At 40.6% G+C, this 57,671-nt stretch carries 59 protein-coding genes and 6 pseudogenes (1 of these 65 running past the window's edge); 59 read left to right on the top strand and 6 right to left on the bottom strand.

All coding sequences use genetic code 11. The features are described from left to right. Nucleotides 1–396: the 3' portion of a hypothetical protein gene (locus ACEE44_RS04585; protein WP_449171416.1), read on the top strand. It extends 210 nt beyond the left edge of the window; 396 of the gene's 606 nt are visible here — the last part of the coding sequence; its start codon lies beyond the left edge, outside the window; its stop codon occupies nucleotides 394–396. Between the two features lie 38 nt (nucleotides 397–434). Here the strand turns inward: ACEE44_RS04585 and ACEE44_RS04580 are convergent, their stop codons facing one another. The 5 genes from ACEE44_RS04580 to ACEE44_RS04560 form a co-directional block, all read right to left on the bottom strand. Further along, entirely contained in the window at nucleotides 435–2,390 is a 1,956-nt protein-coding gene (locus ACEE44_RS04580) for a DNA polymerase (RefSeq protein WP_449171415.1), read from the bottom strand. 234 nt (nucleotides 2,391–2,624) lie between these two features. Then, entirely contained in the window at nucleotides 2,625–3,173 is a 549-nt protein-coding gene (locus ACEE44_RS04575; RefSeq protein WP_171942521.1) for a DUF2815 family protein, read from the bottom strand. A 4-nt stretch (nucleotides 3,174–3,177) separates the two neighbouring features. Next, nucleotides 3,178–4,299, bottom strand: a complete 1,122-nt coding sequence (locus ACEE44_RS04570; RefSeq protein WP_449171414.1) for a DUF2800 domain-containing protein — start codon at nucleotides 4,297–4,299, stop codon at nucleotides 3,178–3,180. Further along, complete coding sequence (locus ACEE44_RS04565; protein ID WP_029185053.1) at nucleotides 4,292–4,615, bottom strand: hypothetical protein; 324 nt, start codon at nucleotides 4,613–4,615, stop codon at nucleotides 4,292–4,294. The genes ACEE44_RS04570 and ACEE44_RS04565 overlap by 8 nt, the downstream gene beginning before the upstream one ends. Continuing rightward, nucleotides 4,590–4,724 carry a hypothetical protein gene (locus ACEE44_RS04560; protein WP_261307740.1) on the bottom strand — a complete coding sequence of 45 codons (135 nt, stop codon included), beginning with the start codon at nucleotides 4,722–4,724 and terminating at the stop codon, nucleotides 4,590–4,592. Before ACEE44_RS04560 ends, ACEE44_RS04565 begins: the two co-directional genes overlap by 26 nt. A 308-nt stretch (nucleotides 4,725–5,032) precedes the next feature. Here ACEE44_RS04560 and ACEE44_RS04555 point away from each other — a divergent pair, with 308 nt between their 5' ends. From ACEE44_RS04555 to ACEE44_RS04370, 38 genes and pseudogenes are all read left to right on the top strand, one after another. Next, a complete protein-coding gene (locus ACEE44_RS04555) occupies nucleotides 5,033–7,315 on the top strand; it encodes a phage/plasmid primase, P4 family (protein WP_449171413.1) in 2,283 nt (760 codons plus the stop codon). Nucleotides 7,316–7,661: 346 nt separating this feature from the next. Then, nucleotides 7,662–7,943: a VRR-NUC domain-containing protein gene (locus ACEE44_RS04550; protein WP_172020957.1), complete on the top strand. Its 282-nt coding sequence runs from the start codon at nucleotides 7,662–7,664 to the stop codon at nucleotides 7,941–7,943. After that, nucleotides 7,924–9,300: an SNF2-related protein gene (locus ACEE44_RS04545; RefSeq protein ID WP_449171412.1), complete on the top strand. Its 1,377-nt coding sequence runs from the start codon at nucleotides 7,924–7,926 to the stop codon at nucleotides 9,298–9,300. The genes ACEE44_RS04550 and ACEE44_RS04545 overlap by 20 nt, the downstream gene beginning before the upstream one ends. Beyond that, nucleotides 9,293–9,796: a hypothetical protein gene (locus tag ACEE44_RS04540; protein ID WP_000361943.1), complete on the top strand. Its 504-nt coding sequence runs from the start codon at nucleotides 9,293–9,295 to the stop codon at nucleotides 9,794–9,796. Before ACEE44_RS04545 ends, ACEE44_RS04540 begins: the two co-directional genes overlap by 8 nt. A 185-nt stretch (nucleotides 9,797–9,981) precedes the next feature. After that, nucleotides 9,982–10,209, top strand: coding sequence for a DUF7678 domain-containing protein (locus tag ACEE44_RS04535; RefSeq protein ID WP_024418908.1), 228 nt, complete (start codon nucleotides 9,982–9,984; stop codon nucleotides 10,207–10,209). Between the two features lie 88 nt (nucleotides 10,210–10,297). Then, on the top strand, nucleotides 10,298–10,480 hold the full coding sequence (locus ACEE44_RS04530) for a DUF6900 domain-containing protein (protein ID WP_044688783.1): 183 nt from the start codon (nucleotides 10,298–10,300) through the stop codon (nucleotides 10,478–10,480). A gap of 44 nt (nucleotides 10,481–10,524) precedes the next feature. Continuing rightward, complete coding sequence (metK, locus tag ACEE44_RS04525; protein WP_449171411.1) at nucleotides 10,525–11,562, top strand: methionine adenosyltransferase; 1,038 nt, start codon at nucleotides 10,525–10,527, stop codon at nucleotides 11,560–11,562. A 1-nt stretch (nucleotide 11,563) separates the two neighbouring features. Further along, nucleotides 11,564–11,929 carry an HNH endonuclease gene (locus ACEE44_RS04520; RefSeq protein WP_449171410.1) on the top strand — a complete coding sequence of 122 codons (366 nt, stop codon included), beginning with the start codon at nucleotides 11,564–11,566 and terminating at the stop codon, nucleotides 11,927–11,929. A gap of 298 nt (nucleotides 11,930–12,227) precedes the next feature. Further along, on the top strand, nucleotides 12,228–12,689 hold the full coding sequence (locus ACEE44_RS04515) for a hypothetical protein (RefSeq protein ID WP_014638126.1): 462 nt from the start codon (nucleotides 12,228–12,230) through the stop codon (nucleotides 12,687–12,689). Next, a pseudogene (locus ACEE44_RS04510) lies at nucleotides 12,661–13,539 on the top strand (DNA methyltransferase); the annotation flags it as partial. The gene ACEE44_RS04515 and the pseudogene ACEE44_RS04510, both read left to right, overlap by 29 nt. 111 nt (nucleotides 13,540–13,650) lie before the next feature. Further along, a pseudogene (locus tag ACEE44_RS04505) lies at nucleotides 13,651–14,364 on the top strand (hypothetical protein); the annotation flags it as partial. Between the two features lie 27 nt (nucleotides 14,365–14,391). After that, nucleotides 14,392–14,772, top strand: a pseudogene (locus ACEE44_RS04500) (DNA-methyltransferase); the annotation flags it as partial. Beyond that, complete coding sequence (locus tag ACEE44_RS04495; protein WP_449171409.1) at nucleotides 14,769–16,028, top strand: DNA cytosine methyltransferase; 1,260 nt, start codon at nucleotides 14,769–14,771, stop codon at nucleotides 16,026–16,028. The pseudogene ACEE44_RS04500 and the gene ACEE44_RS04495, both read left to right, overlap by 4 nt. 93 nt (nucleotides 16,029–16,121) lie before the next feature. Next, a complete protein-coding gene (locus ACEE44_RS04490) occupies nucleotides 16,122–16,370 on the top strand; it encodes an Nmad4 family putative nucleotide modification protein (RefSeq protein ID WP_024399323.1) in 249 nt (82 codons plus the stop codon). Between the two features lies 1 nt (nucleotide 16,371). Continuing rightward, a complete protein-coding gene (locus ACEE44_RS04485; RefSeq protein ID WP_024399324.1) occupies nucleotides 16,372–16,584 on the top strand; it encodes a DUF4314 domain-containing protein in 213 nt (70 codons plus the stop codon). 1 nt (nucleotide 16,585) lies between these two features. Then, entirely contained in the window at nucleotides 16,586–16,816 is a 231-nt protein-coding gene (locus ACEE44_RS04480) for a hypothetical protein (RefSeq protein WP_018374774.1), read from the top strand. Between the two features lie 50 nt (nucleotides 16,817–16,866). Further along, nucleotides 16,867–17,340 carry a phage terminase small subunit P27 family gene (locus tag ACEE44_RS04475; protein ID WP_018374773.1) on the top strand — a complete coding sequence of 158 codons (474 nt, stop codon included), beginning with the start codon at nucleotides 16,867–16,869 and terminating at the stop codon, nucleotides 17,338–17,340. Further along, nucleotides 17,337–18,929, top strand: a complete 1,593-nt coding sequence (locus tag ACEE44_RS04470) for a terminase large subunit (protein WP_184495626.1) — start codon at nucleotides 17,337–17,339, stop codon at nucleotides 18,927–18,929. Before ACEE44_RS04475 ends, ACEE44_RS04470 begins: the two co-directional genes overlap by 4 nt. Before the next feature lie 65 nt (nucleotides 18,930–18,994). Continuing rightward, entirely contained in the window at nucleotides 18,995–19,288 is a 294-nt protein-coding gene (relB, locus tag ACEE44_RS04465; protein WP_024392798.1) for a type II toxin-antitoxin system RelB/ParD family antitoxin, read from the top strand. Beyond that, a complete protein-coding gene (locus tag ACEE44_RS04460; RefSeq protein WP_024411442.1) occupies nucleotides 19,281–19,619 on the top strand; it encodes a type II toxin-antitoxin system RelE/ParE family toxin in 339 nt (112 codons plus the stop codon). Before relB ends, ACEE44_RS04460 begins: the two co-directional genes overlap by 8 nt. 323 nt (nucleotides 19,620–19,942) lie before the next feature. Continuing rightward, entirely contained in the window at nucleotides 19,943–21,226 is a 1,284-nt protein-coding gene (locus ACEE44_RS04455; RefSeq protein WP_449171408.1) for a phage portal protein, read from the top strand. After that, complete coding sequence (locus ACEE44_RS04450; protein ID WP_449171407.1) at nucleotides 21,219–21,914, top strand: head maturation protease, ClpP-related; 696 nt, start codon at nucleotides 21,219–21,221, stop codon at nucleotides 21,912–21,914. The genes ACEE44_RS04455 and ACEE44_RS04450 overlap by 8 nt, the downstream gene beginning before the upstream one ends. 18 nt (nucleotides 21,915–21,932) lie before the next feature. Next, a complete protein-coding gene (locus ACEE44_RS04445) occupies nucleotides 21,933–23,138 on the top strand; it encodes a phage major capsid protein (protein ID WP_449171406.1) in 1,206 nt (401 codons plus the stop codon). 2 nt (nucleotides 23,139–23,140) lie between these two features. After that, nucleotides 23,141–23,398, top strand: a complete 258-nt coding sequence (locus ACEE44_RS04440; protein ID WP_171942537.1) for a head-tail connector protein — start codon at nucleotides 23,141–23,143, stop codon at nucleotides 23,396–23,398. Beyond that, a complete protein-coding gene (locus tag ACEE44_RS04435) occupies nucleotides 23,398–23,736 on the top strand; it encodes a head-tail adaptor protein (protein ID WP_029173172.1) in 339 nt (112 codons plus the stop codon). The genes ACEE44_RS04440 and ACEE44_RS04435 overlap by 1 nt, the downstream gene beginning before the upstream one ends. Beyond that, on the top strand, nucleotides 23,729–24,097 hold the full coding sequence (locus tag ACEE44_RS04430; RefSeq protein WP_449171405.1) for an HK97 gp10 family phage protein: 369 nt from the start codon (nucleotides 23,729–23,731) through the stop codon (nucleotides 24,095–24,097). Before ACEE44_RS04435 ends, ACEE44_RS04430 begins: the two co-directional genes overlap by 8 nt. 6 nt (nucleotides 24,098–24,103) lie before the next feature. Continuing rightward, on the top strand, nucleotides 24,104–24,430 hold the full coding sequence (locus ACEE44_RS04425; protein ID WP_449171404.1) for a hypothetical protein: 327 nt from the start codon (nucleotides 24,104–24,106) through the stop codon (nucleotides 24,428–24,430). Between the two features lies 1 nt (nucleotide 24,431). Further along, nucleotides 24,432–25,001, top strand: a complete 570-nt coding sequence (locus tag ACEE44_RS04420; protein ID WP_014636346.1) for a major tail protein — start codon at nucleotides 24,432–24,434, stop codon at nucleotides 24,999–25,001. Between the two features lie 11 nt (nucleotides 25,002–25,012). After that, entirely contained in the window at nucleotides 25,013–25,432 is a 420-nt protein-coding gene (locus ACEE44_RS04415; protein ID WP_003054982.1) for a hypothetical protein, read from the top strand. Between the two features lie 182 nt (nucleotides 25,433–25,614). Beyond that, nucleotides 25,615–28,473, top strand: a complete 2,859-nt coding sequence (locus ACEE44_RS04410) for a phage tail tape measure protein (protein ID WP_449171403.1) — start codon at nucleotides 25,615–25,617, stop codon at nucleotides 28,471–28,473. Beyond that, the gene (locus ACEE44_RS04405) at nucleotides 28,470–29,192 is read left to right on the top strand and encodes a phage tail protein (RefSeq protein WP_029180492.1); all 723 of its coding nucleotides are present in this window, start codon (nucleotides 28,470–28,472) and stop codon (nucleotides 29,190–29,192) included. The genes ACEE44_RS04410 and ACEE44_RS04405 overlap by 4 nt, the downstream gene beginning before the upstream one ends. Continuing rightward, nucleotides 29,192–33,739, top strand: coding sequence for a phage tail spike protein (locus ACEE44_RS04400; protein ID WP_449171402.1), 4,548 nt, complete (start codon nucleotides 29,192–29,194; stop codon nucleotides 33,737–33,739). Before ACEE44_RS04405 ends, ACEE44_RS04400 begins: the two co-directional genes overlap by 1 nt. Nucleotides 33,740–33,751: 12 nt before the next feature. Continuing rightward, nucleotides 33,752–33,946, top strand: a complete 195-nt coding sequence (locus ACEE44_RS04395; protein WP_105155517.1) for a hypothetical protein — start codon at nucleotides 33,752–33,754, stop codon at nucleotides 33,944–33,946. A gap of 17 nt (nucleotides 33,947–33,963) precedes the next feature. Further along, complete coding sequence (locus ACEE44_RS04390) at nucleotides 33,964–34,332, top strand: hypothetical protein (RefSeq protein ID WP_449166315.1); 369 nt, start codon at nucleotides 33,964–33,966, stop codon at nucleotides 34,330–34,332. Continuing rightward, nucleotides 34,310–34,705: a phage holin family protein gene (locus ACEE44_RS04385; protein ID WP_002943563.1), complete on the top strand. Its 396-nt coding sequence runs from the start codon at nucleotides 34,310–34,312 to the stop codon at nucleotides 34,703–34,705. Before ACEE44_RS04390 ends, ACEE44_RS04385 begins: the two co-directional genes overlap by 23 nt. Nucleotides 34,706–34,711: 6 nt before the next feature. Beyond that, nucleotides 34,712–35,992 (top strand): annotated as a pseudogene (locus ACEE44_RS04380) (N-acetylmuramoyl-L-alanine amidase); the annotation flags it as partial. Next, complete coding sequence (locus tag ACEE44_RS04375; protein WP_449171401.1) at nucleotides 35,992–36,507, top strand: hypothetical protein; 516 nt, start codon at nucleotides 35,992–35,994, stop codon at nucleotides 36,505–36,507. The pseudogene ACEE44_RS04380 and the gene ACEE44_RS04375, both read left to right, overlap by 1 nt. Nucleotides 36,508–36,566: 59 nt before the next feature. After that, nucleotides 36,567–38,237 carry a TaqI-like C-terminal specificity domain-containing protein gene (locus ACEE44_RS04370; RefSeq protein ID WP_449171400.1) on the top strand — a complete coding sequence of 557 codons (1,671 nt, stop codon included), beginning with the start codon at nucleotides 36,567–36,569 and terminating at the stop codon, nucleotides 38,235–38,237. A 54-nt stretch (nucleotides 38,238–38,291) separates the two neighbouring features. On the opposite strand, the pseudogene ACEE44_RS04365 reads toward ACEE44_RS04370, so the two are convergent. After that, nucleotides 38,292–38,624, bottom strand: a pseudogene (locus tag ACEE44_RS04365) (transposase); the annotation flags it as partial. On the opposite strand from ACEE44_RS04365, the gene ACEE44_RS04360 reads away from it, so the two are divergent. The 20 genes and pseudogenes from ACEE44_RS04360 (at nucleotide 38,613) to ACEE44_RS04265 (ending at nucleotide 57,575) form a co-directional block, all read left to right on the top strand. Then, a complete protein-coding gene (locus ACEE44_RS04360; protein WP_449171399.1) occupies nucleotides 38,613–38,855 on the top strand; it encodes a hypothetical protein in 243 nt (80 codons plus the stop codon). The pseudogene ACEE44_RS04365 and the gene ACEE44_RS04360 sit on opposite strands and share 12 nt — an antisense overlap. Beyond that, nucleotides 38,804–39,136, top strand: a complete 333-nt coding sequence (locus tag ACEE44_RS04355) for a hypothetical protein (RefSeq protein WP_449171398.1) — start codon at nucleotides 38,804–38,806, stop codon at nucleotides 39,134–39,136. Before ACEE44_RS04360 ends, ACEE44_RS04355 begins: the two co-directional genes overlap by 52 nt. 95 nt (nucleotides 39,137–39,231) lie before the next feature. Beyond that, on the top strand, nucleotides 39,232–39,894 hold the full coding sequence (gene larB / locus ACEE44_RS04350; RefSeq protein ID WP_449171397.1) for a nickel pincer cofactor biosynthesis protein LarB: 663 nt from the start codon (nucleotides 39,232–39,234) through the stop codon (nucleotides 39,892–39,894). Nucleotides 39,895–39,928: 34 nt separating this feature from the next. Then, nucleotides 39,929–41,274: pseudogene (larC, locus tag ACEE44_RS04345) on the top strand (nickel pincer cofactor biosynthesis protein LarC). A gap of 25 nt (nucleotides 41,275–41,299) precedes the next feature. After that, on the top strand, nucleotides 41,300–41,839 hold the full coding sequence (locus tag ACEE44_RS04340) for a DUF924 family protein (protein WP_332412778.1): 540 nt from the start codon (nucleotides 41,300–41,302) through the stop codon (nucleotides 41,837–41,839). 52 nt (nucleotides 41,840–41,891) lie between these two features. Continuing rightward, the gene (locus ACEE44_RS04335) at nucleotides 41,892–43,055 is read left to right on the top strand and encodes a diphosphate--fructose-6-phosphate 1-phosphotransferase (protein WP_449171396.1); all 1,164 of its coding nucleotides are present in this window, start codon (nucleotides 41,892–41,894) and stop codon (nucleotides 43,053–43,055) included. Between the two features lie 59 nt (nucleotides 43,056–43,114). Beyond that, entirely contained in the window at nucleotides 43,115–44,266 is a 1,152-nt protein-coding gene (locus ACEE44_RS04330) for a class II fructose-bisphosphate aldolase (protein ID WP_449171395.1), read from the top strand. An 11-nt stretch (nucleotides 44,267–44,277) separates the two neighbouring features. Continuing rightward, nucleotides 44,278–45,537, top strand: coding sequence for a hypothetical protein (locus ACEE44_RS04325; protein ID WP_449171394.1), 1,260 nt, complete (start codon nucleotides 44,278–44,280; stop codon nucleotides 45,535–45,537). 46 nt (nucleotides 45,538–45,583) lie between these two features. After that, a complete protein-coding gene (gene larE, locus ACEE44_RS04320; RefSeq protein WP_449171393.1) occupies nucleotides 45,584–46,387 on the top strand; it encodes an ATP-dependent sacrificial sulfur transferase LarE in 804 nt (267 codons plus the stop codon). A gap of 12 nt (nucleotides 46,388–46,399) precedes the next feature. Continuing rightward, on the top strand, nucleotides 46,400–47,245 hold the full coding sequence (locus ACEE44_RS04315; RefSeq protein WP_449171392.1) for a triose-phosphate isomerase family protein: 846 nt from the start codon (nucleotides 46,400–46,402) through the stop codon (nucleotides 47,243–47,245). Nucleotides 47,246–47,258: 13 nt separating this feature from the next. Then, entirely contained in the window at nucleotides 47,259–48,725 is a 1,467-nt protein-coding gene (locus ACEE44_RS04310) for a lactate racemase domain-containing protein (RefSeq protein WP_449171391.1), read from the top strand. Between the two features lie 40 nt (nucleotides 48,726–48,765). Beyond that, on the top strand, nucleotides 48,766–49,548 hold the full coding sequence (locus ACEE44_RS04305) for a sulfite exporter TauE/SafE family protein (RefSeq protein WP_449171390.1): 783 nt from the start codon (nucleotides 48,766–48,768) through the stop codon (nucleotides 49,546–49,548). Nucleotides 49,549–49,646: 98 nt separating this feature from the next. Then, entirely contained in the window at nucleotides 49,647–50,432 is a 786-nt protein-coding gene (locus ACEE44_RS04300) for an ABC transporter permease (RefSeq protein ID WP_332412769.1), read from the top strand. Beyond that, on the top strand, nucleotides 50,408–51,199 hold the full coding sequence (locus ACEE44_RS04295; RefSeq protein ID WP_332412768.1) for an ABC transporter ATP-binding protein: 792 nt from the start codon (nucleotides 50,408–50,410) through the stop codon (nucleotides 51,197–51,199). The genes ACEE44_RS04300 and ACEE44_RS04295 overlap by 25 nt, the downstream gene beginning before the upstream one ends. A gap of 29 nt (nucleotides 51,200–51,228) precedes the next feature. Continuing rightward, complete coding sequence (locus ACEE44_RS04290; protein ID WP_449171389.1) at nucleotides 51,229–52,275, top strand: ABC transporter substrate-binding protein; 1,047 nt, start codon at nucleotides 51,229–51,231, stop codon at nucleotides 52,273–52,275. 472 nt (nucleotides 52,276–52,747) lie between these two features. After that, nucleotides 52,748–53,938 (top strand): sensor histidine kinase, encoded by a 1,191-nt coding sequence (locus tag ACEE44_RS04285; RefSeq protein ID WP_449171388.1) that lies wholly within the window; start codon nucleotides 52,748–52,750, stop codon nucleotides 53,936–53,938. Continuing rightward, nucleotides 53,916–54,581: a response regulator gene (locus ACEE44_RS04280; protein ID WP_449171387.1), complete on the top strand. Its 666-nt coding sequence runs from the start codon at nucleotides 53,916–53,918 to the stop codon at nucleotides 54,579–54,581. Before ACEE44_RS04285 ends, ACEE44_RS04280 begins: the two co-directional genes overlap by 23 nt. 22 nt (nucleotides 54,582–54,603) lie before the next feature. After that, complete coding sequence (locus tag ACEE44_RS04275) at nucleotides 54,604–55,413, top strand: glucosamine-6-phosphate isomerase (protein WP_449171386.1); 810 nt, start codon at nucleotides 54,604–54,606, stop codon at nucleotides 55,411–55,413. An 11-nt stretch (nucleotides 55,414–55,424) separates the two neighbouring features. Further along, nucleotides 55,425–56,579: an N-acetylglucosamine-6-phosphate deacetylase gene (gene nagA, locus ACEE44_RS04270; protein ID WP_449171385.1), complete on the top strand. Its 1,155-nt coding sequence runs from the start codon at nucleotides 55,425–55,427 to the stop codon at nucleotides 56,577–56,579. Nucleotides 56,580–56,594: 15 nt separating this feature from the next. Next, the gene (locus tag ACEE44_RS04265) at nucleotides 56,595–57,575 is read left to right on the top strand and encodes an aldose epimerase family protein (protein WP_449171384.1); all 981 of its coding nucleotides are present in this window, start codon (nucleotides 56,595–56,597) and stop codon (nucleotides 57,573–57,575) included. Nucleotides 57,576–57,671: the final 96 nt, after the last annotated feature.

Raw genomic sequence — 57,671 nt, 5'->3', positions numbered from 1 at the left:
CCCGTTGAGCGAGCAGAGTTTGCGAATGCCCTTCGTGTATTTAACATGGATACTAATGAATACTTGAGCCGTCATTCTAAAGGAAAGCATGATGATTTATCTTTAGATGAGATGTTCGAGAAGAGGGATAATGATGAGAAATTTGGATACGATCCAACTGGAATCCCTTCTCACGAGGAGAAACTGATGCTTATTGAAACACTAGAAGAATTGATTGATGTTGTTTATCAACGTAATGAAAAGTACGGTAAAATCCTAAAGCTAATCTACAAAGATGTCACAATTAGCAAACAAGAGATCATTGAAAAACTTGGTCTGAAAAAGACCCAAGGTTATGATGCAATCAAGAAAGCACATGCACTCGCAAAGGAGGTATATAACGAACTAAATCAATAATTGAAATCGCCATCTCATTTTGAGGTGGCGATTTTTTACTAATCTTTCTGATAGAATAAGCATTCGTATCCGTCGGAACGAAGGTTAATATCAGACATCCAGTCTGGTGCAATTCCCATCAACGATGCAATTTCATCAAGTTTTTGTTCCATCGGGCATTCTATAATAACTTCATCGTGTACATGTCCTACAATTTTAAACTCTTTTAGTTGCTTCAAAGAGTAAGCAAGTATGTCTCTACTGATAGCTTGGACGATATTCTCCACAAATTTTGGTCCGTAACTTTCGAGGCGCTCCCAACGTTTAGCAGTCCCAGTTCCTTCATATGTGACTGACTCTCCACCGAACTGGTTCTCGCCAATTCTTGGTTTGATATATGATAGTTGACGACCAGAAGGAAGGGTGATGAATAAAATGCCACTTTTAACTTCAAATTGAATGTCATGAACAGATGTTGGAATTAAGTCTTTTACGGCAGTTTTAACCGCCCTGTCTACATCCCACCATAAGAGAACGATATTCGGATTTGCTTGTCGCCAGGAGTTAACAAGTGGTTGGAGTTCGTCCTCTGATAGTCCCATATCAAGCGCCCCCATGGCTTTAAGTGCGCCAATTGCTCCACCATAGCCACAAGCAAGCTCCGCAATCTTCCCTTTTTGACGTAGGTCTGCATTTTGACCATGTTTCTCAACTGGCACACCGAACATTTGTGACGCAGACATACAGTAGATATCCTTACCTTGTTCAAAGACCTTGCTCCGCCATGTCTCTCCTGCAAGATGAGACAGAACACGCGCCTCGATGGCAGAGAAGTCACACACGATGAACTTCTTACCCTTACTTGGAATAAAAGCAGTGCGAATAAGTTGCGATAGAGTATCTTGCGTATCGTAAAGGAGTTCAGTAGGTTCTAGGTCACCAGTTTTGAAAAGTTCTCTAGCTTCCTCAAGGTCAGGAAGATGGTTCTGTGGTAAGTTCTGAAGTTGTACCAAACGGCCAGCCCATCGACCAGTTCGGTTTGCTCCATAGAATTGAAACATTCCCCTTGCTCGACCGTCTTTACAAACACAGTTCATCATGGCCCGGTATTTAGACACACTTGATTTGGCAGCTTGTTGACGAAGTTTAAGAACTTGTGCAGCTGTTTCATCAACCGTTTTAAGTAATTCTTTAACAGCTTTTTTGTCTAGAGAATCTGTAGTTACTCCATGTTCACGTAGCCAGCCAATCATCTGCAGAACAGAGTTGGGATTTTCAAGACCTGTTAATGCTTTTAGTTCCTCTTGGATTTTAACTTTGCTCTCTGCATCAATTTTGATTGCGGCTTTTACAAAGTCAACATCTATGCCAATACCTCGGTCGTTGATAATCTGATCCTGGAGGTACTCATCCCAAACAAAATCAGGTACTGGGAAGTTTTTAAGCCGTTCCTTGATGGCCAATTCGACCACAACATCACGTCTGTTGTAATTGATAAAGATGGACCATTTGTCAGGCGCGTGATGTGGAAAGTTGCGGAGTCTCCCCCCATTGACCTTGGTAGGCTTACAAGGTACGCAGAAGTAGCGAATGAGGTCAGCACCCTCTCTCATCTTTTGGTCTTTGAGTTTGAGGACTGTTCCAACTCCCTCAAGGGAGAGTGGAAATCCTAAATAGGCTGACCAAATCATGCTACATCTCCATGAAACTGGAGATAAAAATTCATCTGATAACAATTCGGGGTGATATTTCTTGAGCCAGTTTGATAGACAAATTCGCTCAAATGAAGCGTTGAATGCCCATTTGATGACTCTATCGTCTACTAAAGCTTCAAGAATATCTTGTGGTAACTTCTCCTTAGTTAAGTCGTAAACAGTTACTGGTCCATTATCGACAGATACCGCAAACAAAAGGATTTCAAAACTGTTATCCTCCGCATAGCGATAGACACCAGATTTTCGTAAGTCAATTTCACAATAAGTTTCGATGTCAATGCTGAGTTCTCTAATTGGCATAGTACGTCCTTTCTGAAAAAGGTGACAGAAGTACTGCCACCTAAAGTTCTATTTGTTTTTTCGACTGAGCGGTGTTTGGCTAAGTTTTTCTTTGTTTAGCTTTGCCTTTCGTTCCATTTCATTTCGAATGTCATCTCTAATGGTCATATAGCCGAAGTATAGTCCGATAAGCACCCAGAGTCCCATAATTGTACAAGTTAAAATAGTATACATCATCAATCTAATTCTCCATTTCTAGTTCAAAAAGTCATCATCTTCTTCTGTCGCAAAATCATCCTCAGCACGAGTGCGTCCTCCGAGGGGTTCACCATCACGCAATTTTTGCAAGTTATTCAAACCGCAAGCAATCCCTTTGTTGCCATTAGAATTGAAAGCATAGAAGGTAATAGAAGCACGACCGTAGATACCAGAGTACAATTCTGAAGTATCAATGATTTCTTGACGATTGCCGTCAACCACCCCAGGTTTGTGTGGAGAGTTGGCATTTACAAAGTAAGCATTTTTGTATGCTTCATCATCCGGGCGTTCAAGATCACCGTCACGAAGTGGAGTTTTCAGAGTAGATAATGCAGGTACAGATTTACCGTTGCCTTTGAGTTTTGACTCACCTTCTTTGTAAGCTTGTTCAATAGCAGACTTGATTTTGTTAATAGTGATTGTATCCTCTTTTGGGATGATGAGTGAGGCACTGTACTTGGGAGTGCTACCGTTAATTGACTTTGGCTCATTGGCATTTAAGTAGCTGAAGCGAGTGTTTGGTCCTGTAATTACTTTAGTTGTCATATAGTTAATCCTCTTTAAATTCATGTTTTGCTAGGTTCATCTCTTGACGGCTATCGTCAATTGGAACGAGTGTTGGTTTACCACTTGGTTTTATTACGAGACCACCAAGTAGGTCGTTAAAGGTTTTCTTGCCGAGGAGTTTGGTCATGGCAGTGATAGTCAAGAGTTTCTTTTCGTAAGGGTCATAGCCAGCATCCATCACAGCTTGACTCACGGCTGACTCATCTGAGAATTTACGAACAGAGCGACCTTCAACCAGTTTATATCCTGGGATAGGATGTCCATCTGTTGCTTGATTTAATGCATAAGCTTTGATGTCGTTTGCCCATGAAATCAACAAATCTAGTTTAGGCAAAATCTCTGCAATGTCCTCGTTATCAAGGGTGGCTGGATTCGCAAACTCCATCTGGGCAAGAGCTAAATTATCCTCAGCACGTTTGCGACAGACATTCTTGAGTTTACAGAATTGGCAGTGTTTACCAGACTGCATGTCCCCATCACCTTTGAAAGCAAGTTCAGCTTTTGGAGCGAGTACGTTTTCCGCCCATTCAAGCAACTCAGTCTTTTCTATCTCAAAGGTAGAAATGTTATGTTTTCGTGGTTGGAAGATGGTCATGGTAACTTTATCGAAATCATATATACCATCAAACATTTCAATGCTACCTAAGGCATAACACATCATTTGCGGGTTGTAGTTTGCATCAACTAGAACACCAAGCCCGTGCTTGTAGTCAATTACCTGAAGAAGTCCGTCTGCCACGATGATGCAATCTCCAGTTCCAAAGCCTTCAGGTACCCACTTAGAAAAGTCCAGTCGTTGTTCGATAAGAACTGTAGGGTCACGAGAGTAGCCTTTGGCTTTCTCAACTTGCTCGATGACATAGTTGCAATATTCTTCTGCACATTCCTGCATCTCATCGTTATAAAATACTAAATTCTCAGTTGGATCACGCGCATTCCTCCCTAAAGCATTCTCGACTAGATAAGCACACAACTCGTGAGCATCAGTACCTTCAAGGGCAAACTCAGAGGTTTCATTTGGTATATCTTCTGTTAACCGAACGGAAGGTGGGCAGTTCAACCAACGATGTGATGCAGAAGCAGATAGAATGGCGTGGTTAGTCATTACCAATCCCTCCAGCTTCTTCAAGGACTGCCGCAAAGTGTTTAGGGTCAAGAGCTGATAGAGAAGAAGCACCGTAAGCATTTAGAAGTGCACGAACCTCATTCTTAAATCCGTTTTTAGCTTTGGTCGCAAGGACTGCACGGACATCCTCCAATTGAATTTCCCTTCGTGGTTCAGATTTTGGTGATATTGGTTCAGGAACTGTTTCATCATCAGTAGATAGGAGTTTTTTGAACTCATCCACCAATCGAAGGTAGTACTTTGCGGTTTCTTCCATATCATGAATTAGTCTATTCAGTTCTTTCATTTTTCTCATTGATTTCTTCCTCCTTTATTTTACGAGCGAGTTGCTTTGAGATGACGCTGATGGCGGTAAGTGTATCGACCAGTTCATCATTGTGATTCACAGTTATTTCTTGAGTCATTTTGTGACCTCCTATCTTATTAGGTAGAGATGTGAACAAAAATTCCGGTTTTTATTAAAAATTTTTTGAATCGATGTTTTTCATCCCTTACACCTATATAGGTAATACTAGGATGTAATTTTCCGCTTTTTTATAAAATTTTTTTTATTTGGTAAACATGAAAATAATCTTCCTCTAGCTATATAAAGGAAGATTATTTTTTTTGAAAAAAATTTTATTAAGGTGCGGAAAAATGAGCCGTAGTTCTACCTAATAAGGTAGGAGGGAAAAATCTCCACACATCATTAATTACATTTGGAGGGTGCATAATGCAATTTACCTTATCTCATTCTGGACAGACTGGGGTTCAGACAACCACGGTTTATCCCAATCAAGTAACTGTTACAGATGAAATATCGCTACAAACTGTTGCGCAATTCGACCATGTGGCAGGGCTGTTTTTAAACAATACACGCTCAAATACCAATTTCATCCAGTCGGACGTTTTGGTCATGGATATTGATAATGACCATTCTGAAAATTCAGATGAGTGGATAACTGTAGAGCGATTAAAAGAAATCTTTGCGGATTACAATTTTGCCTTGGTCACCAGTAGAAGTCATATGCAGGCTAAGGCAGGAAAGGTTCCAAGACCTAAATTTCATATCTACTTCCAAATCAATGAGGTAACTGATAAAGATGTCTACGTAGCCATGAAGGAAGAACTCTGTAATCAATACAAGTTTTTTGATGATAATGCCAAAGATGCGGCAAGGTTCTTCTTTGGAAATCCCAATGCGCAGGTTATATGGCATGATTCATGGCTAACTATTGATGAAGATTTGTTTCAAGTTGTTTCTATTGAAGACGAGGAAGATTTCGATGCAGATTTTTATACTCCGCCAAGAGGTCCAATCCAGCAAGGGAGTCGTAATTCAACGATGTCTGTATTTGCAGCTAAGATTGTCAAACGTTTAGGGGTAACGCAAGAAGCAAGAGATGGCTTTGATGAGCAGGCTCAGAAATGTGTACCACCACTTGATAAAGCAGAGTTAGATTCCATCTGGGGAAGTGCTGTGCGATTTTACAATCGAACCATTAAGCAGTCACAAGATTATGTATCACCTGAGGCCTATAACCGAGAAGCCATGCGACCTGATGACTATACCGATATTGGTGAAGCAGGACTGTTAGCTCGTGAATATGGAGACCGAATTGCTTTTACTCGTGAGACTGACTATCTTGCTTTCAATGGGAAACACTGGGTGGAGGATGAGCAATTGGCCATGCGACAGGTTCATGTTTTCTTGGATGAGCAACTAGCAGTGGCAGATGCCAACCTAGAGGATAAGACAAAACGGCTCATCCAAACAGGTATTTCAGAGGAACTGATTTTTAAGGGGGTTAAAGCCATTGAAAAAGCCCTTGATGGACCAAGTCAATTATCAGCCTTTAAGGAGTACAAGAAAGCATTTGACTTCCATAAATTTGTCATGAAATATCGTGATTATCGCCATCTCTCAGCTATCGTTAAAACCGCTAAACACATGGTTCGGATGAGTGTGTCTGAGTTTGATAACAATGAAATGTTGCTCAATACTCCTAAAGCCACCATTAACTTATCCCAGGGCTTAGCTGGTGTAAAAGATCATGATTCAACTGACTATATCACGAAGATGGCAACAGCTTCGCCAAGCGATAAGGGAAAAGGCTTGTGGCTAGAGACTCTAGCAACTTTCTTTTGTGGTAATCAAGAACTAATCGACTACGTTCAGATGGTGGTGGGTATGGCTGCTATCGGTAAGGTTTACCAAGAGCACCTTATTATCGCTTACGGCAGTGGGGCAAACGGCAAGTCTACCTTTTGGAATACCATTGCACGAGTGCTGGGCAACTACTCAGGCAAATTATCGGCAGATGCTCTAACCATGAGTGTCCGACGAAATGTTAGCCCTGAAATGGCAGAGTTAAAAGGAAAACGTCTTATTATTGCATCTGAGATGAGTGAGGGAATGCGGTTGAACACTTCAATGGTTAAACAACTTTGTTCGACAGATGAAATCTTAGCTGAGAAGAAGTACAAGGCACCATTTCATTTTGTGCCATCACACACGCTAGTTCTTTACACCAACCATCTACCAAAAGTAGGTGCGAACGATGATGGGATTTGGAGACGTCTGATTGTCATTCCTTTTAATGCCAAAATCACAGGTCGGTCAGATATCAAAAACTTTGCGGACTACCTGTACGAGGAAGCATCCGAGGCAATTATGTCATGGATTATTGAAGGTGCAGAGAAAGCAATCAATGCCAATTTCAAGTTAACTCTGCCAAAGGTTGTTGCTCAATCTGTGTCTGCCTATCGAGAAGCTAATGATTGGATGGGTCAGTTTCTTGGTGATTGTTGTGAAATCGGCGACCAATTAACTGAGAAATCAGGAGAACTTTACTCAGCTTATCGAGCTTATTGTGCTGGTATCAATGAGTACACGCGCAGCACAACGGATTTTTACACAGCTCTTGCGAATGCTGGTTTCACCAAAAAAAGAACAAACAAAGGTGTTATAGTGAAAGGTTTACAGTTGAAATTAGATGATGATTTCCTTGATTAACAGTGTAAATCAGTGCAAGTTGCCTCTAGCAATAGGAGGTGTTAGTGCATGTCGTGATAGTTAAGTCACAGAGTGATTATCAGAGTAGCTGAAAGTTGATGTTTTTAGTGAAGAGAAAAGTTTATACAAAACTGTCACGACTTTCACTGGAGTTAAAAAGTGCATGTCGAGAATGTCACATACAAAAGTTGCCATAGGAAGATTTAAAGTGCAGGTTTAGTAGGTCTTTTCTATAACTTAGATATAAGAAAAAATAAAAAAGATAAAAGAGATATAGGAAAGTAATGTAACTGACTATCGTGAGATACACTTTTTCCTTGGCGATGTTTTGACGAGAGGATTTATTATGCGAGAAAAAATTGTAGAACAGAAGTTAGTGAGTGAAGTGAAAAAGCGTGGAGGGATTTGTCCTAAATGGGTATCTCCATCTTTTTCTGGTGTACCAGACAGGCTAGTGTTTTTACCCAAGGGCAAGTTTGGCTTGGTGGAAGTGAAGTCTCCTGACCAAAAGCCAAGGAAGTTACAAGTGTCAAGGCATAAACTGTTTGAGCGGTTAGGTTTTAAGGTTTATGTTCTTGACCACATTGAGATGATTGGAGATGTGCTAGATGAAATTGACATTACATAACTATCAAGTAGTCGCCAAGGACTTCATCATAAGTCACCCCAATGCAGCAGTCATTTTAGACATGGGGATGGGGAAGACGGCAACAACCTTGTCTGCAGTAAATGAGCTGATGTTTGACCGATTTGAGGTCACAAAGGTTTTGGTTATTGCCCCACTTCGAGTCGCAAATACGGTCTGGAGTGACGAGATTGAGCAGTGGGCGGAGTTGCGTCACTTACGGTATTCGAAAATCGTGGGGACATCCAAGCAACGAAAAGTAGCTCTTCAGAAAGATGCGGACATCTATATCGTCAATCGTGAAAACCTCCCTTGGTTGGTGGAACAATGTAGTCCCTATTTTAAGTGGGATATGGTAGTGATTGATGAATTGAGTTCTTTCAAGTCTTGGCAGTCCAAACGCTTCAAAGCTTTCATGGCAATGCGTCCTTACATGAAACGTATCGTTGGTTTGACTGGAACACCTAGTTCAAACGGACTAATGGACTTGTTCGCTGAGTTTAAAGTCATTGACGGAGGAGAACGTCTTGGTCGATTCATTGGTGAGTTTCGTAGTCGCTACTTTGAAGAAGGTCGTCGCAATGGAAACATTGTTTATGAATACATCCCTATGGATTATGCGGAGTGTCAAATTCAGGACAAGATTAGTGATATTACCATTTCCATGAAGGCTCTAGATTATCTAGATATGCCTGATTTGATTTCAACCAAGAAGCTGGTGCGTATGTCAGAAAAGGAAAAAGAAAAGTACAGTCAGTTTAAGAAAGAGTATGTTTTATCAGAGTTGGATGGATTAGAAGTAACTGCTGCCAATGCAGCAAGTCTTACGAACAAATTAGTTCAGTTGTCCAATGGAGCCGTATATTCTGATGATCATACGGTTGTGGCATTACATGAACAGAAACTAGATGCCCTTGAAGATATCCTTGAATCCGCAAATGGAGAGCCTGTCTTAGTTGCTTATTGGTTCAAACATGACTTAGCTCGGATTCTGGGTCGTTTAGAAAAACTCAATGTAAAGAGTCGGGTGTTGAAAACAGAAGAAGATATTCGTGAATGGAACAAGGGAAATGTCCCAGTTGGCTTACTTCATCCAGCTGGAGCTGGTCATGGGTTGAACCTCCAAAAAGGCGGTCACCACTTGGTCTGGTTTGGTTTAACGTGGTCATTGGAACTATACCAACAAACAAATGCACGACTTTGGCGTCAAGGCCAGGAGGCTGAGACAGTTGTTATTCAACACATTGTGACTGAAGGAACGATTGATGAGGAAATTCTCAAGGCACTAGAAAACAAAGATGCACAACAAGAACGGCTGATTGAAGCTGTTAAAGCACAAGTAGGAGGAACAGATGGATAAGGTGGAATATATAGCTAAAAACTATCGTGACATGAAAATGAAGTTACATTTAGTTCAGGAGAAATTGCTCAACTATCGACCTATCTCAGAGAATAGTGTGATTCAGTCACTGGTATTTGAGAAGTCAGAGCATGAAAAGGTCAAGAAAAGTAAAAACCATGGTCGTAGTGAGCTGATTTCTCTTAGTTTTAGAGAAAAACAAGAACAAGAAAATCAAGAGTACCTCAGTAGTTTGCTTAATACCTACTACTGCTTAAAAATGGATCTTTACTACTTTGAGTTCGTTATGGAGCTAATACCTGAGGATTTGAAGCCATTAGCCAAGGATTTAATTTACTTAGGCAAGAGTTGGACTGAACTAGAAGAGATTTATGAAATCAGTCATTCAACACTTGCTTATCGTAGGCGTAAGATTCTAAAACAATTACGCAAGTGTTATCGTTGGACTTCAAAAAGTCTTGAACTTAAGGTGGAAGATTATCACATCCCTATCTAGTGATGGTTGAGTGCACTAAATTGGTACTAAATTAGCACTAAATTTGTACTGGTTTAGTACTGATTTTCAACCTAGACCTGTGATATACTTAAGATGTCAAAAAAGATAAAAATCTCCCTCAAATGACTGGATATTCTTTGGCTGATAGGGTAATATACACCTAGAAAAACCAAAGGAGAATAACCATGTGGACTGACGGACGGATTGATTATCAAGGACAAAAAGTGGATTACATTGCCAAGGTTAGTCCCCAACCTTCAGAAGTTGGAATTGACCTTGGATGTGTTTTCAAATTAGATATTGAAGTAGCTGAAGAAACAATCGTTTCTTACGACAGAGGATGGGAACTCTATCCTGAAACAGAAGAACGTGAAGCCATTCTTGAGGCGGTTTTGCTGGTTTTAACTGTTTAAAATATCTTTAATTTTATGCAGAAATGACTGGATATATCTCCTTTTTAGAGTTAATATGTACACAACAAAAGAAGAGGAGAACAATACCATGACAAAACGCCAACATGAAAAACTCAATGCCCTTTTGACAGAAATTGCAAAAGAAGAACTTTTTGTAGAAACCTTGGAAAAACGTTGGAGCGACAACCTCGATTTCTACGATGTTTCGGTTTGGGGAATCAAAAGAGCATTGGAGAGAGCCTACGAAGCAGGCCGTCAATCAGTAAAATAAACCAAAGCCTAGCCCAAGGGTTGGGCTTTTTGCGTGGAGGAATTATGATTATTACTAGTGAACAAGTGTCGGTTGGACACCCAGATAAAATCTGTGACCAGATTTCAGATGCCATTTTGACGGAGTGTCTAAAGTATGACAAATCAAGTCGAGTGGCAGTTGAGACCTTAATCAAGGATAACCATATTGTAGTAGCTGGTGAAATTTCGACAAGACATTTCTTTAATCTCGAGGACATTGTACGCCAGGTTGTCGAGCCACTTGGTTTGAAGAATGTTCGGGTAACTAACCTACTTGGACTCCAAAGTTCTGATATTGCCCAAGGTGTTGATAATGGTGGTGCTGGTGACCAAGGAATGATGTTTGGTTATGCGACAGATGAAACACCTGAGTACCTGCCACTTCCTTATGTCTTAGCAACTCGAGTCCTTGAGAAACTGATGTCACTCGGTCACCCCTTACTTGGAAAGGATGCAAAAGCACAGGTATCCTACGACTATGAGAAGAATCGAATTGATACATTTTTAGTTTCCATCCAACATACCGAAACGGCTGACCTTGCCAAAGTGAAACGAATTGTGACTGAAGCTATGATGGCTGTAGCTCTTCGTTACCGTCAGAATCTAGATTTCAACGTTCTAGTCAATCCAACTGGTCGATTTGTTCTTGGTGGCTCATTTGCGGATGCAGGAGTGACTGGACGTAAGATTGTGGCGGATACCTACGGTGGTTTCGCACATCATGGTGGAGGTGCTTTCTCTGGAAAAGACCCAAGCAAGGTTGACCGCTCAGCCGCATACATGGCACGAAAGATTGCCAAGGATATTGTTCGTGAAGGCTATGCCAAACGTTGTGAAGTTCAGCTTGCCTATGCCATTGGAGTTGCAGAACCTGTGTCGGTTTACGTAGAAACCTTTGGAACCAGTCGCTACACCACACAACAACTGGAAGGAATGATTCGTGAGCGGTATGATTTAACACCAGGAGGTATCATTAAGAAACTTCATCTCTTGGATGTAGACTACACCGAGACAACTTGCTTTGGACATTTCACGAAAGACTATCTACCTTGGGAGAAGTAAAATGCCACGAAGACCAAGCATACCTTGTAAACAAAATGGTTGTCCTAACTTAGTATCATATGGTCAGAAGTATTGTGAGAACCATAAAGCAAACCACCAACTGGATTCCAAGTCAACCAAAGCCAAAGGATACAATGCCCAGTGGAATAAAGCACGACTTCGTTACTTAAAAGTTCATCCACTCTGTGTTGAATGTAAAGTCAAAGGTCGATTAACCAAAGCAACAGTGGTTGACCATATCACACCCCACCGAGGTGACCAAGAACTCTTTTGGAATCAATCAAACTGGCAAGCACTTTGTAAGTCTTGTCATGATAGGAAGACCATGACGACTGACCGATATGTGGAGTATACGTATCGATTTTAGTCTTGGAGTTTCGTTACAATAGTATCCAATTTTTAACCCTTTGGGGGAGGGGGGATGGAATCTCTAAACCCTTGGGAGACTAAGACCGACGCCCCCTCAAACGTGCAATTTCGCAAAATTCGCAAGCGGGTACATTAAAATCGCTTCATTTTGACGTTCCTTCCCACCGTTATCACGTTTCTAATGTGGGGATGTAGCGTTCCCAAGTATGTCATTTTGGTAATAAAATAGTGAAAAAGGCTAGAAACAATGTAGAAAATAGTTGTTTTTAGTCCTTTTTTGCTGGAAAGGAAAACAAATGGACGAAAGTCAACGCAAACAAATCTGGAAAATGCGAGCAGAAGGTCTTGGCTATGGCTTAATCGGTAAGGCTACAGGACTGTCTAGAGATTCTGTTAAAAAATACTGTAAACGAAATCCAGCATTGCTTGGTCATGGAGCGGCGACAAAGCAAATGGCAAAAGCCGACCAGAATGACGGACTCCGTTGCCCACAGTGTTATCAAACACTTAAAATTCATAAAATAGGAAGACCAAAGAAGTTCTGTTCGGATAAATGTCGTAAAGTCTGGTGGGCCACTCATTCTGACGAACACGACAAATCAAAAACTGCATATGAAGATTTGACTTGCCAGCAATGTGGCAGGTCATTTTTATCTTATGCCAATCCAAATAGGAAATTTTGTAGCCATTCGTGTTACATTCAATCACGCTTTTATAAAGGAGAAACCAATGACAAGCCAACCAACAATGGAAATTAGAGAAATTCGATTGTCTGAATTACACCCAGCCTCCTACAATCCTCGAAAAAAACTTAAAAAGGGTGATAAGGAGTATGAAAAGATTAAGCAAAGTCTACTCAAGTTTGGCTACGTTGACCCCATCATCGTCAATAAAGACTTGACGGTAATTGGTGGCCATCAACGATTAACTGTATTGAAGGACTTAGACTATGAAACCGCCAAATGTGTCATTGTCGATTTATCCAAAGAAGATGAAAAGGCACTGAACATTGCCCTTAACAAAATCACCGGTCAATGGGACGACCAACTTTTGGCGGACTTGCTTTTGGATTTACAGGAATCGGATTTCAATCTCGACCTGACTGGTTTTGAACCACCAGAAATTGACGATATCCTGTCGAATGTTCATGATAAAGACCTATCAGATGATGACTTTGATGTTGAAGAGGAATTGAAGAAACCCACCTTTTCAAAACGAGGGGACATTTGGCAACTTGGTAAGCATCGAGTGATTTGTGGAGACTCTACGAAAGCTGAAACTTATGACCAACTTTTAGGTGATAAAAAGGCAAATTTGGTTGTGACAGACCCTCCCTATAATGTTGATGTAGAAGAAACAGCTGGAAAGATTCTCAATGACAATATGCCTGATAGTGACTTTTACCAGTTTCTTTTTGATATGTTCACTCAAGTAGAAAAACATATGGAGTCTGATGGTTCAATCTATGTATTCCATGCGGATACAGAAGGACTGAACTTCCGAAAGGCATTTAAAGAGGCGGGATTCTACCTCAGTGGGTGTTGCATTTGGAAGAAGAACTCCTTAGTTCTTGGACGTAGTCCCTATCAGTGGCAACATGAACCATGTCAGCCAGCAGGTACGATTGTTCAAACTATAAATGGTCCCGTTCCAATAGAAGACTTAAAGGATGGTGATAGGGTCATTAGTTACAATTCCTATTCAGGAACAATTCTGGGGATGCGTAATGGTGGCTATGAGATAAAAACAGCTTCTCGATATTATAATGGCACCTTATACGGTATAAAAATTGGAAATAAAATAACGTGGGCTACGGATAACCATCAGTTTTCGGTTCGTTTTAATGAATCAACAAAAAACAATTATTGTACCTATCTTATGCGTAAAGGAGACCGTTGGCGTGTAGGGATTACTGAACTCTATAACTCGAGGGGATTTGGTTTGAAAACGAGACTTCGTGGAGAGAAAGGTGAAGAGGCTTGGGTCATTGATGTATTTGATGATAAAGTAACAGCCCAGTGCCACGAACAGTTATTAGCCCTCAAGTACGGTATTCCTTATACTCATTGGGAAATGGATAGAGGACTTCCAAAGAAAGAAACTCAACGCACATCTCATCATGTCGATATGATTTATGATAACTTGGATAGCCAAATTCAATTAGATAATGCTAGACGTTTGCTTGTTGACTATGGTCGAAATATCAAATACCCACTCATTCACAAAGGAAATGGACATGAGGCATTTAGTAAACGAGTAACTGCTCGCATCAATGCTTGTAATCTGATCCCTCAAATTATGCAAGTTCCAATTCCAAAAACTTATGAAAAGGAAACGAGAGAAAATTTTTACTGGGGCGTAATTGATGAGGTTCTTACAAAAGGATTCAGTGGACCTGTTTATTCTCTTGCTGTTGAAAAATATGAACATTATATTGCAGATGGAATTGTTACTCATAACTGTCTTTATGGCTGGAAACAAAAGGGAAAACATCAATGGTTCAGTGACCGTAAACAAACAACCATTTGGGAATATGACCGTCCAAAATCTAGTAAAGACCACCCAACGATGAAACCGATTCCGCTCATGGCCTATCCTATTCAAAATTCATCGATGCGAGGAACGCTTGTCCTAGATCCATTTCTTGGTTCTGGTTCGACCCTAATGGCCGCAGACCAAACTGGAAGGGTTTGTTACGGCATTGAGTTGGATGAGAAGTTTGTGGATGTCATTGTCAAACGTTATATAGAGTCAACAGGAAACGACAACGTGACGGTATTGCGTGATGGACAGACTTTGACCTTTGATGAAGCCTATTCAATGATGGAGGAGACGGTATGAGCCTAACCTTTCTTGATTTCTTTGCAGGAGTGGGTGGTTTTCGTCGTGGTTTGGAATTAGCTGGTTTCAAATGTATCGGTTACTGTGAAAAGGATAAGTTTGCAAGAAAATCTTACGAAGCAATGTACGACACGAAAGGAGAATGGTTTCATGACGACATCACAAGCATTGATCCAACACAACTTCCAAAAGCAGATCTCTGGTGTGCGGGAAGCCCTTGTCAAAATGTGTCTATCGCAGGAAAGCGAGCAGGCCTATACGGTGAGCGAAGTGGACTCTTTTTTACATTTGTTGACATCATCCAAAGCCAAGAGGAAGAAGATAAACCCGAGTGGATACTCCTTGAAAATGTTAAGGGACTTTTATCAAGTGGCGGGGGACGAGATTATCTCGACTATCTCTCTATCCTGGATGAAGCAGGGTACGACCTTGAGTGGCAAGTGTTCAATTCAAAAGACTACGGAGTTCCCCAAAATCGAGAACGCATCTACACTATCGGACATCTTAGAAGTAGAGGTCGACGAAAAGTACTACCTATCAGCGGAGAAAGCGGTAGCCATCTTAAGCAACTTGTAGGTGGTATGCAAAGCTATCGTGTCTACGACCCTAGTGGAATTGCCACAACCCTTGTTGGTGCGGGTGGTGGACTGGGAGCTAAGACTGGTCTTTATTTGATTGACCAATCTTTGACAGAACCAAAGTTGACAGATGAGGCACGTTGTATCACTGCACGATATACTGCTGGAGCTACAAAGCGGACGGCTATGAATTCTGGAGTACTCGAAATTCAACCCATTCTGACACCAAATCGAATCAACAAGCGGCAAAATGGACGCAGGCTCAAGGAACAGGATGAGCCAATGTTCACATTGACCTCTCAAGACCGCCATGGCATTCTTGAAGGTATCAAGGTCAGAAATGGTACGAAGCAAGGTTATCAAGTTGCTGAGGTAGGTGATTCAGTGGATTTATCTTATCCCAACTCTCCAACGAGACGAGCAAGAGTTGGGAAAGGAATCGCCCATAACCTATCCTGCGGTGGTCAAATGGGTGCTGTGGTTTGGAATGATCGAGTGGTGAAAATTAGACGTTTAACCCCTAGAGAATGTTTTCGACTACAAGGTTTTTCGGATGATTTATTCGAGAAAGCCCAAGCAGTAAACTCCGATGCCCAACTGTATAAACAAGCTGGAAATGGCGTGACGGTAACAGTTGTCTATGCTATTGGATGTGCCATTCTAGGAAGTGAAAAATAGTCGAAAATATCGTCAAAATAATCTATAAATGACTGGTTATAAGTCTCCTTTAGAGTTAATATGTACACAAGAAAAGAAGAGGGGAACAAAACCATGACAACAACACTTGAAAAACTATATGAACTCTACCCAACAACCGCAAGCATCATTCCTTACAAGGAATGGGTTATCGTTGCATCCAAAGGAGACAAAGAAACAGTAGTTGAGATTTACGAAATCATTGATAGCCTTGAAGAATTTGAACTATTTGAATGCCGACTTAATCGCATATACAAGGAATCAATAATTGTTACGGATCTCGGTCACGCTGTCAAGTGGGCATTCGATATGTTTGGAGAATAATATGGACACAAAAATTTTCAATAACCTAAAGACAATCTATCCGGTTGGTACAAAGGTTAGATTAGTAAAAATGGATGATCCACATCCAGTTCCTAAAGGAACACTTGGTACAGTTATTGGAGTGGATGACATTGGCTCACTCTTAGTTAAGTGGGAAAATGGCAGTTGCCTGAATGTTTTATATGGAATAGATATCGTGGAAAAGGTAAAGTAAGATGTGGGAAATAATGACTCGAACGGTTGGTGATAGGCATTACGTTTGTGAATTTCTCCGTGAAGATACAACTGACCCGAGAAATATAGACGGTGCTTGGATTAGAATTCTGACAATAAAACGTGATGGTGAATATATCTACCAATATAGATATGGGAATGAAATAGATAACATGGACGATATTGATAGAACAGTTTGTCAGGCTGTTCTTGATAACTTTAATGAACTTTAGGAAGGAACTCGAATTGAGTTCTTTTTTCTTACTCTAAAGGAGGTGAGATTGTGGCAATCAGGGGGCGAAAACCAAAGCCAACGAATATGAAAATACTTGAGGGAAATCCTGGTAAGCGACCACTTCCTACGAATGAAGTCAAACCCAAACAAAAAGCCCCACGTTGCCCACAGTGGCTTGAAGATGATGCAAAGAAGGAGTGGAAAAGGATGGGAAAAATTCTCGAACAAATGGGAATATTAACCGAAATGGACATGACTGCATTTGCAGGATATTGTCAAGCTTACGCACGCTGGAAAGAGGCGGAAGAGTTTCTTACCAAGCATGGCTCCATTATCAAAACCCCGAATGGTTATCTGCAACAAGTCCCTCAAGTCTCTATCAGCCAGACTAACTTAAAAATCATGCTTAAATTCTGTGAACAATTTGGTTTAACACCATCAGCACGTAACCGTTTAGCGACGATGGATTCGGAAGTTGGTACTGGTGATGAAATGGAAGATTTGTTAGGAGGAATTTTATGAGCTATCATTATGAACCAAGTCCATTCATGCTTCCAACCTCACACTATGATAAGGTAAAGGCTGATAGGGCAGTAACATTTATCAATAACCTCTCCCATACCAAAGGCAAGTGGGCAGGAAAGCGATTTGATTTGTTGCCTTGGCAGGAACAGATTGTTCGTGATCTATTTGGGATTGTCAAGGAAGATGGCAATCGCCAATTCCTAACAGCCTACATAGAAATTCCAAAGAAGAATGGTAAGTCTGAGCTAGCAGCGGCTATCGCTCTTTATCTACTATATGCGGATAATGAAGCCAGTGCGGAAGTTTATGGTGCCGCTTGTGACCGAAACCAAGCATCAATCGTATTTGATGTGGCCAAGCAGATGGTGCAGATGAGTCGCCCCTTGGAAAAGCGTTCAAAGATAATGGGTGCTACCAAGCGTATTGTAAATTATTCTAACGCTGGGTTTTACCAAGTTCTTTCAGCAGAGACTGGGACAAAGCATGGACTAAACGTATCTGGCTTGGTCTTTGATGAAATCCACGCTCAGCCTAATCGTCATTTGTATGATGTCTTAACCAAGGGGTCAGGAGACGCAAGGGAACAACCCCTCTTTTTTATTATCACAACAGCTGGAACGGATAGGAACTCCATCTGTTATGAATTGCATACTAAAGCATTGGATATTCTGAATGGTAGAAAGAAGGACACTTCTTTCTATCCGGTGGTTTATGGTTTATCTGATGAAGATGATTGGAATGATGAAGAAAACTGGAGAAGAGCCAACCCTTCACTAGGGCATACTATTGGGATTGACCGTGTTAGAGAAGCCTACCAACAAGCACTTGATAATCCTGCAGAAGAGAATGTCTTTAAGCAGCTCCGTCTAAATATGTGGACAAGTTCAAGTGTTGCTTGGATTCCAGAACATGTTTATGCGAAGGGAAATGATCCTATTCAATATGATAGCCTCAAAGGGCGTAGCTGTTATGCTGGTTTAGACCTTTCTAGTACATCAGATATAACGACTTTTGTCTTGGTGTTCCCTCCTAGATTTGAAGAGGAGAATTATATCGTTCTGCCATTTTTCTGGCTACCTGAGGATACATTGGAGCTTAGATGTCGACGTGACCATGTTCTATATGATGTTTGGGAATGTCAGGGATACATCAAAACTACAGAGGGTAATGTCGTTCACTATGGTTTTATCGAAAAGTTTATTGAAGACTTATCGGAAATCTATCATATCAAGGAAATCGCCTATGACCGTTGGAATGCGACACAAATGGTTCAGAATCTAGAAGGAATGGGCTTGACCATGGTGCCTTTCGGTCAGGGATACAAGGATATGAGTCCACCATCAAAGGAACTCTATAAACTTATGATGGAAGGCAAGATTCAACATGGTGGGCATCCAGTTCTGAAATGGATGGGACAAAACGTAGTCATGAGACAAGACCCTGCTGGCAATATCAAGCCTGATAAGGAAAAGTCAGTCGAGAAGATTGATGGTATTGTAGCACTCATTATGGGACTGGACCGTTGTATTCGTCATCAAAGCGATGAAGGAAGTGTGTATGATGAACGTGGAATATTGAGTTTTTAGTTGAATTTAAAAGGTAAGCATGATAGAATGTATTTACAAATCATCTTTACAATGAGGTAAGAACTATGGCAAGCACACAGCCCGTCAACTTTAGAGCAGATTCAACTTTTTATAAACAAACTAAAGAAATTTTAGCAGATGAAAAGCTGACTCTGTCTGATATCTTCAATGCTGCTCTTCGTAAAATTGCGACTGGAGCAGTTGATCCCAAAGAGTTCGTAAACAGTGATTTACAAGAGACGCAGTATCAAGTTGCTTTTGAAGACTTGAAAAAGGAAATTCTAATTGGCCATCAAGAAATTGAGCAAGGGAAACTAACATCTTTAGCTGATGTGAGAAAGGAATTTGGTCTTGAATAATCATAAACGATACCATGTTTCCCTTACGGATCAAGCCAAAAGGGACTTAGGAGGGATTCATGACTATATTTTACATAATTTCTATAGTCAACAATCTGCCGACAGCAAACTAGACCTTATCCTAACTGCACTTGAAACTCTAGAGACCTTTCCTGAAGCATGTCCTTTGGTGTCTAGTCGTGGTTACGGGGAATTGACAGATGATGGCAAACGGTACCGATATATGCCAATCGAGAATTATCTAGCTTTTTATTACATTGATAACCATGAGGTTTATGTTGCAAGGATTTTGAACTCTAAGCAAAATTGGGCTAAATTATTCAATAAATAACGGCCATTTTTCTATGCGAAAATTAAGGAAAAGGTATTCTCAGTGGTTATAAAAAATAATATTCCCATAAATAAATCTGATGACTGTTATTGTCTATTAGATATGGAACAGGCAACACCTACAGTTGTTGAACAATCAACATTGGATGATGTTACAACTTCGGTTTTTTCACGCCATATTGATGCTTTTAGAGAGTTGGCAAAATAGGAATGTTGACTATTGCACAGAACAGTAAATTGTAATGATGTTAGTTGAAATTTCATATCACAATTCAATGCATCTCCAAAGGGGAGGTGCTTTTTTCGTACTCAAAAGGAGGAACTATGGGACTACTAGATTTATTGGGACGTAAGCGGGCTAGAGATAAACCACGAAATAGTTATGAAGGTCAGGACTTCTCATATCTGTTTGGACGAACGACCAGTGGGGAGAATGTGGATGAGTTTAAAGCTATGCAGACGACAGCTGTCTATGCTTGTGTTCGTATCTTAGCTGAAGCAGTAGCTTCACTCCCCATTCATGTTTATGAGAGAACGGCAACTGGAAAGGAGAAGAAGGTGGAACATCCCCTTTATTTTCTCTTACATGATGAACCTAACTCTGAGATGTCATCCTTTGTCTTTAGAGAAACCTTGATGACCCATCTATTGATATGGGGAAATGCCTATGTCCAGATTATCCGAGATAGGAGTGGACAAGTTATCAGTCTTTACCCACTCTTACCAGATAAGATGTCAGTTCATCGAGACGAGAGTGGTAAGCTCTACTACAAATACAAGCGTCAGTCAGAGGAAAATCCAAACTTTAAGGAAAAGGGAGATGCTATCTTGAGAGCAGAAGATGTTCTTCATGTACCTGGTCTTGGTTTTGATGGCTTGATAGGTTATTCTCCAATTGCCCTTGCAAAAAATGCTATCGGCATGACCTTGGCTACGGAAAACTATGGGGCATCATTCTTTAAAAATGGTGCAAATCCAGGTGGTGTTTTGGAACATCCAGGGATTCTCAAAGATCCCAAACGAGTGAGAGATTCATGGAATGCAGTCTACAGTGGGGTAACCAATGCCCATAAAGTGGCAGTTCTTGAGGAAGGGATGAAATACACTCAAGTAGGCATTCCACCTGAAGAAGCCCAGTTCCTTCAGACAAGAAAATTCCAAATCAATGAAATTACAAGGCTCTACCGCATTCCACCTCATATGGTTGGTGACTTGGAGAAATCCTCATTTTCAAACATTGAGCAACAATCTCTAGAATTTGTTAAATATACCTTAGACCCTTGGGTAGTTCGTCTCGAACAGGCTTTCAAGAGGTCTCTTTTTTTACCCGAAGAAAAGAAAACCTACTTTGTGAAGTTTAATGTGGATGGTCTTCTTCGTGGTGATTATCAGAGTCGAATGAATGGCTATGCGATTGGGAGACAAAATGGCTGGCTGTCGACAAATGATATACGTGAACTTGAGGACTTAAACCTCCTCTCAGATGAGGAAGGAGGTAATCTCTACTTGATAAATGGAAACATGACGAAATTGAAGGATGCGGGTGGCTTTATGAAACAAGCACCGGTAGAACAAGAAACCCAATCTGAGGAGGATACGGATGCATAAGTTTTGGAATTTTACAGAAGATGATAGTGGTCGCACACTTCGAATAGAAGGACAGATTGCTGATGAGACGTGGTTTGGCGATGAAGTCACGCCACAAGTATTTAAAAATGATTTACAAGCAGGAAACGGAGACATCACCCTCTGGATTAATAGTCCAGGGGGTGATGTTTTTGCGGCTGCTCAAATCTATAACATGCTGATGGATTACAAAGGTGATGTCCATGTAGTGATTGATGGATTAGCCGCAAGTGCTGCTAGTGTCATTGCCATGGCAGGTACAACGGTTTCTATGAGTCCGGTTGCCATGATGATGATTCACAACCCTTGGACTGTGGCACAAGGTGAAGCCAAGGATATGCAGAAGGTCATTGAAATGTTGGGAGAAATTAAGGAATCCATCATCAATGCCTATGAACTAAGAACAGGATTGTCAAGAACTAAGCTTTCGCATCTAATGGATTCGGAGTCGTGGTTCAATGCCAAAAAGGCTGTTGAACTAGGCTTTGCGGACAAGATTCTCTTTGACAAACAAGAGGAACATGGAATGGATATTGAGAGTTATTCTTTCAGTCGAACTGCTGCCCAACAAGATTTACTTGTCAAAATGCAGGCGAAACTTGGAGTCCAACAACCAAAGAAAACAATCCCTATCAATCAGTTGGAAAAACGATTGAATTTGCTCAAATAACGAAAGGAAAATGAACTGATGTCTAAATTACTAGAATTGAAAGAAAAACGTAACCAAGCTTGGCAACAAGCAAAAACCTTCCTTGATTCTGTTCGAACAGAAGATGGACTTGTATCTGAGGAAGATTCTAAACGCTATGATGATATGGAAGCAAAAATCAACCTCTACAATCAAGAGATTGCTCGATTGGAGCGTCAAGAAAAGATTGACCTTGAACTTGCTCAACCAGCATCACAGGCTCTAATTGGGCAGCCCACTACAGTTTTGAATGACAAGACTACTGAAGAGGAAAAGAAAGGTGTGGCTTCAGATAGCTATGCCAAGACATTTTGGACAAGTGTCCGTAAGCGTCACTTCTTTGATGTCAAAGACGTCCTTCGAGTAGGAGAAGATACCGAAGGTGGTCATCTTGTTCCTAATGAGTATGAGAAGAAACTGGTTCAAGGATTACAAGAAGAGAATTTCTTCCGCAGCCTTGCGACTGTTATTAAAACATCTAGTGGTGAGCGTAAGATTCCTGTTGTGACAGGACATGGTTCAGCCTCATGGATGGATGAAAATGGACTTTACCCTGAAACAGAAGAAACCTTTGGTCAGGTGACACTCGACTCTCATAAGATTGGTACTGCCATTCGTATTTCAGAAGAGTTGCTTAATGATTCAGTATTCGACCTTGAGTCCTATATGACAGCTGAATTTGCTCGTCGAATTGGAACGGAAGAAGAAAAGGCATTCTTGATTGGTGACGGTTCTAAGAAACCGACAGGTATCTTTACTCAGGCAGAAGTTACAGGCCCAACGACTGCTACAAAGGATATTACCTTTGATGACATGATTGAATTGTATCATTCTCTACCAGCACCATATCGTAAGAACGCAGTTTGGATTTTACATGATACGACTGTCAAAGCTATCCGTAAACTCAAGGACAATAATGGCAATTACATCTGGCAACCGTCAACACAAGCTGGACAACCAGATTTGATTCTAAATCGTCCATACTATACCTCAACCTTTGCTCCACTTCCTGAAGCAGGAAACAAGGCCATTGCATTTGGTGATTTCTCATATTATTGGATTGCGGACCGTCAAGGTCGGACCTTCAAACGATTGAACGAACTCTATGCCAATAATGGACAGATTGGTTTTCTTGCGTCACAACGTGTTGATGGTAAGTTAGTCCTACCTGAAGCCGTGAAGACACTAACAGTAAAGGCTAAGTAGTCATGGTTAGTTTAGCGGAAGCAAAACAGTATCTCAAAGTTGAACACGATGATGAGGATGGACTGATTGAGCAGTTGCTTGAAACCAGTCAACAACTCTGCGAAGATATTTTGCGACAATCAATTTATTCAGACGTTCTAAAGACGGCAATCCTTTATGGGGTTGCCTATCTTTATGAACACAGAGAAGATGCAAATCATAAGGAGTTGAAAGAAACACTTTATCACTTGTTGTTGGCCGAACGAAAGGATGTGTTCTGATGAAGATTGCACCTTTGAGGGAACGCTTGGTGTTTCATGTTCGACAGATTGTTCAAGATGAGATTGGCAATGAAACTTCGACATGGATACCTTTATTTGACCGGTGGTGCTCTTGTCGTCCTCTCACCTTGACTGAAAGGGATGGGAGTGTGACGAAACTGGAACAAGAGAAAGTCCAGTTCACCCTCAGGTATGAAAAGGCAATTCTTGGACTTCATTCCTTAACGACTCACATTCAATTTCGTGGTCAAACCTATGAGATTGAGTCTATTGATGGAGATACAGTGCCACGTCAACTGATTTACATCGTCGCCATTAGGGAGGAGAGTTATGACTAGAATTGAACTAGATGCACTAGAAACTGCCATCGCAAATGAGCTGGCGGAATTTGTAGATGATACAACAGAGGTGATGCGTGAAGTTGTAGAGGAAGTCACCGAGGAATCCATCGAAACCTTGAAAGCAACGTCACCTAGAAAGAGTGGTTCCTATGCCAAAGGGTGGAAGAGTAAAGCAACGATTGATACTAGTACAGGTCTAACCAAGACCATTCATAATCGAACGCCAGGCCTGACGCATCTGTTAGAAAATGGTCATGCCAAAAGCTCTGGTGGGCGAGTTGAGGGAATCAAGCATATCGCTCCCGTTGAGAAACAAGCGATACAATCCTTAGAAGAAAAGCTGAGAAAGCGAGTGTGATAGGACATGTTACTGAGTGAAATGTACTCCATTCTCAAAGAATTACAGCTCCCAGTCGCCTACCATCATTTTGAAGAAGGGAGTCATCCAAGACCACCGTATCTAGTATATTTGGTGACTGATTCAGATAATCATAGTGCAGACAATTGGTCTTATCATAAGCAGAATAACCTGCAAGTGGAACTCTATACCACTAAGAAAGATTTAGCAACTGAACACAAGGTGGAGTCATTATTTGACAGCCACCTTATTTATTTTGAAAAAGTAGAGACCTATATCTCATCAGAGAAACTCTACCTAATAACCTATTACATCACATTACATGGAGGATAATATGGCTGAAAAGAATAAGGTCACCTTTGGACTACAAGATGTCCATTGGGCAGAAGTTACAAGCGAAGGTTCTGATGGTACGTTGACATACGGCAATGTAGAACGACTTCGTGGTGCTGCAGAATTAACCCTTGAACCAACAGGAGATAAGGGTTCTTATAAGGCAGACAATATCAATTTTTATACAACAGAGTCAAACGATGGTTACGAAGGAACACTAAAAGTTGCTCTTTTAACGCAGGAATTTTTGACACGAGTCCTTGGAGAACAGTTGGATGCGACGACAAACACCATTTCAGAGATCGCAAACAGCGAAAAGAAAAATTTTGCCTTGATGTTCCGTTTCGAAGGGGATAAAAAAGAAACATTACACGTTTTGTATTATTGTTACGCATCTCGTCCGACTGTTGGTTCAAAAACCAAGTCTGGTTCAGATATCAATGAGGTAGAGTTGACCTTTACTGCCAGCCCTCGCCCACTTGATAAGGTTGTACGTCGACGAACAACGGAGGAAACGAGCGATGAGATTCGTCAAAACTGGTTCAAGGCAGTATTTGAACCTCGTAAGTAAGGGAGATGGCCATGAGAGAAAGTATTACCATAGCAGGCACGACCTACGAGTTAGCAACCAATGCCTACACACCAATTGCTTATAAAGAGCAGTTTGGTAAGGACTATTTCCAAGACTTATTCTCGATGGTCAATAGTCAAGCAATCTTGGCAAAACTTGACCAGTTAGAAGATGGAGAGGAATTACAGGCCCATCATATTGATGTTTCTATTCTGTCTGATTTCGATATGACATTTTTCCATCGAATCTTTTGGGTTTTTGCGAAGTCAGCCAATCCACGAGTGAAACCATTTGTGGATTTTTATATGGAGATGGAAGAATTTCCAGTGCAGGAAGTAGCCCCTGTCTTGATGAATATGTTGAACCAAGGGATGTCAACCAGAAAAAAGCAGATGAAACAGAAACAGCGAGTGAAGAAATCTTCACAGTAGAGAGTTATTTCTCCTGTTGTAAGGAGACTGGTCTGACTATTGACGATTTAAAACATATCTCTATTGGGATGGCACTTGACTACCAAACGGACTATGTGGAGATGCGTACTCGAGAAACTTCTCAAACACGCCCAGCAACTCAAGCTGATTTTGATAATTTCTGATGGTAGAAAGGAGGGACTATGGCAGGAAACATAAAGGGAATTACGATTGAAATTGGTGGCGATACTCAACCCTTACAAGATGCCTTAAAGGGTGTAAACAAACAAGCATCTGAAGCTACCAAAGAACTAAGACAAATTGATAAGGCTCTCAAGTTTGATACAGGCAATGTCACCCTCCTTACTCAAAAGCAGGAAGTCTTGGCAAAACAAGTCGAGACAACCAAAGAAAAATTGGCAACGCTCCGTCAAGCCCAATCACAGGTGGAAGCTCAATTTAAGGCTGGGGATATTGGGGCAGACCAGTACCGTGCCTTTCAACGTGAGGTGGAAACTACTCAAAGGTTGCTAACGTCCTATGAAACTAAGTTAGCTGATGTGTCATCAACACTTGAGAATCACGGTCGAGCTAGTAGTTCAGCGGCTCAACAATTAGATAAACTCCAAGTGGAGCAGGGGCAGTTAGCAAGTGAGATGAACAAGGTCATATCTCAATTTGAGTTACAAGAAAGTGCTTTGTCATCCAATAGTTCCGAAGCAGAACGCAATGCCATAGCCCAACAAAAGATTGGAGCACAGTCAGAAATTGTTTCTAAACAGATTTCCAATCTCGAAAAGCAACTAGCCCTGACAAAGAGTGAATATGGTGAGAATTCCATTGAAGCCAATAAGATGGAAGCTGAGTTGAATCAAGCAAAGACCGCACTCAATAACCTGAACAACGAGATGGATGAGACTAAATCCTCTGCCGATGGTGCTCAGGATGGCATGAAAGCCATGTCTGACACCATTCGGGCTGAGGCACTTCAAGCGACCAGTGAGAAGCTAGCAGACATCTCTCAGAAAATCTTCGAAGTCGGAACAGAGTCCATGTCTGCGGCAGCTCAACTTCAAGCCAGCAATGCCCAATTCTCTACCGTATTTGGGGATATGGAGAATTCTGCTAAGGATGCCCTCAATAAGATTGGGGAAGAGATGGACATTGTTCCAGAGCGTCTTCAAGGCTCCTTCACTCAGATGGCTTCCTTTGCCAAAACCTCTGGGATGGATACGGCTCAGGCTTTGGATCTGACCACTCGTGCCACCAGAGCAGCGGCTGATGGGGCAGCATTTTACGACAAATCCATCGAAGAAGTCACCGAAAACCTGCAGTCCTTCCTCAAAGGAAACTATGAAAATGACGCAGCTCTAGGTATTTCTGCGACAGAAACCACTCGTAATGCAGCGGCAAACAAGCTCTATGGAAAGTCCTTCAATGAACTTTCAGAAGCTCAGAAGCAGTTAACCCTCCTTCAAATGGTAGAGGACGGCAATGAACTCTCTGGAGCCCTGGGACAAGCTGCAAGGGAATCAGACGGACTGGAAAACGTTCTGGGTAACTTAAGACAGTCTGGAACTAATGCTCTAGCAGCAATCGGTCAACCGATTCTGGAGATGCTTATTCCAGTCTTTCAAAGTTTGGCAGACATTGTTAGTCAACTAGCGACTTGGTTTACCAACTTATCCAGTCCCATCAAGGAAGTCGTCATTATCTTCACAGGTATTTTAGCCGTGGTAGGGATGTTACTTCCAGTTTTCTTGGGCTTACAGGTTGCGGCAGCCGCTATGGGGACAACCGTTGTTGGAATGATAACGGCATTCTTGCCGATTGTGGGGATTATTGTTGGTATTGTAGCTGCCATTACCTTACTGATTGTTGGGTTAAAAGAACTCTGGACGAATCACGAAGGCTTTCGAACGGTTGTGACGGAAATCTGGAATAGTATCTATGCCTTTCTGTCCATGATCATCCAGCAGATTTCTAGTTTTGTTATGTCCATCTGGGGAACGCTAACCACATGGTGGACTGAAAACCAGCAATTGATTCTAAATGCTGCAACCACGGTATGGAATGCCATCACTACGGTTATTCAAACGGTGATGACTATTCTTGGACCGCTCATCCAAGCAAGTTGGGAGAATATCAAACTCATCATTACAGCCGCTTGGGAGATGATAAAGATTGTGGTCGAGACTGCTATCAATGTGGTACTTGGTATCATCAAGGCAGTCATGCAGGTTATCACTGCTGATTGGACTGGCGCTTGGGAAACCATCAAACAGGTCTTGTCGATGGCATGGGAGGGCATCAAGTCCCTTATTTCCTTAGCCCTCAATTTCATCGTCCAGTACATCTCAATTGCTTGGACAGGTATCAAGAATACCATCTCAAATTTACTGACAGCTATCAGTTCAGTCGTTTCATCCATTTGGTCAGCAATCCAATCGACCATATCCAGTATTTTATCTAACATCGGCTCAACAGTCTCCAATATTTGGAACAGTATCCGAAACACGGTCTCTAGTGTCTTGAATGGCATTTCAAGCACGGTGTCATCCGTTTGGAATGGTGTCAAGAATACCATTTCAAATGCCATCCATGGGGCAAAAGATGCCGTGAGTAACGCTATCAATGCCATCAAAAATCTCTTTAACTTCCAAATTCGCTGGCCGCATATCCCCCTCCCTCACTTTAGGGTGTCTGGGTCTGCCAATCCTCTTGATTGGTTGAAGGGTGGAATTCCTAGAATTTCCATCGATTGGTATGCCAAAGGTGGTATTCTAACCAAACCAACCGCATTTGGAATGAATGGCAATAGCCTGATGGTTGGTGGTGAAGCAGGAAAAGAAGCGGTGTTACCTTTGAATGAACAAACCTTGGGTGCCATTGGTCGAGGAATCGCAAAGACCATGACAAGCAATCTACCACCCATTCACATCACTATTACAGGTAACACAGTCAGAGAAGAGACTGATCTTTACCGACTAGCGGAGATGGTTGGAGAAAAACTAGTGTATGAATTAGAACGTCAACAAGGATTGAGAGGAGTGAAACCATGATTAAACATAATGCATTAACCATTGGTGGAGTGTCCACGAGTTCTTTTCCTTTTAAGGTAATCGTGGAAGATAGTCCTTCAATCACAGTAAGTGAAAGTAAGACGCAATTGATAGAACACCAAGGCCTGTCAGGAGCGGTTCTTCAAACCAATCCTCGCAGAAGTGTCATGGAACTGAGCTACACCCTCTATCTTGTAAAACCTAGTGAAGAACAGTTATTATCCTTTTTGAAGCTATTTTTGAAAGAAGGATTTTGGCTTGAGAACGCTAGTTTCAAGACCATACGCTTTTGGTGTTACAAGGTACACCATACTCCAGTTCAAAAGGATAAGCTGGGGGTGTATGAGTTTAAGGTTACATTTTCTTGTCACCCAACCAAGTGGTTCAAAACGACGACCTCGCAGGTGTTTAGGACTAGTGGTACTTTTAGAAGTCAAGGTTCAGCCATTGCTTTTCCAAAGATTACCATAAGTGGCAACTCGACTAGTGAAACTAGCTTTACGATTGGGGATGATGTCATCCGCTTGGAGCGATTACAAGAAACACTCATTATGGATAATAATCCTAGTCAGCCAAGTTTTAAGACACAAAGAGGTCAGCCTGTAAAATGGTCTGGCGATTTTATTTCCATTGATGCGGCCAGAAATGACTCGGTTGGAGTTGTCTTAGGTGCTGGCATTACATCATTAACAATAGAAATGAATTGGGGGTGGGCTTAGTGCTATCTTTATTAGACAAAACCGTTCGAACGGCAAAATGGCATGGGAAACCACTCCCAGAGACCATTAAGGCAAGTGTCAAGGAAACCTTGAATGGGGATTTTGTTTTGACCTTTACCTATCCAATTACGGATAGTGGTTTGTATCGTGAGCTTAAAGAGGATTATTTGGTTCGAAGTCCAGTACCAGTATTAGGACACCAGTTGTTTCGGATCAAGAAAATTATTGAAGGTGATTCAACTCTAGAAGTGACAGCTTATCATATTTCAGATGATGTCATGACTAGAATTGTTTCTCCTTTTTCTTGTGAACAAGTTGCCTGTGCAACAGCTCTCTCTTCTCTAGTCATGGCGAGCAAGTCTCCACTGGGAGATTTTTCTTTTACAAGTGATATTGTCAAGAACAGAACCTATACAACAGACAAGGAACAGACGCTTTACTCCACACTACTGGATGGTAAACACTCTATCCTTGGTACTTGGGAGGGAGAATTGGTTCGAGATAACCTTGCCCTATCAATTAAAAGTGAGCGAGGACAAGACCGTGGGGTAGTTATCTCTACTCACTACAATTTGAAAAAGTATCAACGAACCAAAGAAAGTTCACAGGTTATCACTCGTATCCATGCCACTTCAAGCTTCAAACAAGATGGGCAGGATAGGGAGACTGTACTTCAAGTCACTGTAGATAGTCCGTTGATTAACTTCTATCCTTTCATCAATGAAGTGACCTATACAAATAATAGCGTCAGAACTCGTCAAGAGTTAATAGAGTGGGCTAGTAGCAAGTTTCGCTTAGAGGGAATTGATAAACCAAAAGATGCCATCATCATTGAGGCATTTGAGTTAGATGGTCAAACGGTTCATCTAGGCGATACAGTGACTTTAAAAAGCAAGCTACACGGGATTGATGTGAGGAAGAAAGCCATCGCCTATGATTATGATCCTTTAGCTAAGAATTACCGCTCTATCACATTTGATGATAAGGCAAGTATCGGAACAGGTAAAACTGGCGGTAGCTTAAGTACACTAGCAAATAATCTCCTTGATGGGAATAAGCGGAGTGAGGATGTTGCCGTTGAAATTGCTCTTGAGAATGCCAACAGAGCCTTTAAAGCAGAATTTGAGAAACGTCACGTAGCCATCGATAACGCTATCGAACAGGCTCAAAGTCGTGGGGAGGTCTATGCGGATCGATTAAAGGCTAGCATTGATAGTGAACTTTCTACTATTCACCAACAGATGTGGCAACAAGGAGAGGCACAGCAACGCACAACTCGTGATTTATTGGCAAAGGCTGCGGTAAACACCAACCTAGCCACAGAAGCCAAACTGAAGGCAGAACAGGCTCAAACTGGGGCCACAGAAGCCATCAGAAGAGCAGAACAAGCCAAGCTTGATGCCATTAAAGAAGCTAACCGATTGACTTCAACGGAGCGTAGTCAGACAGAGACAAAGATTGCGACAGCTAAATCACAAGCTATCTCTGAAGCCAGTCGATTGGTTGATGTAGCAAAATCACTATTAAGTGGACAGTTGGCTACTGTCAGTACCAATCTCTCGCAAACCAAGGAGGATATAAAACTTCTTGCGAGTAAGCAACTGGTGGATAGTCTGACTGGTCGAGTAACCGGTGCAGAATCCATGATTCAAGTACAAGCAGACCAAATTTCTCAGCGAGTAAAGACTAGCGATTTTAACCAAGCAAAACAGAGAATCGAAACTGCCGAGTCCTCGATTACGCAATTGGGGAATCGCATAACAACTGAAATCAGTCAGGTGGATGCGAAAATTCCAACTAGCCTAGATGGTCTAAATTTGATGACTGGTACTCGTGATTGGTCGAATAGAGGAAATGCCTGGCATTTAGGGAACAACTGGTTTACCGAAACAGAGAATTTCAGAGGACTGGTAGTTCGCTCTACCCAAGCGGGTTATAACGGAAGTCATCAGAATATTGTTGTGAAAGCAGGAGATGTTATAACCTTTAGCTTTTATGCTAGAGCTAATCAACCTCTCTCCTCCATTAAAGTCTCATCTGTTTGGACTGGTTCGAGTGTCTATCGTGCTCCAGTCGCAAGAGTGAGAGAATCTGATGATATCATATCTGTCACAAGTGACTGGAAACGCTACTGGAAAACAGTTCATGTCTTATCTGATGGATCACTCCAATTTCGAACGGAGTACAATGCAAGCACTATCCCAAATGGCAATAAATTCTATGTGGCAGGATTGAAAGTCGCAAAGACCTCACTAGACACAGGCTATTCAGAAAATCCAGCAGATATTGCTGGTGAATTGAACACCCAACGGACACTCATCACTCAAACGGCTTCTGGTGTGGAGCAGGTTTCTACAAGATTAACCGAGACAAATGGAAAGATTTCTAGTAGTGAGACACAGATTCGCCAATTAGTTTCGGATGTATCCTCAAAGGTTAGTCAAACAGACTTTAATACAGTAAAACGAATAGTTGAAGGACATACTACATCCATCCAACAAACACAGCAATCCATCTTGCTTAAGGCTGATAAGACAGTTCTTGAAGGGGTAAAAACAATCGCTGATAACGCCTTGGCTAAGGCCAACACAAACGCTAGTCAGATTACCCAAACCAAGGCTGATTTACGGATTGCCAATGATGCCATTTCACAGAAAGTTGCAAAGACAGATTTTAATAGCTTGACTGGTCGAGTAGCAAGTGCAGAATCTACTATCCGAACACAGGCTGGGCAAATTGAACAACGACTAACAAGTACGCAAGTTGAATCAGCTATTAACTCAAAAGGCTACCAAACCAAGTCACAGGTCGATTACAATATTACTGGACGTGGCTATCTAACCAGCAGTTCTCTGCAACCCTATGCGACGACAACGAGTGTGCAGAATTTGGTTAGAACCACCTCTGATAGTTTTACCCAGCGAATCAGTCAAACGGAAAGCAGAATCCCTACCTCAGTTTCGCATCGCAACTTAATAGCTGGTACTTCGGATAGATGGGGTGCTTATCAGACGATAAATGCCAATAGTAACTGGGTAGCCTCTTTAGGAAGAGTTCAATTTGGAGATAGTAGTGGTATCTATGTTGGATCAAAAGTTCATTTATATGTTCATGTCTCAGCGGATGAGATTACCTTTGACCCTGCTGTAACGACTCGTACTATGAAACTTCAAGGTCCAATATTGGATAGTCAAAATGTTTGGACATGGACCAACTGGAATTTGTATCACCCTTTCTACAATAAATGGAGCAGCAATCTGACAACGGGTAACAACTATCGCTTGATTAAACTGACCGCCACCGTCACTCAAGAGATGTACCAACACTCTAAAGGATTTGAACTTCAAGTCAGAATAGATGGAGTTAAAACTGGTAAGTTCCATGTGAGAGCCTTAATGGTTTCAACTGGTGATATCTTTCCAGACTATTGGACACCATCGTTAGAAGACTTTACGACAGTGACAGCTTTTCATGAAGTGCGGGATACTGTAAGCAGTCACACTCGAACAATTGGAGATCACACCAATCAAATCAGTCAGGTTGTTCAAACGGCTACTGGGATTGTGACACGAGTTGGCAATCTAGAAACAAGTCGAGCAACAACGGCTGCCGTCAATGCCATTCAAACTCAGGTTTCAACACTTGCTGGGGCGTGGTCGGTTCGAAATTTGACAAGTGCAGGAACAGTCCTCAGTCAGCTCAATCTCAATAAGGATGGGACCGTCAAAATAGATGGAAAACTCGTCCAAATTACAGGCACAACCTATATCCAAGATGGTGTGATTGCGAGCGGAAAGATTGCCAGTCTTGATGCAGGCAAGATTACGTCAGGTATCATATCAGCAGCTCGTATTGGAGCAGAAGTAATCACTGCAGATAAGTTAAAGGTTGACCAAGCATTCTTTACCAAGTTTATGGCAACAGATGCCTATCTCAAGCAGTTGTTTGCCAAATCGGCCTTTATAACCCAAGTGCAGTCAGTAACCCTATCTGCCAACAAAATTTCAGGCGGTATTTTGTCAGCAATCAACGGAGCCATGAAAATCAATCTGTCACTTGGAAACATCAAGTTCTTTACAAACTCTCCATCCATTTCTCGTGAGGTTAGTGGTTATCCTCACCAGTGGGTTTCATTTGAAACAGGTACCTCAAACGGCAAGCCATGTGGTGTAACCATTATCGGTTCCAATCGATGGAACAACTGGAATGCCAATGACGGTGGCTTTGTAGGAATTCGAGCATGGAACGGTACAGATACCGACCAAATTGATGTGGTAGGCGATAAAGTACGTTTAGCTAGTGCTCCATATACCAATCCAGATGGTTGGGAAATAGTAACGTTGCCTAACCGACTGAGTATTGATGCCTTTAAAGCATCTGACCGACCAAGTTCAATTTTGAATATCGGAGATATCCGCATCTATCGAAACGGTACAACCTACGTCAGTTTGAAAGATGTTCTTCATCAATTCAACCACAATTTTAAACACTTAGTAAACATCACAGGTCGAGGTGATGTCATCTTGACATGGGATACGATTAAATAAAGGAGTTCACGGATGAATCTAGAACAAATCAACCAATCATTAAAACTAACTATTCAGGAGCTTGTCACAAAGCTCTCTGATGAAATTACCGCTAAGAACCTCATTGCCATCCAATTGGTGGAAAGGGATGAGGAGCTTAGTCAATTGCGTAAAGAAAAACAGGAATTGACTGAGTTGTTAGAAGTTCAGACAAAACCTGAAGAATAGAAAGGAGATTAGTTGCTATGGCACTACTCAATATTGACAAAGTAACAGAACCATTTGATTTGGAAACAGCTCTCGCTTACATGCGTAAGAATGGAGAGTTCATCCGATGTAAGACAGCCGAGCAGGATTTTTACATGTATCTTGAAGAAGTAAGGCGACCTGCCATTAAAAATGGAAAGCGGCAGTTGGTTACAATAGAAACAGTTTGGGCATTTAATCAGTGGGGCAGTACCACATTAACACTGAACCTTTCTGATCTGTTCCATGATTGTTTCTATCTGATGCGGTTTGATGAGAACGGTCAACCAGATTGGTCAGACCATTCCATTGTGCAGGAAGGTTCAGTAGAAAGTGAGGTGACCGATGAAGGAATTGTTAACACTTAATAAGATTTTATTTTCCATGATTGGAGGCTTGATTGGTAGTCTATTTGGAGAGTTGGATGGTATTCTATATGCCCTACTGGTCTTCATTATTATTGACTATCTAACAGGAATTTTTGCGGCAGTTGTAGAGAAACAATTGTCAAGTAGTATCGGTTTTCGTGGCATCTTTAAAAAGATAGCCATTTTATTTTTAGTTTCAATTGGTCATCTGATTGATACAGCTATTATCAAGCAGGGTGGAACAATTCGAACCATGGTTATATTCTTTTATCTCAGTAATGAGGGGTTAAGCATTCTAGAAAATACCGTTCGAATTGGTCTACCAATACCTGAGAAACTACAAGCAATCTTAAAACAAATCAACGAGAGGTGATAAGATATGGGAAAACATCTAGTCATTTGTGGTCATGGACAGGGGCGAACAGGCTATGATCCTGGAGCAGTGAATGCCAAACTAGGCATCACAGAAGCAGGAAAGGTTCGAGAATTAGCCAAGTTAATGTCTAAGTACAGTGGACAACAGATTGATTTTATTACCGAACAAAATGTTTATGAATATCGGAGTATTACTAGTATTGGTAAGGGATACGACTCAATTACTGAATTGCACTTCAATGCCTTTAATGGTAGTGCCAAAGGTACAGAAGTCTTGATTCAATCTTCTTTAGAAGCAGACAAGGAAGATATGGCTATCCTATCTCTCCTTTCACGATACTTTCAAAATCGTGGCATTAAGAAGGTAGATTGGCTCTATAATGCCAACCAAGCAGCGAGTCGTGGATATACCTATCGTTTGGTGGAGATTGCCTTCATCGATAATGAACAAGATATGGCGATTTTTGAAACCAAGAAAGAGGACATTGCGAAAGGTCTTGTGTCAGCAATAACAGGAGTTGAAGTCAAGACAATAGTTCCCTCGCCCCCCAGTTCAACTGTTGGGAGTTCAGGAACTCCTTCAAAATCAATCTATCTTGTTGGTGATAGTCTTAGGGTGTTGCCTCATGCGACTCATTATCAGACTGGTCAGAAAATTGCCAACTGGGTCAAAGGGCGCACCTACAAAATCCTCCAAGTGAAGAATGTTCACCAGTCCAACAGTAAGAGAGCTTATCTACTTGATGGAATCAAGTCATGGGTGCTTGAGCAGGATGTAGAAGGAACAACCAAAGGCCATAGTGAGCAGACCTATCAAGCACAGAAAGGCGATACGTATTATGGAATCGCTCGGAAGTTCGGTCTATCAGTAGATGCCCTTCTTGTGGTGAATGGTTTGAAGAAGTCGGATATCCTTAAAGTTGGACAAACACTCAAGGTTAACGCTGCTTCAAGGACAACAACGGCTATTCCAACTAGCGTTGCAAGCCGTGTGGTTGCGTCAGCATTTTCTAAGGTCGGTCAAAAGGTGACCGTTCCATCTAATCCTTATGGTGGGCAGTGTGTTGCCTTGGTGGATAAGATTGTTCAAGAACTTACGGACAAGAATATGTCCTATACTAATGCCATTGACTGTTTGAAGAAAGCAAAATCAAATGGTTTCCAAGTCATCTATGATGCATGGGGTGTAAATCCTAAAGCAGGTGATTTTTATGTCATTGAGACAGATGGTTTGGTCTATGGGCATATTGGTGTCTGTGTGACGGATTCTGATGGAAAAAGTATGTGATACCAGAATCTGAAGTTATTTCAAGTGGACTTATAACTAGTGCAATGTATATAAATGATGGTGTAGCTGATGGTTTAGAAACTGATATGAGTGTAGAATTGAATCGTATTGAAGTAAAGTTTTCAACTGTGATGAAGAAGAGTAGGTCCACAATTACTGAGCAGAATGTTATCCAACAAATTCTTGATTCAACAGTGGAACATAGAATGATGGATAGTCATGATATCTATACTTCAAAATTTGATTGTAACATTCAACAGGTAAAAACTGCAGAATTTGATGTTCTCTATTATGGATTATTCTTCCAAGATAGAATTGCAATTTTCAAGGTGGATAGTCATGATGTATTTTCATTGCCTAATTACTCCAACAAACAACACCGTGGTAATGAAGGTGAGGGGCAATTTCATTTAAACGATAAAACAATTCAGTATCATTTGGAGAATCAGTTTTATCGTTGGGTTAGCTATGAAGAACTTTATGAGCTATTCTTAGCATTAGGAAATAGCTAAACAATGACTTGATAATAGGTTTTACTTGAGGTAATATATAGACGATTGAAAGGAGGCAAATGGAAAATATAATTTCAGATGCGACACGACGAAATTGGGATAGACTCTCAGTAAGTACAGATGGTAAATTAACAAGTCGTGCTAATAAACAAAAATCTTTAAAAAAGATAATCCCTGTTGAGTACCTACTAGATTCTGCTAAAATTAAGCTTATTGAAAAAATATGTGAATCGTATATAGGGTATAGTATACCTGAGATTATCTATAGCATTGCAGTAATTTTATTACAGTCAGAGGGCATTTGTGAGAGGCAATCAGTTCAAGATATATTACTTGATTTTCAAAAAGAAAACAGTATTGATTTGATACAAATTGATGAGGTAATACCTAGATTTAGTCACAATGAAGATTTTCTAGGTGCATTATATCAAAGTCTTTTATCTGAGGGAGATAAGAACAAAAATGGTTCTTATTATACACCAAGGAAAATTGTAAATGATATGTTGTCTGAATTTGATTTGAGAGAAGGGCAATGTTTCTTAGATCCTTGTTGTGGAAGTGGTGCATTTTTGATGGGAGTATCTACAAAAGATCCATCAAGTTTATTTGGTATTGAAAAGGATCCAATTGCGGTATTTATTGCAAAATTGAACTTAATCCTTCTATATAAAGACATTGACTTTATACCACAAATTTTATGTAGAGATTTTTTACAAGACGAGGTGTTCTTTAATAAAAAGTCTAGTTTTGATTACATTGCAACTAATCCACCCTGGGGTAATAAGACAAAAATAGTTTCTAATTTGATTGATTCAAAAGAATCTTTCGTACACTTTTTTGTAAAATCATACAATCTATTGAAAAATAGAGGCAAAATCAATTTTCTGTTCCCAGAGTCAATTCTTAATGTTAAGTCGCATAAAGTGATTCGCGAGTTCATTATATTAAATCAGGATTTAAATGAAATACATCAATATAGTTCTTCATTTACGGGAGTTGTAACAAATTTTATTAGTATGAAGTTTATCAAGGGTATTAAGACTAGTGTAATAAAAGTCCGTAATAAAAATGAAGAATTTTATGTTGAATACACTGCCTTTCAGCATACAGAGAATAAGGTGTTTTCATTATTGAAACCACAGGAAGAAAAAATTATTGAAAAGGTCTTAAGCAAATCAGCATATTCATTATCAAGTAGCGAATGGGCACTAGGAATTGTTACAGGAAACAATAAGGAAAAATTAAAGTCTAGTGATGGTCCTAATCTAGAGAAGATTTATACTGGCAAAGAAATTGATAAATTTAGGCTCAGAGAAGCTAAAAATTATATCCATTACGATAGAGATTCTTTCCAGCAAGTAGCTAGAGATGAAATCTATAGAGCTAAAGAAAAATTAGTCTATAAATTTGTCTCAAATAAGCTGATGTTCGCATATGATGACACTTCTAGTCTTTTCTTAAATAGTGCTAATATCTTAATACCGAATGTACCAGGTATGTCAACTAAAACAGTTTTAGCATTTTTAAATTCTAGCTTGTATCAATTTTTATATGAAAAGTTGTTTGGAGAATTAAAAGTTCTTAAAGGTAATTTAATGGAGCTTCCGTTTCCTAAAATTGATTCTGAAACTAATAATACTTTGACGATGCTTGTGGAAGAAATTATTAGTGAGGGTAAAAACAATCAGAAAGACATTGATGAAATAATTTATAATGTATACGGCCTATAGGGACTAAAAATTTAAAAAAAGAGGCTCTTTGTCAACTGTAGAAGGTCGACCCATTTAACACCGAGAGAGGACAGGAATTGTCTTCTCTCGTTTTATGTTTATGGCAATGAAAATGCGAGTTTTGAAGTTTTCAAAGTTTCTGACGCCAAAAGCGTTACGCTTTATGATTTTGATGAGATTGTTGGTAGCTTCCAGTTTGGCGTTTGAGAACAGCAGTTTCAGGGCATTGACAATCTTGTCCCTGTCCTTTAAAAATGTTCTAAAAACTGTCTGAAAGACAGGATTGACGCTGGAAATTGTCTCCTCAATCAGTCCAAAAAACTGGTCATCTTGCTTCTCTTGGAAGTGGAAGAGCAACAGTTGATAGAGCTCGTAATGTTGATTGATTATTGTTTAAGTAACCACAAACAGTTTCTCGCCATCGGTTGGGCAGGTGAGTTTGAGACATTTGAAGCATATTTTAATACTGTCAGAAGTGGTATGAAAAGAATTAACCCAGTTTTAAATATTTTTAGAAATGTTGCAATCGATGATTTGTTCTGGACGAGGGATCTGGAGGGTAATTATTGGATTTGTCGCTCAAAAGGGAAAGCAGAAGCTTTTTTAGTAAAGAGTTAGATATCGGTGTAGTGATTCCAGTTGAAGCTTATAAAGTAGGTTTGCAAGTACCAGGGCAGATTAAAGCGTCTTTCAATAGGGCAAATGCAGGTACGGCTAATGAAATTCGAGATGCAATCATTGAGGAATACTCTAAAGCCACTTATAATAATTTATCTGAAACTGACCATTATCAAGTTAACAGTCCAAATACTGCTAGTCTTTTTCTTTACTCTAAAATGGATTTGGAGATGAGAGAAAAATATCTGGTGGTTCATAATAGAAATGTAAACTTTTTATAAAAATATAAGTCAATTTTAAAAAAACGCTTACAATTTTTATTAAAATTTAGTATTATATAGTTATAATAAAATATTGAATTTTAGGAGGTTAGAACATGGATATAATGAAAATGAATCATGTTGATCTTGAAAGAATCAATATCAAAGGCTTCCCTGAAATTATTTATGGACTACATAAAACACCTCAGCAGATTCTAGATGTTGCTTTGAAATTGGATGCCGCCAATCAACCTGTCATGATTACAAAATTATCTTTTGATAAATGGAAGGAGCTAGAGGATAAGCTGCCTAATGGCTTCTATTTTGAATCCAGCCAAATTTGGTACAGCAGACCATTTCCGACAATGAAAAATGGCAAGGTTTTGGTGCTATCTGCAGGAACTTCTGACTACAAGGTTGTGGAAGAGGCAGCTGTAGTTTGTCAATGGATGGGGTGTCAGACCGATACTATACAGGATGTAGGTGTGGCAGGGCTAGGCCGCTTGTTAGGGAAATTAGAAAACTTACGTGAAGCCAGCGTCATTATTGTAGTAGCAGGTATGGAAGGTGCGCTTCCGAGTGTGGTATCTGGCTTAGTATCCGTCCCAGTAATTGCTGTTCCAACTTCTGTTGGTTATGGGGCAAATTTGGATGGTTTAACAACACTTTTGGCTATGACGACTTCCTGTTCATCTGGAATTAGTGTAGTCAATATCGATAATGGTTTTGGTGCTGCCTATCAAGCTTCGCTCATCTTAAAATTGATGAATCAAGCCTAGTGTTATAAAAAGAGTTTAAAGTGAGGTCTTCAGAATGGATTTGTTTGTAGATTGTAGATATGGTATTGCTGGCGATATGATGTTGGCCGCCTTGATTGATTTGGGAGCTGATATTGACTATATAAGAACTGAACTAGCTAAACTACCTATCCAAGTTTTTAAAATGGATGTGATTTCCAAGAATGAAAAAGGGATTACAGCTAGCTATTTGGTTGTAGAGTTGGCGAATGGGATGGCAGAAGCGCCATCAAATGAAGAAGAGGCTAGTCACACACATCATAGACATAGTCATAAAGACTCTCATGGTCATGAACATGGTCAATCTCATCACCACCATCATCATGAACATACTCATTTCCATGTAGACGGAAATCTCCACCACCAACACACTGACCATGAACATCATCACTCACATCATCATGCTAAGGCCATCATTCAAATGATTGAATCCAGTCAATTGCCTGATAGGGTTAAGGCTAGAAGTGTTCAATTATTTACAGAGATTGCGCGTGCTGAAGGAAAAATTCATGGTCTTCCAATGGATGATGTGCATTTTCATGAAGTCGGAGCTATGGATTCGATTATTGATATCATTGGTGTTTGTCTTGCTTTAGAGAATTTAGGTGTAGATCATTTGGTTTTCAACAAGCCAGCAGTTGGCCATGGTTGGATTGAGATTGCGCACGGACTCTATCCAATACCAGCACCTGCCACTGCTGAAATATTGGTTGGGGTGCCGCTGGTTTCATTTAGCTGTGAGGGTGAATTAACGACTCCAACGGGAGCAGCCTTTGCCAAGGTTTTGGCTGATACCTATTCTGAAGTTCCATGCGGAACCATAGAGAAAATTGGTTATGGTGCAGGAACCAAGACCTTTAACCATCCAAATATCTTACGGGTAATTGCCGTAAAAAAGTAGATAAGGTTAGTGTTCTGGAATGTCAGATTGATGATATGACCTCTGAAGCTTTAGGTTATGTTCTAGAGAGCTTAATTTCCAATTCTAAGGTTTTAGATGCATATCTGACACCGATTCAAATGAAGAAAAATAGACCAGGACATCTGCTTACACTCCTGTGTAATGAAGAGGATTGTGAGGAGTTAGGAGAGTATCTATTAACAGAAACATCGACATTTGGCCTTCGCAAGTACGAAACTGAAAGGACCGTATTAGATCGTTCACTTATTAAGCTAAGGACGGAGTTTGGTTTAATTCAGTTTAAACTAGGTTTTCTCAAGGAAAGATTGATAAAAGTAACCCCAGAATTTGAGGATATGAAAGCACTTGCCTTGGAAAAGAAGATTCCATTCTCGAGGATTTATCAGGCTTGTATGAAAACGGCTGAAGATTATGTGAGGTCCAATCCTACAAAAAAATAAAATCGATGAAATAGGTGGAGGCAGTATGGTTACATATCAAGAAGTATTGGATTTTTGGTTTGCTCCGGAAAATCGTTCCAAACATTTTGTTAAGGATGAGCCATTTGATCAGATTATTCGTGATAGATTTTTTAGAGTTTGGCAGGAGGCTTGTCAAAATCGTCTTTTTGATTGGCAAGAAAACCTAGAAGGTTGTCTTGCAGTCATCATCCTACTTGACCAATTTTCCCGCAATATGTTTCGTGATTCAGCCAGAGCATTCGAACAGGATGAAGCTGCATTAGTCCTGGCTAGAAAAATGATTGCAGATTCAAGTTTTTCAGAACTTCCATTGGATTATAGACTTGCTGCTCTCATGCCCTTTATGCATGCTGAAAATCAAGCAGTTCAGGAACAAAGTGTTGATTTGTTTGAGCGCTTTGGAGATGAAAAGAAATTAAAGTATGCTCGGTTGCATAAGGAGATTATTGATCGATTTGGTAGATTTCCTCATCGGAATAGGGTGCTAGGTAGGAAGTCTAGTTCAGAAGAAATCGTCTATCTATCAGAATTTACAGGATTCTGACAGTCTACATATTTATTTGGTAATCATCATTTTACAAACAAAGGAGAAAGGAATGACACAGAATATTTTGATTATCCATGGCGGTGGGCCAACTGCAGTTATGAATGGTTCTCTCTATGGCCTCATTGAGGCTACTAGAAAACATCAATTTACGGGTAAGGTTTTCGCAGCTAGAAACGGGACGGAAGGCTTACTGAAAGAAGATTTTATTGATTTGACAGATTTTCCGCTTGAAGAATTGAGCCTTTTAAAGCAGACTCCTGGAACAGCCATAGGGACTTCTCGAACTCCCTTAGAAAAAGATGACTATGAGCAAATGGTTCATATTTTAAACAAGCATGAGGTTGGTTATGTTTTCTTTAATGGTGGAAATGGGACTATGGATACCTGTGGGCGATTGTTTCAAACCATTCAGGAACATTCATTTGATATTAAAGTAATGGGAATTCCTAAGACTATGGACAACGATTTGGCTATCACGGATCATAGTCCCGGTTTTGGAAGTGCAGCGCGCTACATGGCTCAGAGTGTCAAGGAAATTTGTGCAGATGTTAAGGGGTTGCCGATTCATGTTGTGGTAATCGAGGCTTTGGGACGGAATGCTGGTTGGATAACAGCAGCTAGTCAATTGGCGGATCCAAGCGGTGAATTTGCTCCTGATTTGCTTTATCTGCCAGAGGTTCCATTTGATGAGGATAAATTTTTATCGGATATTGCTGACTTGCTAAAGGTGAAGTCTGGAATTGTTGTTGTTGCTAGTGAGGGTTTGGTTGACAAGGAAGGGAAGCCGATTGTCAAACCGATTTTCCAAGTTGGACGTGCTACCTACTTTGGAGATGTCAGCGCTCATCTCGCCAACCTAGTCATTCAGAAATTGGGCTATAAGGCTAGAGGTGAAAAGCCTGGCTTATTGGGGCGTGCGTCTATTGCCTTACAAAGCTCTGTGGATTTGGAAGAAGCAGTTCTAGCAGGTGCTAAAGCGTTTGAAGCAGCTATGGCAGGCAGTAGTGGTCAAATGGTGGCCTTTAAACGAATAGAAGATTCGGACTATCAAATCGAAACTTTTTTAGTAGACATAGAGGAGGTCATGCTCTATGAACGGACGATGCCAGAGGAATTTATCAATGAAAATGGAAATGGTGTAACTCAGGCCTTTATTGATTGGTGCCAACCATTGATTGGACCAGATTTGCCTGACATGATTTCCTTTAACTAAACAAGTAAACAGTGACAAGTGGTGAGTGAAATCCACCTCAGATATGAAAAGGAGAAGATATGCTAGTCAATTTACGTGACATTCTATCAATTGCAGATAAGATGCAGTATGCCCAACCAGCTTTTAATGTGAATTCAGTAGCGCAAATCAAGGCTGCGATTGAAATCCATAATGAATTACGTAGTCCAGTCCTTATTCAAGGTGCCAATCTGGCCAATGGTTTCATGGGGGGACGAATCGATTTTCAAAACTGTAGTTTAGAGGAAAAACGAATTGGAGCTAAAAATATTGGAGATGCGGTGAAACGCTATGCAGCAGAAGTTGATATTCCAATTGTACTTCATTTGGACCACGGTAATGACTTTGATGCTTGTGTGGCTGCGATTGATGGCGGTTATACCAGTGTCATGATCGATGGTTCCAGTCTTCCATATAAAGACAATGTCGAATTAACGCGCGAAGTTGTCAAGTATGCCCATGCGCGTGGTGTTTCAGTTGAAGGAGAATTGGGCGTCATCGCTGGTGTGGAGGACGATGTTTTCAGTGAAAATTCATCCTATACACATCCCCTTCAGGCAATTGATTTCTTTAAGAAAACTGGGGTAGATGCTCTAGCTATTAGCTATGGTACAACACATGGACCAAATAAGGGCAAGGCGACTAAAATTCGTAAAGAAATTCCGATTGCCATTAAAGAATGCATGAAGCATGAGGGAATTGATGGATTTTTGGTTAGCCATGGCTCCTCAACGGTTCCTAGATATATTGTGGATGAAATCAATTCCCTGGGGGGAGATATTCAGAATGCCCATGGAATTGAGGTTCAACAATTAGTAGAGGTTTCAAAGGTTGGTATCAGCAAAATCAACGTGGATACGGATCTTCGTTTGGCAACCACGCGCAATCTTCGGGAATTATTTAAGAAGATGCCGGATCTCAAATCAGCTCCTTTGCTAGAAGATATTTATAAGATTTTGGCAGAAAACCTGTCGGTTTCTGATCCACGCGCCTACCTCTATCCAATTATGGACACGCTCATGTATGGCAATATCCCAAGTGAAGAAGTTGGACTGGTTGTTCAGGCAATAGAGTTGGCAACTAAAGAAGCCATGGCACCACTTATTGTCCAGTTTGGTTGCTATGGTAAGGCCAACTTGATCCAACAACATTCCTTAGAAGAAATGATAGATTGGTATAAGAAGCAAGCCTAGATGGGTAGAAGATGATGATACAATTTAGCACACATTTCCCAAATAATAAGGATAAACAAGACTACCAGGAGTTTCTGGAGGAAAATAGAAACCAGATAGAAACAATCTTAAAAGAACAGTCTGACTATCAAGATAGTCTGGGTTGGTTTACAGTTGACAAATGGGCAGGTACCAAGATAGTGAAAGAACTAGAAGAATTGGCTGCTGAAATTCGTAAAGATGCAGACATTTTTGTAGTTATAGGAGTGGGCGGTTCAAATAATGCTGCTCGTTCTGTTATCAAGGCTTTGCAAACAGATGGTCCAGAAATCATTTATAGTGGCAATACCTTATCAGCCTTTCAATTAAAACAGGTTTTAAACCGTTTGGAAGGAAAATCAGTTTATCTAAATTGCATTGCCAAAAATTTTGAAACCTTAGAACCAGGTTCATCTTTTAGAGTATTACGCAAATACTTGATTGAACGTTACGGGGAAAGAGAGGCTGCTCGTCGAATCATTGGGACTGGAACGGTCGGTAGTCACTTCGAAAGCTTTTGTCAGCAATATTCCTATCGTTTTTTGGAATTTCCACTGGACGTTGGAGGACGATATACAGCTGTAACGACGGTCGGCCTATTTCCAATGGCTGTTGCAGGCATTGCTATTGCTTCTCTGGTAGATGGAGCTAGCAACATGCAAGAAATGCTTCATCAGGATATGACCATTTCTAATCCAGCCTATGCTTATGCAGTCTATAGGAATGTTTGCTACCGAAGAGGGTATCGGGTAGAATTGCTAGCTAGCTTTGAACCACAATTAGGATGGTTGCACAAATGGTGGTTGCAATTATTCGGTGAGAGTGAGGGTAAGGACAGTCGTGGTCTTCTTCCAACCTGTGCAGAATATTCTGAGGACCTCCATGCCATTGGTCAATTTATCCAAGAAGGTAGTCCGATTGTCATCGAAACCTTTATTGATGTCCAGCAGGCCAATGCCAGTCTAATTGTTCTTCCTGATTCTAAAGATGATGGTTTTGATTATTTAGATGGACAGGATTTTTGGCAAATCAATAAAATCGCATTTGAGGCGACTTATCAAGCCCATTCCAAACGATTACCTTGTTCAGTGGTTAAAATAGATAGTCTAGATGCCTATCATTTCGGTCAATTATTCTATTTCTTTGAATTTGCCTGCTACCTATCTTGTCAAATCATGGGGGTCAATCCTTTTAATCAGCCAGGAGTAGAAGACTATAAACAATTGATGTTTGATGAATTGAAAAGAAAATAGGATCTTATTCTCAGATAAAGGGATGAATCATGAGAGGTGGAAAAGGATGTCAAAAGAAGAAAAATTAAAAAAGGTACTGACAGACTACGGCCGTATAGCCCTAGCCTTTTCAGGAGGAATTGACTCAAGTTTTCTCCTTTTAAAAGCTAAGGAAATATTAGGAAAGAAAAATGTCCTGGCGGTTATCATTGATTCAAAATTGATTCGACAATCGGATACTGCTCAAGCCATCTCCTTCGCTCAGAAACATGATATCTGGTTCGAAGTCTTGAGAGTGGATGAACTAAAGTTAGAAACTATTCGACATTATTCAGTTGAAAGTTGGTATCACAGCAAGATGCTAATGTATAGTAGTATTATCGCTCTCGCTAAAAAATATGATTTAGCCAATGTTGTTGACGGAATGATAATAGATGATTTGTTTGATGTCCGTCCAGGATTAAAAGCTAGAGATAAACTGGGCGTTCAAAGTCCCCTTCAAATAGCAGGATTTTCAAAAGTGGATGTCCGAAATGCTGCTAAAAAGATGTCAGGGATCAATTGGAATCAACCTTCCTCTTGTAGTGTCATGTCGAGGTTTCCTTATGGCAGTTTAATTACGAGTGAAAAGATAAAACAGGTCATGAAAAGTGAGGCCTTCTTAGCAAAAATTGGACTGGAGCAAGTCAGAGTCAGACATCATGGCAGTTTGGCACGGATTGAAGTGGGAAAAGAGCAATTGGTACTAGCCTTTGAAAAACGAGATTTGATTGTGGAAACATTAAAGAAATACGGCTTTATATATGTATCTCTCGATCTTTTCGGTTATGAAACAGGGCGAATGAACGAAGAGTTGCAACGAAAAAATTAGTAAGGAGGAAGTATGAACCATATTCATTTGAATTTAAAGAGGTTTGACATTTTGAAACAATATGGTGGTGTAAATGACTTATCCCATCCTGACGAGTGGGGGAGTACCATTGTAAAAGCAGTTTGTGACCGTTTGGATAGTTTGAAATCAGTCTATCCAGATGTGGAATTTACCATCTATTTCCCTGAAGCTCATATTATTACAGCAGCGTCGGCCTTAGAAGATGAGGAGTTATTTCGCTTGGGGTGTCAAAGTGTCTATCGAGCAGATACTGCAATTGATGGCAATTTTGGAGCATTTACCAGCCACCGAACTGCAAATAGTATGAGGCAATTGGGGGTAAGAGCCACTATTATCGGTCATTTGGAAGAACGACTGGATAAGAAAGGCATACTGAGTCAGGCAGGTGTTACGGATTTTTCATCTGTCAACTGCATTCTGAGGGAAGAAATTCTAGCTGCTCAAGAGGCAGGTTTGAAGGTATTGTATTGTATCGGAGAAACTCTGGAGGAGAGAGAGAATTGGCAAGAAGTATTGAAAAATCAATTGCAACTTGGGTTAGAACAGGTGGACTTAGAAAATATTGTCATTGCCTATGAGCCAGTTTGGGCTATCGGTCCAGGTAAGACACCGCCTACTAGCTCGCAGGTGGAAGAAGTAGTTAGCTACATTAAAACTCTTTATCCGACACTTGATGTAATTTATGGAGGTGGTCTAAAATTAGACAATGCTGGTAGTTTAGCCAAGATTCCAAACCTTGATGGTGGCTTGATTGCCTTGACACGATTTACAGGTGATATTGGATTTTACCCTGATGAGTATGTGGCTATTGCGGACTTATTCCTAAAAGAAAGATAGTAGGTAGTTATTGATGAAAATTGAATTTGAATACGGTCATGGAACCATGACCGCAGAATTGCCGGACAATACAGATGTGTTTATTCCAGGAGAAACTGTAGCCGATCCACCTTGTTTGCCAGAAGAAGAAATTGAAGTGGCGACCTTGGAATCTATTCGTAATCCACTTGGGATGCCCCCTTTGACAGAATTAGCCAAGCCAGGTAGCAAGGTAACGATAGTCTTTCCTGATAGGGTAAAGGGTGGCGAACAGGCTACAGCCCATCGCAAGGTATCCATTAAGCTGATTTTGGATGAGTTGTATAGTGTTGGGGTAAAAAAAGAGGATATTTTACTGATTTGCTCTAACGGTTTGCATCGAAAAAATACAGAAAAGGAAATTCTCGGTGTTCTAGGACCCGACCTCTACCATCAATTTGCTCCAACAGGTCAGATTATCAACCATGATAGCGAGGACTATGACCATTTAATTGATTTAGGTAAGACGAGACAGGGCGATCCTGTCATCATGAACAAGTATGTATATGAAAGTGATGTAGCGATTCTGATTGGTCATACGCAAGGCAATCCTTACGGTGGCTATTCTGGTGGCTATAAGCATTGTTCAACCGGTATTACCCACTGGAAATCCATAGCTTCCCACCATGTACCAAAAGTCATGCACAGAAAAGACTTTGTTCCAGTCAATAATGATTCTCTCATGCGCCATAAGTTTGATGAAATTGGTATGCATATGGAAGAAAAAATGGGCAAGAAATTTTTCTGCTGCGATGCTGTTTTGGACACCAAATCTCGCCAAATTGAGATCAATAGTGGATCTGCTGATGAAGTTCAAAAGCAGGCTTGGAAGATTGGCAATGCCAGAACCTATGTACCTTTTGCAGAGAAAAAGTATGACATTATCGTTTTTGGTATGCCTCAGTTTTTCCACTATGGTGATGGTATGGGAACCAATCCAATCATGTTGATGCAGGCCCTGTCTGCTCAAGTAATCCGTCACAAACGGATTATGAGCGATAATTGTGTCTTTATCTGTGCAAGTACCTGCAACGGCTATTTTAACGAAAGTCTATGGCCTTATTTACCAGAACTTTATGAGCTCTTCCAGAAGGAAGGAGATACCTTAGTTGATTTGAATCGTTATGGGGAATATTTTGCGACTAATGAAGAATACATTCGTAAATATCGTTATGCTAACGCCTTTCATCCCTTCCATGGTTTTAGTATGATTTCTTGCGGTCACTTGGCTGAGAAACATACAGCTGCTATTTATTTGGTTGGTGCCGAAAAGCCTGGTTATGCGCGTGGTATGGGATTGAAGACCAGGGCAACTTTTGAGGAAGCTCTTGAAGATGCTAAGAAGAAATTCGTTGGAAAAAATCCAAATATCCTTGCCCTGCCAAAAGCCTTTAAAACAGCTGCTGTCCATCTGATGATGAAGGATGAGCTACCTCCGATGGCACCGCGCTATGATGGCTAGCAATGAAGAAGAACAAATGGAATTTGGGAGGTAGTAAGATATGGAGCTCCTAGGTTTACTTTATTTTTTCATCATCGTGGTTGCAAACATGGTTGGTGCTGTTTCAGGTATGGGCGGGGGTGTCATCATTAAACCCTTGCTGGACTTGATAGGAGTTCATTCTGTAGCGACTATTTCCTTCTATTCTTCCGTAGCAGTCTTTACCATGTCCCTGGTTTCGACCTATCGCCAGATCAGGCAGGGAATTGTTCTTTCCTGGATGAAAGTAGGCTTTCTTTCATTTGGTGCAATTTTGGGTGGCATTCTTGGTAACCATTTCTTAAATTGGTTGTTAAGCAATATGGAAAATGAAGAGTTAGTCTTAGTATTTCAAATCCTATTGACCATGCTGAGCCTTTTGTTTGCTTTCCTATATTCTATTAAAAATTGGCGCAGTTTCAATCAGACTAGTAAGTTTGCTTATCTAGCCTGTGGTCTGGTATTAGGTAGCCTTGCTAGCCTATTGGGAATTGGTGGCGGTCCTATCAATGTATCCTTGTTGATGCTAGTCTTTTCTCTCCCAATAAAGGAAGCGACGGTCTATTCAATTGCAACGATACTGTTTTCACAATTGTCTAAGCTTGCAACTATACTTGTACAAGGACAATTAGGACAATTCGATTTGAGTTTATTGTTCTATATCGTGCCAGCTGCTATTATTGGTGGATTTTTAGGAGCCTATCTGAGTAAACGTTTATCTGTTAAAAAGGTCGAACGAACCTTTCAAGCTGTTATTCTTGTTGTACTCTTGATCAATCTTTATAACCTCATCAAACTTTTTTAGTTCAATATCCAATAAAAGTATGAAATTTTTTCTGACTTGTATTTTCTTTTGGTAACGCTTACAATTTAGTTAAGAACTACATAAAGGAGGTACTTTTAGTGGGTAAGAAATCTCTATTTCAAAATGCAAAGCTAGAAAAGTATGCTTGGCTAACCCTGTCGCTCATAGTTGCTTTAATTGTCTGGTGGCTCTTGTCTATTAACGAGAAAACTGCTCGAAGTTTTCCAAATATTAGCTTGGTCTGGGAATCATTGTTTAAAATGATTGAGCGGGGAGTCTTCTTTGAGGATATCAAGTCAAGTTTAATTTCAGTCGTTCTAGGATTTCTAGCTGGTTTTGCCTTGTCTGTACCAAATGCCATGGTCATGGCTTGGTATGTTCCATATCGTAATATCGTAGAACCTTGGATTCAATTTATCCGAAATATTCCACCCTTGGCTTATGTGCCGCTGGTTGTTATTTCAGCAGGTGTAGGTCGTTTACCACAGGTTATTGTTATTACGATCGCTACATTTTTAACGATGACGATTACCATTTATCAAGGGGTTATCAATATTGATCCAACCCTCATAAAGGCAGCTCGCATTTTGGGAGCTTCGGATTTGGATATTTTTAAACGGATTCTCATTCCGGCCTCTCTACCATTTGTCATGACTGCCATTCGTTTGGGAACATCTGTTGCTTTGACAACCTTGATAGCGGCAGAATCAACAGGTGCCTCTGCTGGTTTGGGAATGCGGATTCGTTCCTTGAATAACTCCTTTGATTCACCACCTATGCTACTTTATATTTTAATTATCGGCATTATCGGAATTGTGGTGAACAAATTAGTGGCTGAAATGGAAAGGAAGTTGACTGGATGGCAAGAGAAACAGGAACTGTAAAAGTTAAAATCGATAATGTAGTCAAGTCTTTCCCTACTAGAAATGGGGAAGTCGTTGCCCTAAATGGTGTTAACCTGGATATTTATGAAAATGAGTTTATCACGGTTGTTGGCCCATCTGGTTGTGGAAAATCCACACTGTTGAATATCATTGCAGGATTATCTAGTCCAACAAAAGGCAAAGTGTATTGTGACGGAAAAGAAGTCGTCGGAACAGGTGTTGACCGAGGAGTTGTCTTTCAGCAATATGCCTTATTTCCTTGGTTAACTGTCAAGAAAAATGTTATGTTTGGTCTTGAGATGCAAGGCAAGTCCAAAGAAGAAGCAGCGCAGATTGCAGAACGCTATATCAAAATGGTGGACTTGCAAGACTTTGCGGATCATTATCCAAAAGAGTTATCAGGCGGTATGAAGCAGCGTGTTGCCATTGCCAGAGCTTACGCGGTCAATCCTTCAATTCTGCTAATGGATGAGCCATTTGGAGCTCTAGATGCTCAGACTAGAACACAGTTACAGGAAGAGTTGATAAAAACATGGGAAAAGGAGAGGAAGACCTGCTTCTTTATCACTCACGATGTGGATGAAGCTATTATTCTTGGAAGTCGCGTTATTATCATGAGTGCCCGTCCAGGTCGTATCAAAGAAATTGTGGATATCAATATTCCGCATCCAAGAGATCAAGCTACAAAATTAAGTAAGGAATTTCTAGACATCAAAAACTACATTTGGTCACAAGTTTATGAAGAGTACTTAGAAGTTAGAAAATAAGTCAAAAAAATTTTTGAAAGGAGTAGATTATGTTTCAACTAAACAAATCTAAGATTTTTCGTTCAACAGTGTGCTTCTTAGCAGCTGTCGGTCTAGCTGCTTGTTCAACAAGCACTTCCAATACAACTGCTGAAAAAGCTACAGAAGAATCAGCACCTGCATTGGAAACCATCAATATCGCTTATATGCCAAACTACGCTAGTTTGCATGATATTATTGCAGGTGTCAATTCTGGTATCTTTGAAGAAGAAGGCTTGGATGTAAAATTGGTTGAGTTCGCTGACGGACCAACTATTATTGCAGCCATGGAATCAGGCACTATTGATATTGGTAACATTGGCCCAGGTGCCCATAAATTACCGATTGAAGGTCGTGCAGAAGTTATTTCCTTCTCACAACTTGGCAATGCGGATGAAGTGATTGGCCGTACTGATAAAGGTGTTAATAGCCTAGCTGATTTGAAAGGTAAAAAAATTGCTTCAGCTTCTGGAACTTCAGCAGAAACCATTCTTCGACTAGCATTGGCAGAAGCTGGATTGGCAGAAACAGATGTTGAAATTGTGGATATGGATGCTTCAGCAATTGTTACAGCTATGATTTCAGGTTCTATCGATGCTGCAGCAACTTGGTCACCAAACACCACAGCTATTAAAGACGAGTTGGGTGATAAAGCAGTTTCTCTTGCAAATAACGTACGCTATGCTAAGGAATTCCCATCCATTGCTTCTTATGCAACCACACCTGGCTATTCTGAAAAAAATAGCGGAAAAGTTGCTAAGTTCTTGAAAGGTCTTTATCGTGCAATGGACTACCGTGCTGAGCATGAAGAAGAAGTTGCTGAATGGACTGCTAAACAAATCGGTGGAGATGTTGCAACCATTAAAGAGCAGTTGAACGATGGTGATTGGTTGACCAGTAAGCAAATTAAGGAACTCATCGATAGTGGTGACCTTAAAGTCTATTATGAAAAACAACAAGAAAACTTTATCAAAGCAGGTGCAGTAAGCACTCCTCGTGATGTGACTGAATATGTCTTCATCGATCAAATGAGCAAGGCGCTAGATAGTCTTAAGTAATCTATGTGGTTCCAAATGTAGTGATAGAAACCTTGAGAAGTGGAGGCAGGAGGATGGATTTCCCCCTGCTTTGCTCTATTTCTTTCTAAATATTCTCGGAGTGATTGGTTATCAAAATGAAATGCAGAAAGGAGAAAGTATGCTTATTTTGCTATTGCTGTTATTTGTGATAGTTTCGGCTATTTTGCCTTTCTTTTACCGTGCTCGTGAGTCGGTTGCTATTTCAAGTTTACTCTTTAGCCTTGTCTTAACCGTTGGAACAGTTGTAATCTATATTGCTAAAAAAGGTGGAATCGAAGATGATTTTATTGCTTTCTTTTTCATCAATAAGCTCGTTCGAGATAGTTTACGTCCCTTACCAATCACCCTCCACCAACTGGGGTTTCTATTAGCTATTGGAAGATGTTTTTTCCCTTATTTTTTGCTCAGAGTGGCCGTTTCATATTCCCTTTCTCCAAAGGCGAGAAGCTTGATGCCTAGATTTAAGTGGATATTATTGCTAAATGTTGTAACGCTTTTACTTTCTAGTCCTCCACTCTTTACCTTTTTTATCACCGTTCCAGATATCATGGAAGGGACCATGAGTTTGGTCAATCTATTGTTAATTGGTATGACCCTAGTGGCAATGGGTATCGTCTACAAGGAGTTGTTGTCTATCGAATTAGCAGTATTTCGTAGGCAATTTTTCCTGATTGCCTTGCTGATTACTTCTTTGACAGGTTTATACTTGCTCTATTTTGTGCAAGAACCTGGTCAAATTTACTATTTTTATCTTTCGAACTACGTCTGGCAGCAAGGAGTTTTCTATTTTAGCACGTTGTTGCCTGTTCGTTTGTATTATGTTCTGGTCATGGCAACACTGGTAGTGACCATCCTTGGTGCAATTGGCTTGGTACGATATATACAGGGGGCTATTTCCGTTACGCGGCAAGAAGTCGCTATTCAGAAAAAAGCGCAATTGATTGCTCCAGCCACTTCAATGTTTATCCATGGTATGAAGAATCAACTCTTGTCACATCAAATCGTTAGCAAACGATTAAAAACAGCCATTCAAGAAGGTGCTAATCAGGAAGTGATTGACAAATATGTGACAGATTTGGAACAGGATATCTCGGATAGTCTTGACAAAATCAATCGCTTTTATCGTTCCATCCGTGTCAATACCTCCTATCTAGTTCCTGTACCAGCCCGAGAGGTCTTATTTGCAGCTATTGAGTTATTTCATCAGCAGTATCCCCAGCAGGAAATTGATTTGGTGTGCCAGGCGGATGCTTATATTTTAGCGGATAAGGACTTGTTGAGCGAGGCTCTTAGTAATCTTTTGTCCAATGCCCATGAAGCCAATTTGCAAAAGATTCAGAGAGGGCAAGGGAAGATTGAACTAATCCTGAGAAACGTTCGAGCCTTTACGGTGATTGAAGTGAAAGATAACGGTTGTGGAGTCAATAAAAGGCTATATTCGAAAATTTTTGAACCCTTTTATTCGCAGAAAAATTCCTCGACAAACTGGGGCATGGGCCTTTACTTTGTTCGTGGAATATTAAAGGACCATTATGGTGGTATTTATTGTGATAGTAAGCTGGGTGTTGGAACAACCTTTACAGTCTATCTTCCAAAATATCAAGCAGGAGGTAACACCAATGATAGAAGTCATGATAGCTGAGGATATGCCTTATATTCTTGAAGATCTAGCGGAAGCCATTGATAAGAATCCCGCTTTTACAGTCACTGGTTTAGCAAAGTCTGGGGAAGAATTGGTGGAGTTGGTCAAAAGCAATCCACCAGACATTGTGCTGATGGATATAGAAATGGAAACTATGAATGCAGGAATTATCGCAGCAGAAAAGATAGGAGATTTAGGAATTAAGACCCAGGTCATTTATCTGACAGCCCATGAAAGTCGGCAAACCATTCTTACAGCCATGGCTACTCCAGCTGTAGATTATATTGTCAAAGGTGTGGACTATAAGCAGATATTTCATCATATCCATTCCGTCATGGCCGGCCATCCTCTGATGGAAGGAATTGCCCAAGAAGTTCTGGTTCAAGAATACAAACGTCTACAAAAATCAGAAAAAAGTCTTTTGTTTTTTATCACTAATCTTTCCAAACTAACCATTTCTGAAAGAGAAATTGTCAGGTTGTTATTAGACAATTATAAAATATCTGACATGGCAAAACTACGGTATGTAGAACCTGTTACCATTAAAACCCAGATAACCTCTATATTAAAAAAATTTGGAGTACGTAGAAGTAAGGAGGTTGTCCAAACTATCCGTGAATTAAATTTAGAACATTTGTTCTAGCTAGAAATAAAATGGAGGAACTATGCAAGAATATTATCAGTTGAAAGGGGAAGACTTGATTCGGGAAAGCAAGGTCCCCTTGGTCATTGCAAAAACAAATGACGACATATTTCAAGCCTTGGCTCAGGAAATGGTTGATACAATCGAAGCCAATAATGCCAAAGATGAACCGACGGTTATCATTTGCCCAGTCGGTCCTGTAGGGCACTATCCTTATTTTGTAAAAATGGTCAATGAGAAAAGAGTTAGCCTAGCTTATGTTTGGTTCATCAACATGGATGAGTACCTGACTGATGAAAAAGAGTGGATTGACATTAACCATCCGCTCAGTTTTCGTGGTTTTATGAATCGAACAGTCTACAGCCAGATTGCTCCTGAATTAATCATGCCTGAAGAACAACGGATTTTCCCAGATCCAAGGGACTTAGAATTGGTTGAACGAACCATTCGGAAACTTGGAAAGGTCGATTTGTGTCTAGGTGGTATTGGTATCAATGGGCACGTGGCCTTTAACGAGCCTGAACCAAGTCTGTCTAAGGATGCCTTTGCAGCCTTACCAACACGAGTGCTTGCTATCGCAGCTGAGACACGGGCTGTAAATTCCATCGGTGACCTGCGTGGTGCTTTGGAAGCTATGCCTACTTATTGTGTAACAATTGGTATGAGGGAAATTTTGAAGTCTAAAAAAATTCGTCTTGGAGTCTTTAGAGAATGGCATTATGGAGTTGTACGTCGGGCAGCTTGTGCTGAACCAAGTGCAGATTTTCCAGTGACCCTTCTACAAAGCCACCCCGATTATCAGCTCTACCTCAGTGAATACTTAGCCCAGTAAGGAGTGAATACATGACAAAATTAGTAATTAAAAATGGTACAGTCTATCGAAACAGACAATTTTCAAATGAAGATATCCTGATTGAAAATGGACGCTTTAGTTTATTTGGGAAGACCCTTGAAGCAGACGGTGCAGAAGTCATTGACGCTCAAGGTCAACTTGTGGTTCCAGGATTTTTTGATATACATACTCATGGTGGCTACCATGTAGATTTTAATCATGCTGATCCAGATAGTCTAGAAAAAGTTAGTCAGTTCTTTGCAAGTCAGGGAACGACCTATGCCCATATGTCTTTGGTGACAGATGAACTGCCACAAATTGAAGCCTGTATTGACGCTTATAATATATACAAGGAAAATACAGCAAAGGTCATTCGTGGTATCCATCTAGAAGGTCCATTCTTATCGCATGAGTATCGTGGTTCCATGCCAGCCCATCTCTTGGTTGACTACGATGCAAAAATGGTCCAATCTTTGCAAGAGCGGGCACAAGGAGATATACGCTATATTACTGTTGCTCCAGAAGTCCCAGGTGTACTAGAAGCCATTCCAAACTTACGTCAGTTGGGCATCAAGGTTTCAATTGGACATTCTGCAGCGACTTATGATATTGCCTGTCAGGCTATTGAAAAGGGAGCAGAAACCTGTACCCACACCTTCAATGCTATGCGACTTTTCCATCAGCATGAGCCAGCCATTATGGGAGCAGTTTTGGAAAAGGACAGCGTCTATTGTGAAGCCATTTGTGATGGTCGCCACCTTCATCCAGGTACGGTCAAGATGCTCCTTGCAACAAAAGGTTGGGAGAAGGTTATAGCTATTACAGATTCAATCATGGCAGCGGGTTTACCAGATGGCAATTACAAGCTAGGTGTGAATGATATTGTCGTAATAGATGGCGATGCCCAACTGGCGACTGAAAAGGTTCGTGCAGGAAGTACCCTCACAACTATTCAAGCACTTAAAAATATTTGCAAATTTACAGGTGAGAAGGTAGAAAAAGTCTTACCACTGTTGACGGAAAATCCTGCCAAACTGCTTGGGGTATTTGATACTGTCGGTTCCATTGACTATGGAAAAGCAGCGGATTTCCTCATTTTATCCGAAGATTTAGCAGTTAAGAAAACCGGAATCGCTGGTCAAATTGTTTTTGAAGAAAACAAATAATAAGTAGGTGAGCATATGAATTCCATAGACATTAAGCCGTTTGGTTTGGGTTCATTAACCTATCGTTTGAAAAATTCCAAAGGGATGCAGGTTGTTTTGACTGACTTTGGAGCGAGGATTGTTAACATTCTACTTCCAGTAGAAGAAAATAGGGGGTTACGAAATGTCTGTTTAAGCCGTCATTCTGCTGAAGAATACCAAGAAACACCCTATATTGGTGCAACAGTTGCTCCAGTAGCAGGTCGTTTGTTCCAGGGGGAAATCACTCTTTATGATCGAGTCTTGGAATTGGCTGAAAATGGTCCGGGCTTCTCATTGCATTCTGGTCCAAAATCAGCTAGCATGCAGCTATGGCAATCAGAATGCGATGTCCAAAATAATAGTGTTACTTTTATATTGACCTTGGCAGATAACTATAACGGATTTCCTGGTCCGATTCAATTGTCAGCTACCTATTGCTTGCGAGAAGATAACTCACTCCATGTTAGTTATAAAGGAAGAAGTAGTCAAGCAACGCTCTTCAATCCGACCAATCACGCCTTCTTTAATTTGACAGGGAATTTTATGGAGCCTATTCATGACCATGGCTTACAGATAGAGGCTGATAGGGTTCAGTATTATACTGAGCAGGGTAGATTTGATGGCATCCATCAGGTCAGTCAAACTCCCTATGATTATCGATACGAAAAATCATTTGGAGAAGGTCTTGGTCAATCTCATCCTCAACTGGAACTATTAGGCGGTTTTGATAATTGTTGGTTACTAACCAAGCCTGCACAGACTGCAACAGTAACAAGCCCAGATGGAAAAATTAAACTCCATCTTTCAACGAATCAAGATGGACTGGTCCTCTATACCTACAATAACAATAATCCTAAGCTAGCGGTCAAACAAGGAGCCTTTAGCTTAGAATGCCTAGCTTCTATTGAAAAAAGTCACTTGCTGGAACCAGACAAAACTATAGAGTCCTGGGCTTGCTATCACTTTGATTTTTAAATACTAAAAGAGCCGCGTCTGTGAACTGCACCCCAAAAGTTAGACACAAAATCTAACGATTGGGGTGTTTTTCTTATGAAATTAAGTTATGAAGAT

This window comes from Streptococcus sp. 32226D021BW, from assembly GCF_053545015.1.
This window is presented reverse-complemented; position numbering and strand designations above follow the sequence as displayed.

Bases quoted from the DNA above. Each gene is read 5' to 3' on its own strand.
- metK (WP_449171411.1), top strand. From the start codon at position 10,525: ATGATTATTACTAGTGAACAAGTGTCGGTTGGACACCCAGATAAAATC.
- ACEE44_RS04290 (WP_449171389.1), top strand. From the start codon at position 51,229: ATGTTTCAACTAAACAAATCTAAGATTTTTCGTTCAACAGTGTGCTTC.
- ACEE44_RS04565 (WP_029185053.1), bottom strand. From the start codon at position 4,615: ATGAGAAAAATGAAAGAACTGAATAGACTAATTCATGATATGGAAGAA.
- ACEE44_RS04265 (WP_449171384.1), top strand. From the start codon at position 56,595: ATGAATTCCATAGACATTAAGCCGTTTGGTTTGGGTTCATTAACCTAT.
- ACEE44_RS04275 (WP_449171386.1), top strand. From the start codon at position 54,604: ATGCAAGAATATTATCAGTTGAAAGGGGAAGACTTGATTCGGGAAAGC.
- ACEE44_RS04385 (WP_002943563.1), top strand. From the start codon at position 34,310: ATGAAGGAATTGTTAACACTTAATAAGATTTTATTTTCCATGATTGGA.
- larE (WP_449171393.1), top strand. From the start codon at position 45,584: ATGTCAAAAGAAGAAAAATTAAAAAAGGTACTGACAGACTACGGCCGT.
- ACEE44_RS04395 (WP_105155517.1), top strand. From the start codon at position 33,752: ATGAATCTAGAACAAATCAACCAATCATTAAAACTAACTATTCAGGAG.
- ACEE44_RS04405 (WP_029180492.1), top strand. From the start codon at position 28,470: ATGATTAAACATAATGCATTAACCATTGGTGGAGTGTCCACGAGTTCT.
- ACEE44_RS04560 (WP_261307740.1), bottom strand. From the start codon at position 4,724: ATGACTCAAGAAATAACTGTGAATCACAATGATGAACTGGTCGATACA.
- ACEE44_RS04315 (WP_449171392.1), top strand. From the start codon at position 46,400: ATGAACCATATTCATTTGAATTTAAAGAGGTTTGACATTTTGAAACAA.
- ACEE44_RS04555 (WP_449171413.1), top strand. From the start codon at position 5,033: ATGCAATTTACCTTATCTCATTCTGGACAGACTGGGGTTCAGACAACC.
- ACEE44_RS04425 (WP_449171404.1), top strand. From the start codon at position 24,104: ATGTTACTGAGTGAAATGTACTCCATTCTCAAAGAATTACAGCTCCCA.
- ACEE44_RS04390 (WP_449166315.1), top strand. From the start codon at position 33,964: ATGGCACTACTCAATATTGACAAAGTAACAGAACCATTTGATTTGGAA.
- ACEE44_RS04440 (WP_171942537.1), top strand. From the start codon at position 23,141: ATGGTTAGTTTAGCGGAAGCAAAACAGTATCTCAAAGTTGAACACGAT.
- ACEE44_RS04450 (WP_449171407.1), top strand. From the start codon at position 21,219: ATGCATAAGTTTTGGAATTTTACAGAAGATGATAGTGGTCGCACACTT.
- larB (WP_449171397.1), top strand. From the start codon at position 39,232: ATGGATATAATGAAAATGAATCATGTTGATCTTGAAAGAATCAATATC.
- ACEE44_RS04520 (WP_449171410.1), top strand. From the start codon at position 11,564: ATGCCACGAAGACCAAGCATACCTTGTAAACAAAATGGTTGTCCTAAC.
- ACEE44_RS04420 (WP_014636346.1), top strand. From the start codon at position 24,432: ATGGCTGAAAAGAATAAGGTCACCTTTGGACTACAAGATGTCCATTGG.
- ACEE44_RS04370 (WP_449171400.1), top strand. From the start codon at position 36,567: ATGGAAAATATAATTTCAGATGCGACACGACGAAATTGGGATAGACTC.
- ACEE44_RS04330 (WP_449171395.1), top strand. From the start codon at position 43,115: ATGCTAGTCAATTTACGTGACATTCTATCAATTGCAGATAAGATGCAG.
- ACEE44_RS04415 (WP_003054982.1), top strand. From the start codon at position 25,013: ATGAGAGAAAGTATTACCATAGCAGGCACGACCTACGAGTTAGCAACC.
- ACEE44_RS04435 (WP_029173172.1), top strand. From the start codon at position 23,398: ATGAAGATTGCACCTTTGAGGGAACGCTTGGTGTTTCATGTTCGACAG.
- relB (WP_024392798.1), top strand. From the start codon at position 18,995: ATGGCAAGCACACAGCCCGTCAACTTTAGAGCAGATTCAACTTTTTAT.
- ACEE44_RS04490 (WP_024399323.1), top strand. From the start codon at position 16,122: ATGACAACAACACTTGAAAAACTATATGAACTCTACCCAACAACCGCA.
- ACEE44_RS04575 (WP_171942521.1), bottom strand. From the start codon at position 3,173: ATGACAACTAAAGTAATTACAGGACCAAACACTCGCTTCAGCTACTTA.
- ACEE44_RS04530 (WP_044688783.1), top strand. From the start codon at position 10,298: ATGACAAAACGCCAACATGAAAAACTCAATGCCCTTTTGACAGAAATT.
- ACEE44_RS04545 (WP_449171412.1), top strand. From the start codon at position 7,924: ATGAAATTGACATTACATAACTATCAAGTAGTCGCCAAGGACTTCATC.
- ACEE44_RS04360 (WP_449171399.1), top strand. From the start codon at position 38,613: ATGTTGATTGATTATTGTTTAAGTAACCACAAACAGTTTCTCGCCATC.
- ACEE44_RS04470 (WP_184495626.1), top strand. From the start codon at position 17,337: ATGAGCTATCATTATGAACCAAGTCCATTCATGCTTCCAACCTCACAC.
- ACEE44_RS04515 (WP_014638126.1), top strand. From the start codon at position 12,228: ATGGACGAAAGTCAACGCAAACAAATCTGGAAAATGCGAGCAGAAGGT.
- ACEE44_RS04325 (WP_449171394.1), top strand. From the start codon at position 44,278: ATGATGATACAATTTAGCACACATTTCCCAAATAATAAGGATAAACAA.
- ACEE44_RS04310 (WP_449171391.1), top strand. From the start codon at position 47,259: ATGAAAATTGAATTTGAATACGGTCATGGAACCATGACCGCAGAATTG.
- ACEE44_RS04285 (WP_449171388.1), top strand. From the start codon at position 52,748: ATGCCTAGATTTAAGTGGATATTATTGCTAAATGTTGTAACGCTTTTA.
- ACEE44_RS04410 (WP_449171403.1), top strand. From the start codon at position 25,615: ATGGCAGGAAACATAAAGGGAATTACGATTGAAATTGGTGGCGATACT.
- ACEE44_RS04335 (WP_449171396.1), top strand. From the start codon at position 41,892: ATGACACAGAATATTTTGATTATCCATGGCGGTGGGCCAACTGCAGTT.
- ACEE44_RS04495 (WP_449171409.1), top strand. From the start codon at position 14,769: ATGAGCCTAACCTTTCTTGATTTCTTTGCAGGAGTGGGTGGTTTTCGT.
- ACEE44_RS04570 (WP_449171414.1), bottom strand. From the start codon at position 4,299: ATGACTAACCACGCCATTCTATCTGCTTCTGCATCACATCGTTGGTTG.
- ACEE44_RS04295 (WP_332412768.1), top strand. From the start codon at position 50,408: ATGGCAAGAGAAACAGGAACTGTAAAAGTTAAAATCGATAATGTAGTC.
- ACEE44_RS04445 (WP_449171406.1), top strand. From the start codon at position 21,933: ATGTCTAAATTACTAGAATTGAAAGAAAAACGTAACCAAGCTTGGCAA.
- ACEE44_RS04580 (WP_449171415.1), bottom strand. From the start codon at position 2,390: ATGCCAATTAGAGAACTCAGCATTGACATCGAAACTTATTGTGAAATT.
- nagA (WP_449171385.1), top strand. From the start codon at position 55,425: ATGACAAAATTAGTAATTAAAAATGGTACAGTCTATCGAAACAGACAA.
- ACEE44_RS04540 (WP_000361943.1), top strand. From the start codon at position 9,293: ATGGATAAGGTGGAATATATAGCTAAAAACTATCGTGACATGAAAATG.
- ACEE44_RS04485 (WP_024399324.1), top strand. From the start codon at position 16,372: ATGGACACAAAAATTTTCAATAACCTAAAGACAATCTATCCGGTTGGT.
- ACEE44_RS04305 (WP_449171390.1), top strand. From the start codon at position 48,766: ATGGAGCTCCTAGGTTTACTTTATTTTTTCATCATCGTGGTTGCAAAC.
- ACEE44_RS04535 (WP_024418908.1), top strand. From the start codon at position 9,982: ATGTGGACTGACGGACGGATTGATTATCAAGGACAAAAAGTGGATTAC.
- ACEE44_RS04550 (WP_172020957.1), top strand. From the start codon at position 7,662: ATGCGAGAAAAAATTGTAGAACAGAAGTTAGTGAGTGAAGTGAAAAAG.
- ACEE44_RS04340 (WP_332412778.1), top strand. From the start codon at position 41,300: ATGGTTACATATCAAGAAGTATTGGATTTTTGGTTTGCTCCGGAAAAT.
- ACEE44_RS04430 (WP_449171405.1), top strand. From the start codon at position 23,729: ATGACTAGAATTGAACTAGATGCACTAGAAACTGCCATCGCAAATGAG.
- ACEE44_RS04455 (WP_449171408.1), top strand. From the start codon at position 19,943: ATGGGACTACTAGATTTATTGGGACGTAAGCGGGCTAGAGATAAACCA.
- ACEE44_RS04280 (WP_449171387.1), top strand. From the start codon at position 53,916: ATGATAGAAGTCATGATAGCTGAGGATATGCCTTATATTCTTGAAGAT.
- ACEE44_RS04480 (WP_018374774.1), top strand. From the start codon at position 16,586: ATGTGGGAAATAATGACTCGAACGGTTGGTGATAGGCATTACGTTTGT.